The organism is Rhodococcus sp. KRD175, from assembly GCF_017168275.1.
Classification (GTDB): Bacteria; Actinomycetota; Actinomycetes; order Mycobacteriales; family Mycobacteriaceae; genus Rhodococcoides; species Rhodococcoides fascians.
The window spans coordinates 499,287-556,957 of record NZ_JABFAQ010000005.1 but is presented as its reverse complement, the minus strand read 5'-3'; the positions used below and the strand labels follow the sequence as shown (position 1 = coordinate 556,957).

Sequence of the window (57,671 nt, the reverse complement as noted above, 5' to 3'; positions counted from 1 at the left end):
ACGCAGCCGACGCCGCCAAGGAGAAGCTGGAAGCTGCCGGCGCGAAGATCTCCGTCAAGTAGGACCGCTTCGTTGCAGTCGTGCTTCGTGCTCTGAACGCACGAGCGCAAGAAGGGCCGTTCCCACCTCGGTGGGGACGGCCCTTCTTCTGTTCTCGGACACCGCACGGGGTGCACTGTTGTGATCGATCACGGACTCCTGCAAATCGCGTGACACCGGCCTTGTGCCCCTGTTTACTCGGTTTCGCCGAAGTCCAAAGCATTCCGAAGGGTTTCGGCGGTCATTGTTTGTGGCGTGTCACAGCTTTGTGACGCAGGGACTTGTCACAGTTCTGGCGAGTCGCCGACCGTGTCGCGTGAGATGAGCCACACTGATGCAAGCTCTACAGCCTGACTCGGGGAAGTTCTTACTGGGCGGTAAGCTCCCGTGTCGGTGCGGACACGTGCATGGGATACAGTGACACAACCCACATCCGGGTCGATGTGTACGAATTGTGGAGGTCAGCGTGGGAGTCGAGGTTTCGGTCGAGGGATTGACCAAGTCTTTCGGGGTACAGAAGATCTGGCAGGACGTGACGTTGACCCTGCCGAAGGGTGAGGTCAGTGCGCTCCTCGGTCCTTCCGGTACCGGCAAGTCGGTCTTCCTGAAGTCCTTGATCGGCCTCCTGCGTCCCGAACAGGGCAAGATATTCATCGACGGAACCGACATCCTGCAGTGCTCCTCCCGTGAGCTCTACGAGATCAGGAAGCTCTTCGGGGTGCTGTTCCAGGACGGCGCACTGTTCGGCTCGATGAACCTCTACGACAATGTCGCGTTCCCGCTCCGCGAGCACACGAAGAAGTCCGAGTCCGACATCCGCAAGATCGTCATGGAGAAGTTGGAACTGACGGGTCTGCTCGGTGCCGAGGACAAGCTGCCCGGCGAGATCTCCGGCGGTATGCGTAAGCGCGCCGGTCTCGCCCGCGCTCTGGTTCTCGATCCCGAGATCATCCTGGTCGACGAGCCGGACTCCGGCCTCGATCCCGTTCGCACTACGTACATCTCGCAGACCCTGATCGACATCAACGCCGAGATCGACGCCACGATCCTGATCGTGTCGCACAACATCAACCTCGCTCGGACGGTGCCCGACAACATCGGCATGCTCTTCCGTCGCCAGCTGGTCATGTTCGGCCCCCGCGAGGTGCTCCTGACGAGCGACGAGCCGGTAGTCAAGCAGTTCCTCAACGGAACGATGATCGGTCCGATCGGCATGTCGGAGGAGAAGGACGAGGCGCAGATGGCGCAGGAGCAGGCCATGGTCGACGCCGGCCACCACGCCGGCGGCGTCGACGACGTCGAAGGCATCGTGCCGCAGATGAAGGCCACTCCCGGAACTCCGGTGCGCGAAGCCGTCGGGCGTAGGCAGGAGCGCGTCCGCCAGATCATGCACACCCTGCCGCACAATGCCCAGGTTGCGATCCAGGAAAGCCTCGACACCACCGACCCGGGTCAGCGTTACCCCGCGTATGCAGACCAGCAGCAGGGTTACGACCAGCAGGGATACGACCACCAGGGTTACGACCACCAGGGTTACGACCACCAGGGTTACGACCAGCAGGGTTACGACCAGCAGAGTTACAGCGGGCAAGGTCATGATCAGCAGGGCTACCAAGCTCCAACACAAGGTCGGGGTCAATAGCAGACATGGGGGGATCGAAGAAGTCCACGTTCGCTCCGGCGAGCGCCGCTCTGACACAAGCCGGCAATATCGTCGAACTGTTCGTCGAGGTGGTTCGCAACACCTTCCGTAGGCCGTTCCAGTTCCGCGAGTTCATCGAGCAGGCCTGGTTCATCGCCAGCGTCACGATTCTGCCGACGGCGCTCGTCGCCATTCCGTTCGGCGCGGTCGTGGCGCTGCAGACCGGATCGCTCATCAAGCAGCTCGGTGCCGAGTCGTTCACGGGTGCGGCCAGCGTGCTCGCGGTCATCCAGCAGGGCAGTCCGATCGTGACCGCACTGCTGGTGGCCGGCGCTGCCGGTTCTGCTGTGACTGCAGACCTCGGCTCGCGCACCATCCGCGAGGAGATCGACGCCATGCGAGTGCTGGGTATCGACCCGGTACATCGTCTCGTCGTTCCCCGAGTGCTCGCGATGATCCTCGTCGCACTTTTGCTCAACGGCCTGGTCTCGGTCGTCGGCATCGCCGGCGGTTACTTCTTCAACGTGATCCTTCAGGGCGGCACCCCCGGTGCATATCTGGCGTCGTTCTCGTTTTTGGCCCAGCTGCCGGATCTGTATGTCGCCGAGGCGAAAGCAGCAATCTTCGGACTCATCGCGGGCATCATCGCCTCCTACAAGGGCCTCAATCCCAACCCCGGACCCAAGGGCGTCGGCGAGGCAGTGAACCAGACGGTTGTCATCACGTTCCTGCTGCTCTTCTTCGCCAACCTCATCCTGACCCTGGTCTATCTCCAGGTCGTCCCAGCGAAGGGAGCGTAACCGCGATGACGATCGCAAGAGGTCGCGGTGACCGCACGCTGATGCGCGTCAAGCGCGTCGGCAACGCCCCGCTCAACGTGCTCGACCGCGCAGGCGAGCAAATGTCGTTCTACCTGCGGGCCATCGGGTGGATTCCCAAGACCGCAGTGCATTACAAGAAGGAGGTGCTCCGCCTGCTGGCGGAGGTCACCTTCGGCAGCGGTGCGCTCGCCGTCATCGGTGGGACCATCGGCGTGATCGTGATGATGTCCGGCTTCACCGGCATCGTCGTCGGTCTACAGGGCTATGCAGCCCTCGAACAGCTCGGTAGCTCCGTGCTCACCGGATTCCTGTCCGCGTACGTCAACACCCGTGAGATCGCGCCGATTGTCGCAGGACTGGCACTCTCGGCCACCGTCGGCTGTGGTTTCACCGCCCAGCTCGGTGCCATGCGAATCTCCGAGGAGATCGACGCGCTCGAGGTGATGGCCGTACCCAGCGTGCCGTTCCTCGTGACCACCCGCATGATCGCAGGCTTCGTGGCCGTCATCCCGCTGTACATCGTCGGGCTGTTGGCGTCGTACGTCGCATCCCGAGGGATCAGCACCATTTTCAACGGGCAGTCCACGGGGTCCTACGACCACTACTTCAACCTCTTCCTACCTCCGGAAGACGTGTTGTATTCGTTCTTGAAGGTGCTGATATTCGCCTTCGTCCTGATCATGATCCACTGCTATTACGGCTACCACGCCTCTGGCGGACCTGCCGGTGTCGGCGTCGCAGTGGGCCGTGCCGTTCGTACCGCGATCGTCACGATCGCCGTACTGGACTTCTTCTTGAGCCTCGCCATCTGGGGCACGACCACCACAGTGAGGGTTGCGGGATGATCGACTCGCCGTCGCGACTGAAGCGAGTACTCCTCGGTTTGGCGTTCTTCCTGGTGCTCATCCTGTTCCTGGGGTGGAGCATCACGTCCTACAACAAGACGTTCAAAGATGTGGTGAAAGTCAGCCTCGAAACCGACTCGGTCGGCAACGCGCTGCCGATGAACGCGGATGTCAAGGTGCGCGGAATGATCGTCGGCGAGGTGCGCTCGGCGTCCACCGTCGACGGCGTCGTGACCTCGCAGCTCGCCATCGATCCGGACAAGGCACCGCTGATTCCGTCGAACGTGACGGCACGGTTGCTTCCCAAGACACTGTTCGGTGAGCGCTACGTCTCGTTGATCGTGCCCGAGAACGATGCGGCGTCGCCGATCTCCGAGGGCACGGTCCTCAAACAGGACACCAGCGGAAACGCCATCGAGGTCGGGCAGTTGCTCGACGGCTTGCTTCCACTGCTGCAGGCGATTCCGCCACAGGATCTGGCGAACACCCTCGGGTCGTTGGCGCAGGGCCTCAGCGGGCGCGGTGAGCAACTGGGCCAGACCATCGACAACCTGACGAACATCGTGTCGGGTCTGAACACGGAGTTGCCGAACATCCAGCAGACGTTGGTCGGGCTGGCCGACTTCTCGCAGACCTACGCAGACGCGGCACCGGACTTGGTCTCGGCGCTGGACAACTTGCGGACGACGGGCAACACCGTGGTCGAGCGGCAGTCCAGCCTCGACACGCTGTACGGCTCCCTGACCTCGGCGTCGTACACCACTGCGGACTTTCTACAGACCAACTCCGAGAACCTGATCGGATTGGCCGCGAACTCTCGGGAAGCGCTCGAGCTGCTGGCCGAGTTCTCCCCGACGTTCGGCTGCACGTTCACTTATTTCGCCGAAGGTGCCAGGCGCGGAAAAGTCGTACTCGGTGAGGGCGACGAGTACCCCGGCATCAACGTCTCCGCACCGTTCGTCAACCCGAAGGGTCGTTACTTGCCGAACCAGGACGAGCCGCGCTTGTTCGACGATCGCGGAGCCACCTGTTTCGAGCCCGCGGCGCCGGGGGAGTTCTTCCCGCAGTATCCGGGAGGCTCGATCAACGACGGTTCCTACCAGGTGCCGACCCGGAACCCGGGCCCGCAGGTGATCGAAGGACAGGGACCACCGAAGTCTGCCCAGAGTTCCATCGTTCCCGCCGTCTCCGCATCCGCGCAGCCGGCGAGCTACGAGGGCTCCGACTTCGAGCGCGACACTCTGGCCGTGATCTACGGACAGGCGAGTGGTGTTGCACCGGACAGTATTCCGTCGTGGGCGGCCGCTATCGGCGCACCGGCACTGAGAGGAGTGGAGGTGACCGTGCCATGAGAGGCCTTCTCGCGCCGATCATCAAGTTGGTCGTGTTCGCCGTGATTACGATCATTGCTACGGCCACCCTTGCCTTCACCATCGCCAATTCCAGCGGCGGCGGCGGCACCAAGTTCTCGGCTGTGTTCACGGACGTCACGTCTCTCAACGAGGGCGACGAGATTCGTATCGCGGGCGTTCGTGTCGGCCAGGTCGACAAGATCGAGATCGCCAACGAGCGCGAAGCCAAGGTGGACTTCACTCTGAGCAGTCGTGATTGGCTCCCGGCCAGTTCGACGGCGACCATCCGATTCCGGAACCTGGTGGGCCAGCGCTACATCGCCATCGAGCAGGGTTCGGGAGATCAGGGTCGGAAGATCACCGACGGTGCCACCATTCCGTTGGAGCGGACCAAGCCTGCGGTGAACCTGACCACGCTCTTCGACGGCTTCCGCCCGCTGTTCACCACGCTCAGCTCCGATGACGTCAACAAGCTGTCGTACCAGATCATTCAGGTGTTCCAGGGGGAGTCGGGCACCATCAACGAACTGGTCACCAATACGGCGACCCTGACCAACACCGTCGCCGACAAGGATCAGGTCATCGGGCAGGTCATCACCAATCTGAACAACGTGTTGGAGACGGTGAACCAGAACGACGGGCAGCTCGACAGCCTGATCGTCAACACGCAGCAGCTCGTCTCGGGCCTGTCGGCCGACCGTGGTGTCGTCGGCTCCGCCGTGACGTCGCTCGCCGGCCTGACCAACGCGACCGCCGACCTGCTCGAGCCGACCAGGCCGTCGATCCAGGGTTCGGTGACTGCGTTGAACACGTTGGCCGAGACAGTCAACCGACGAAGCGACGACGTGGACACGGTCCTCGGAATTCTGCCCGTCAAACTCGAGAAGCTCATTCGCACGGCCCAGCAGGGATCCTGGTTCACCTTCTATCTGTGCGGTATCGACATCGTCGCCGGACCGGGTAGTTCGCCGAATCTGAATCTGCCGACCGGGCTGCCGACCGTCAACCAGCCGCTGTACACGAACTCCGCAGCGCGTTGCAAAGCTGGGGGGATCAAGCAATGAAATCTCGTCGTAGTCCGGCCACCATCGGTGCGCTAGGTATCGCAATCATCCTGCTCGCCACGATGTCGGTCTTCTTTCTCGACCGGCTCCCGATCATCGGTGCGGGTTCGGTGTACACCGCCGAGTTCAGCGAGGCAGCAGGGCTCAAGCCGCCCAACGAGGTCCGTATCGCGGGCGTGAAGGTCGGCAAGGTCACCGATGTGCGTCTCGACGGCGACCGGGTGCTCGTGGACTTCACGGTCAAGGACGCCTGGGTCGGCAACGAGTCGCGAGCGGCCATCGCCATCAAGACTGTGCTGGGGCAGAAATATCTGGCGCTCGACCCGAGCGGTCCGGAGACGTTGAGCCCCAAGGACCCGATTCCGCTCGAGCGCACCACGTCCCCGTACGACGTGATCGACGCGTTCTCCGCTGCGGCCTCGACCATCAGCGACATCGACACCGATCAGCTGGCGACGAGCATGCGGACCCTGTCCGAGGCGTTCTCCGAGACGCCTGCGAACATCCGTGCCTCGCTCGACGGTGTGACTCGGTTATCGCAGACCGTGGCCAGCCGTGACGAGGAACTGAAGAAGCTGTTCGAGGCCACCGGCGAGACCTCGAAGGTGCTGGCCGACCGCAACGAGCAGTTCAACCAACTGATCACCGACGCGGGCCCGCTTCTCGAAGAGCTCAACAATCGGCAGCAGGCCATCTCGCAGCTGCTCACCGGCACTCAGCGAGTGTCGCAAGAGCTGACCGGCCTGGTTCGCGACAACGAGGCCACCATCAACCCGATGTTGCAGCAGCTCAACGGCACCATCGAGATCCTGCAGCGCAACAACGACAACCTCGACCGTGCGCTGAAGCTGTACGAACCGTTCATTCGGCTGTACACGAATCTGACCGGCAACGGCCGGTGGATAGACATCACGCTGGCAAACCTCACACCGCCCGGAGTTCCGTTGATACCTGGTTACCGCCAGCCCTCGCTCGATACGTTGGCGGGGAACTGATGACAGACACGCAGACAGCACCGAGAAGCAAGAACAAGCTCGCGCTGATCGCCGTCGTCGTGACCGTGGCGCTCGTCCTCGCGGTCGCCGGCTGGTGGCTGTTCACCAGGGCCGGAACGACCAAGATCACCGCCTACTTCGACAAGTCGATCGGCATCTATTCCGGCTCGGAGGTGCGCGTGCTTGGCGTCAAGGTCGGTACGGTCGACTCCGTGACGCCGCAAGGCGAAGACGTGGAGGTCGTCCTCCGCGTCGACCGTGGGGTCGACATTCCTGTGGACGCAAAGGCCGTGCAGGTCACCCCGTCGCTCGTCGCCGACCGCTACGTCCAGGTTTCACCCGCCTACACCGGCGGCGACACCATGGCCGACGGCGCGACGATCGGTCGCGATCGCACCGCAACACCCGTCGAGGTCGACGAGCTGTACAAGTCCATCGACGACCTGTCCACCGCCCTCGGTCCGGACGGCGCGAACAAGGACGGCGCTCTCACAGATCTGGTCAACACCGGTGCAGCCAACCTCGACGGCAACGGTGAAGCGTTGGGCAACAGCATCACCCAGCTCTCGGCCGCCGGTCGAACGTTGAGTGACTCGCGCACCGACGTGTTCGACACGATCAAGAACCTGCAGACGTTCGTCAGCGCCTTGGCCGTCAACGATCAGCAGGTACGCAACTTCAACACCCAGTTGGCCGACCTGACCGGTTTCCTGTCGGGGCAGCGAGAGGACCTCGGAGCTGCACTCCAACAGCTGTCGGTCTCGCTCGGCGACGTGGCGACGTTCGTCGCGGACAACCGGACCCAACTGACCGATGCCGCGAACGGTCTCACGGTTCCGACGCAGACACTCGCCGACAACCGCGAGCAGCTGGTGCAAACGCTCACGTTGCTGCCGCTGGCCATCAGCAACCTGGTAAACGCCTACGACGCCGAGTCGGGAACGCTCGCCACGCGCGCCAATCTCCAGAACGAGACCCAGGATCCGCTCGGCACCCTGTGTCAGCTCATCGATCTCGGAAAGCTGGTTCCCGGTGATCCGCGCTTCGAAGCACTCGGTGCGCAGATTCAGCCGATCATCGATCAGTGCTCCAACATCACCACGATGATCCAGGCCCCGATCAAAGACCAGAACCGGATCGTGCTGCCGTTCGGCGTTCTCACCAACGACATCGAGCAGAACGTGTCCGTGCCGGGCACCGTGCCTGGCGTCGTCTCGCCCAGGCTCGGAAACAGCTCGATGCCCGGACTGGAGCAGTCGTACATCGGAGGTGGGGGACAGTGAGAGCCTCTGTGAATCGGAATCGAGCTCGAGTGAAGCGTTCTTTGGTGGTCGGAGCCGGTGCGTGCGTGGTGGCGCTGTCGGCCGGAGCATGCTCGTCGGCCGGCATCTACGCGATACCGCTGCCCGGCGGTGCCGACGTCGGTGAGAACCCGTTGAACCTGACGGTGCAGTTCGACGACGTACTGGACCTCGTCCCGCAGTCGACCGTGAAGGTCGACGGCGTCTCGGTCGGCCGCGTCGACTCGATAACGGTCCCGAACGACGGCTGGACCGCCGACGTCAACGTCATCTTGAATTCCGACGTCGACCTTCCGGCCAACGCGATCGCATCGGTGCAACAGACCAACCTGTTGGGCGAGAAGTTCGTGCAGCTCTCGGCACCTCCTGGCGACGAGGAAGCAGCGCGTCTGCAGGACGGGGCCACGATCCCGCTCGATCGCACCCGCCATGCCACCGATATCGAACAGGTACTCGGTGCGCTCTCGCTGCTGCTCAACGGCGGCGGTGTCGGGCAGCTCTCGCCGATCGTCAAGGAACTGAGCACGGCGTTCGACGGTCGCGAAGGCAGAACCAAAGAGCTTCTGCAGCAAGCGAACACCCTCATCGACGGCCTCAACCAGCAGCGTGACGACATCACCCGCGCCATCGACGGGCTGGACACTCTCAGCGGCCGCGTCAACACGCAGACCGACAAGATCGACGCAGTGCTGAAGGATTTGCCGATCGCCACCGAGGTTCTCGAGCAGCAGCGCCCGCAGCTGACCGAGATGCTCGGAGCGCTCGACCGTCTCGGAGCCGTCGGCACCGACGTGATCGACCGTTCCAAGGACGATCTCATCGCGGACCTGCGGGCACTACGCCCCACGCTCCAGGCCCTGGCCGATTCGGCGGACGACGTGGTGAGCTCGCTCGCGGTGATCCCCACCCTGCCGTTCGCGGACGGCACCGAGAAAATCATCGAGGGCAACTCGGCGAACCTGTTCCTTTCGCTCGACCTGTCGATCGGAACTGCGTTGCGCAACTTCGGCGTCGGGGAGGGCGATCCGGTCTACATCCAGCCCAAGTACGGCAACACGCTGCCCGTCGTCGACCCGTCGAATCCGTACTACAACGGCAACGGACCGCGCCCGGGTTGGCCGACGATCTCGCTGCTGCCGTTGCCGCCGATCATCCCGTCACCGGTTCCCGGTCCGGGTGCACCTGCGAACGAGCAGGCAGCGGCGGCCGCCGCGCCCGCACCGGCCGATCCGTTCGCACCGTTGAACGATCTGCTCGAGCGATTCGGAGTTGGACAGTGAGATCGAGACTGGTTCGCATTCAATTGGTCCTCTTCGTCGTGGTCGCCGTACTGGGGTCGGTCTATGTCGGTGCCAAGTACGTGCGACTTGACAACATGCTCGGCTTCGGGCAGTACCAGGTCGATCTGAACCTCGCCGATTCCGGTGGCATCTTCTCCAACGCCGAGGTCACCTACCGAGGTGTCCCGGTGGGAACCGTCGGAGATCTGGAACTGACGGAAGACGGGATCCGAGTCGCGCTCATGCTCGACGACGGCGGCCCGGACATCCCTGCCGACACCAAGGCCGTCGTGGCCAACAGGTCGGCCATCGGTGAGCAGTACGTCGACCTGCAACCCGAGACCGACCAGGGCCCGTTCCTGGTCGACGGTTCGCAGATCGCGGAGGCCGACACCACCACACCCGTGCCGGTGGAACAGGTTCTCGCCAACACGAACACGCTGGTTCGGTCGGTACCGCTGGATACGTTGACGCGAGTCGTCAACGAGCTCGGTGTGGCGTTCGACGGAAAGGGCACGGATCTTGCGTCTCTCGTCGATTCGCTCGGGAACATCTCGGAGGCAGGCAACGAGGCGCTGCCGCAGACGCTCGCGCTGGTGCGCGACGCGGTGCCGGTGCTGAACACGCAGTCCGAGCAGTCGGATCTGATTCGGCAGTTCAGCACCAGCTTGGATGAGGTGACGGCTCAGTTGAAGTCCAGCGATCCGGACATCCGTCGCCTGATCGACACCGGCACAGCGGCGGGCGATCAGCTCGGTGGTCTCATCACCGATGCCGGTCCGGCTCTGACGACCGATATCAACAACCTGGCACTTGTTGCTGCGCAGGCCGAACCCCGGTACTTCGCGCTTCGTCCGTTCCTGACGTTCCTGCCTGCCCTCGGTGCCGGCATCTCCACCATCGTCCCGGACGACGGCACGATCCATCAGGGCCTGTTGCTCGAGACCAACAACCCGCCCCCGTGCACGGTGGGCTACGAGGGCAGCCAGGCGATCCTCGACGAGGAGAAGCGCAAGAACCCGAACTTCGATCCGACTCGGGAGAATTACCCGCTGAACCTCGACGCGAACTGCGCCACACCTCAGGGCAGCGTGACGGGCGTTCGTAGTGCGAACCGCATCGTGTTCGCCGATCCGGATGTGCCGCAGCCGTGGGACCTCAAGCCCAAGGTCGATCCCGAGAAGTTGAACCTCAACCCGATCGCCACCCAGTTGGCACCGCTGATCGGCGTCACGCCGAAGTAGTGAAATCGGAGAAACTGCTGCTCAGCACTATCGTCGGGCCGAGAGCGGTTCGGCCAGATATTACCGAGTAGTAGGGTGGAAAGTGTGAACTCGAGCACCGAAGCCCCGGAGTCCCCAGCGACTCCGGGGCAGAACAAGACAGCGAAGATTCTGCTTGCGGTCGTGACCGTGATCGCCGTGGTTGCGCTCGCAGCGGCAGTGTTCTTCGGTTACGGCTGGGGCAAGGCGTTGTTCAGCCAGAAGCCCATGGCGGACACCCGCGACGCGGCTCTCACCGGCGCTCAGCAAGCGGCCGTCAACCTCAACACGGTCGACGCGGCCACCATCGATCAGTCGTTCGACAACATGAAGTCGTCCATCACCGGCGACCTGATGCTCAACGACCTCGAGCAGACGCGGTCGGGCATTACCGACCAGGTTCGTCAGTCCGGTGCCAAGAGTGAGGCAGAGGTTCTGCACGCAGCGATCACCGAGCTCAGTACCGACGAGAACACCGCCGAGGCGCTCGTTGTCATCGCGACGACGACCACCTGGCCCGATCGCGTCGAGCGGAGCAAGCTGACGATGCGATTGGCCATGGAAGAGATCGACGGGGTGTGGAAGACCAACAAGGTCGACCCGATCGGTTCACGGATCTCGCTGGACAACCCGAACACCAACCCCGTCATCCCGACGGAGCCTGGTGCTACCGACCCGAATGCGGCAGACCCCAATGCTGCAGATCCGAATGCGGCAGACCCCAATGCTGCAGATCCGAATGCGGCAGACCCGAATGCGGGCACCCCCAGCGCGGAAGCAACGCCGGCTCCACAGCCGGATTCCGGCGGTAACTGACGTTGCCCGGCAGTGTCGTTTCCGTCTGTAGTGCAGTGAGTTTCGAAGGAGTTCTGTAGTGCCTCCCCAGCGTCGCAAGATCGTTCCACCCACGACCACCAGCAAAGTCCGTCGCAAGGTCGCCGGAGCCGGGAAGTCGGCAGCGCCCGACGCGGATTCGAGCGCCGTGAAGGGTTCGGATGCAACCGACAGCGCTGCGCCCACCACTCCTGCGCCCACCACACCCGCGCCCACCACACCGGCATCGAGCACGCCTGTCGCCGACGAGTCCTCCGCTGCGAAACCCTCGCTCGAGAAGTCCGGTACCGGCAAGGCAGGCAGCGGTAAGACCGCTGTCGACGAGGCCGCAACCGACAAGCCCGCCGTCGACGACACCGCAACCGACACGCCGGCCGCAGGCGAGACCGCAACCGGCAAGGCCGACTCGGAGCCTGCTCTCATCGAGTCCGGAGCGTCCGACGCGAATTCTGCGGATACCACGCAAAGCAGGTCGATGTCGGGAATCGGCTACAAGCACGTGTTTGTCGTCGCGGCCGTTGCCGTGGTGCTCGGTGCCTTCGCTGCTGTGGCGTCGTTCAAGCCATTCGCAACGATTGACAATGCAGCCTGGGTGGATTCTGCAGCCACTCAGGAAGTCACCTCTGCCGCGACCGATGCGCTTCAGACTCTCTACACGTACAAGGCCGAGACGATCGATGCCGATTTCGATGCCGCCCGTGCGGTCCTCAATCAGTCGATGCTCGACGAGTTCAACTCCACCGCCGACACCACCAAATCTGCTGTGGTGCAGACGATGACAGGAACCGAGGCCATGGTGACCGACATCGGCGTCTCGCGGTTGGAGGACGGCAGTGCCGAGCTGATCGCCAATGTGAACATCAGCGCCACACAGAACGGCGTTGCTTCGGGTAGTGCCGAGGGCCCGTTGACGGTCAACATGGAAAAGGTCGACGGCACCTGGAAGCTGTCGGCAATCGACGACCAGTAGTACCGGGATTCGCTGGCCCCGCTTTTCGGATCGGCCCCGTTCGACGCAGTAACGCTGCGCGGATGGGGCTTTTTCGTGCGTTCGTCGCTCATCTGTCGCCGGTGCACGACGGGATTAATATCGCGATTGCGTCCTGGCTTGTGACGAGCCCTGGTTGTTCGGGACAACCATTTCGACGCTCGACAGCCAGGGATGGATCCGATGAATACGGAGCATGCTGGTCATGACTGACACAACTATCGAATTGTCCGTGCTGGAATCGAGGTCCGGTCGGTCGGGCTTCGCCGAGAACGTCAATCCCGAACTGTACCGATTGTTGTCGGCCCTGAATTTGGATCGCGAGTACGTGCGCGGCGACGGAACAGTCCTGTTCGACGCCTCCGGCCGGCGCTATCTGGACTTCGCGGGGGCGTACGGCGCACTGCCGTTCGGGCACGGACCTACGCCGATCTGGCAGGCGATCAATGATGTTCGGTGCAGTGGGGAGCCAATTTTCGTGCAGCCCTCGGTATTGACGGCGGCAGGGGAACTGGCGGATCGGTTGGGGCGCATCGCACCTCACGGGTTGACGCGAACGACGTTCGTCAACAGCGGTACCGAGGCTACGGAGGTGGCGCTCAAGATCGCGCGGTCGCATACCGGACGGTTGGGCGTGTTGACCACCGGGAACAGTTTCCATGGCAAGACGCTCGGAGCACTGTCTGCGACCGGAAGCGTCAAGTATCAGGCCGGGTTCGGCGCACCGGTCGAGGGTTTCGATCACATCGAGTTCGGTGATTCGGGCGCGCTCGACGCGGCCCTGTCGGCAGCGCCGGGCCATTACGCGGTGTTCCTGGTGGAGCCGATTCAGGGTGAAGGCGGAGTGGTGTGTCCGCCCGACGGTTATCTGCGGCGAGTGCGGGAGATCTGTGATCGGCACGGAGTGCTGATGGCGCTCGACGAGGTGCAGACGGGACTCGGCCGGACCGGCCGGATGTTCGCGTCGGAACACGAGGGGGTGGTGCCCGACATTCTGACCGTCGCGAAAGCGCTCGGTGGCGGGATCGTGCCGGTGGGTGCGGTGTTGTGTGCACCGAAGTTGGTAGACGAGAGCTTTGCGCTGCGCCACACGTCGACGTTTGCGGGCAACGCGTTGGCGGCTCGGGTGGGCATCGCGGTGATCGACGAGTTGACCCGGGACGACGGCGCAGTGGTGACGAACGCTGCCGTGCTCGGCCGGCAATTGTCGAAGGATCTGAATGCGTTGGCCGAGAAGTATCCGTCCGTGGTCACCGGTGTTCGTGGTCGCGGGCTCCTGCTCGGCATCGAGCTCACCGCCGACGTGAACTTCGTGGGACGTCAGTCGCTACTGGGTTCGATTGCGCAGCAACACAACCTGACGGCGGTCATCTGTTCGTACCTGCTCGACGTCGAGGGAATCCGGGTGGCTCCGACTCTGTTCGGTAACAGGGTGATTCGGATCGAACCGCCGTTGACTGTGTCGGCGGTGCAGTGCTCGCGGCTGATTGCAGCACTCGACCGTGCGCTGGGTTACGCGGCGATGGGGGACATGGACGGATTGTTCGGGCACCTTCTGGGCCGTCCGACCGTCGGTACCCCACCGTCGCTCGCTGCGCTCCGCCCGGGCCGCATCCCCGATATCGCCGTTCGTCGCACCGATCGGCGGTTCGCGTTCATCGCGCACCCCTTGAATCTGGAGTTCTTCGCCGCCTTCGACCCGGCGCTCGACGTCTTCCATCATGGCGAGCGACAGGATCTGCTCGAGAGGTTCGCTGCGTCGACATCCGAGCTCGACCCTGCGTCGTTCGTCATCGGCAGTGGCCGGGTCGTCGGGGGAGGGGACGCCAAGGCACACGGCGACCTGATCGGGTTGCCCTACACCTCGGAACAATTGCTGCACTTGCCGACCGAGCAGGCGCTGCGCGTGGTGGGCGGCGCCGTCGAACTCGCGATCTCGCGCGGTGCGACGGTCGTCGGGTTGGGCGGCTATTCGTCGGTCATCACCGGTAATGGATTGGGCCTCGGCGCGAGGTCGCGTCCGATCACCACCGGCAACACGTTCACCGCCGCAGCGAGTCTGCGGGCTGTTCGACGCGTGTGCCGGGAACGCGGAATCGACGTAGCGCAGGCCCGAGTGACGATTCTCGGTGCTGCCGGGGCCATCGGTCGGACCATCGGCAAGCAGTTGGCCGGCGAGGTCGGCAGTATCGCCCTGGTCGGTCGGCGGGGTGAGAGCACGGTCGTCGCGCCGAAGTTGTGGGCGGCCGCGCAGGAGATGGTGGCGAGTGCGACGGGCGGGTCCGGCACGGGGAATCTTGCCGTTGCTGCACACGAGATGAACGGCGACATGGATGATCTGATCAAGTCGCGGCACCTCGAGTTCTTCACCGATCCCGTTGCTGCGGTGCAGGATTCGTTGATCGTTATCGCAGCCACATCGGCGCCGCATGCGTTGATCGATCCGACGGACCTGATGGAGGGTGCCATCGTCTGCGATGTTGCGCAGCCGCCGAACATCGGCCGAGACGTGCGCGGTGAGCGGCCGGACGTGACGGTGTTCGACGGCGGCATCGTCAGGGTGCCGTCGGGTTCGGATTTCGGGTTGACCTACGGGTTGGCTCCGGGTCTGACGTATGCCTGCATGGCGGAGACGATGTTGATCGCCCTGTCGGGTGAGTTCGACCTCCGCAGCATCGGCACCACTCTCGACGGTGACAGCGTCGAACGATTGGGTGAGCTGGCCGACGTCCATGGGTTCGCGCTCGCCGAGGCCACTCGGTGGCGCGAAGGTAGTCAGTAGTCGGCGGGGGCCGGGGTTCCCGGGAGTTCGGGAACCCCGGCCCCGTCCCGCCCAGTCCCAGTCGGTCGTGTCGGGGTGGGATGCAACCACCAGTTCGCGTTTCCCATCAGCGCGACGAGGGCGGGCACGAGCATCATCCGCACGATGGTGGCGTCGATGACGAGACCGACGATGATGCCGATACCCACCAGTCGCATCATCGACAGTTCGGACAACGAGAAGAACGCGGTGACGGTGATGAGCAGCAGCGCTGCGGCCGTCACGATGCGTCCGGTGTGAGCGGCCCCGAGGCGGACTGCCTCTCTGGTGCCGGCTCCGTTGTCGTGGGCCTCCACGATGCGTGAAAGCAGAAAGATCTCGTAGTCGGTGGACAGGCCGAACACCACCGCCATGACGAGGATGCTCATCGTGGACTGTAGAGGGCCGGCAGTGACGCCGATCGGCCCGGCACCGTAGCCGTCGTGAAAGATCCAGGTGAGCACACCGAAAGTGGCCGCCAGGCTGACCATCGCCATGGCAATTGCCTTGAGGCTGAGCACGATCGAACGAAAGGCCAGTGTCGTCATCGTGAATGTGGCCAGCACCATGATGGCCAGCATCCAGGGAATGGTGGAGTAGATCGCGTCGATGCCGTCCTCGCTCTGCGCGGTGCTGCCGCCTACGCCGAGCGTCGTCCCGGCAGGAGCGGGGATCGATCGAATCGCATCCAGTGTCGCGAGTGCAGCGGGGGTGCGATCGGCCGAGTTCATGATGGCATCGACCACGGTCAGATTGTCGGTGCTGCCACTGGGAAACGCGGCCGTGACTCCGTCCACGCGGCCGACTGCAGCGGTGACTTCGGAGACCGCGGCAGGGCTCGGCGGTTGGTCGGTGACCGATTCGACGACGACGGTGACGCTGCTGTTGGCGAGGGTGAATTCGGTGATCAGCTTCTGCGTGGCGATCCGGGCGGGTGAGTCCGCCGGCAGACCCGTGTGGTCGAGGTCGCCCAGAGCTACTCCGGAGATGGGTGCGCAGAGGACGGCCAGCACGCCGATGATGGCAACGGCCACGAGGACGGGCCTGCGCATCACGCGGTCTGCGACTGTGCCCCAGAACCTCTGCGCCCGTGCCTCGCCGCGGTCGATCGCACCAGTGCGCCAGCTCAGCGAATCGATGCGGGGGCCGAGGAGGGCGAGTGCGGCGGGCAACGCGGTCAGCGAGATCACGGCGGCGACGGCCACCGCTGCCATGCCGCCGATGCCCAGTGAGCGAATCATTGCCTGCGGGAAGATGAGCATGCCGATGAATGCACAGATCAGCAGCAGTGCCGAGAACGCCACGGTTCGGCCGGCGGTGGACATCGTGCAGCGTACCGCATCCACCGTTCCGTGCCCGTTGCGCAGCTCCTCGCGAAACCGCGTGATCACGAACAGGCTGTAGTCGACGGCCATTCCGAGTCCGACGAGGGATGCAATGTTGGTCGCGAACACCGACACCTCGGAGACGCTGTTCACCGCTCGCAGCACGGCCAGGGAGGCCAGCACGCTCAGTCCGCCGATCACCAGCGGAGTTCCTGCGGCGACGAGTCCGCCGAACACGATCAGGAGCAGGACCAGCAGAATCGGGAAGGTGATGATCTCGGCTCGCACCAGATCTGCCCGCGCTTGCTCGTTGTACGCGTCGAAGACGGCCGAGAATCCACCGAGCTGCACGTCCGCGCCATCGATCGTCAACTTCTCACGCAGGTCCTGGTAGGACTTGACGCGCCGATCCTCGTCGCCGGTCAGAGTCAGCACCGCGAGGGCAGAGTTGCCGTCCGACGATCGAAGTCCGGGAGCAAAGGCGTCGGGCACCGTCCAGTAGGTGACGGGGTCGCGGGCCAGTACACCCGCGTCGATTCCGGCCAGGCTTGCCGCCACCGCGTCCCTGATCCCGTCGACCGTCCGCCCGTCCGTCGGGGTGTAGATCACCGCGATGTCCGGAACGTCGCGACCGAACCGGGATTCGACGAGTGCGTCGATTTTCGCCGACTCGCTCCCGGGATCGCTGTAGCCACCGATGCTGAGTTCGTCGACGACGCCCAGGCCCCAGGTTCCGGCGAGCAGGACGGTTGCCACCACGGCAGCGAGGACCCAGCGCGCACGGGCGATGACGAACTCGACGACGGGCGAACCCCTGCTCACGCGGGGCTGCCGAGGGCTCGACACCTGCATGCAGCGCCGATTTTTACCACCGTGACCATGTTGTCCCCCCGCGAGACGTGATGTGAGTGCTCCGTGAATCTGTCTGTGGCACAGAGGAAGATCTGTCACACAGCACGTCCGATGACAGAACGACGCCGCCCCCGGTTGCGACAGAAGAAATACAATCAGAAGCAGCGGCCGATTGCCATAGCGGCAGCGGATTCCCGCGGACCTCTTGACGAAGGAAGGCGCAGGGGTCACTCTTGTCGTGAAGGAGCACCCCCGTGGTGACCGACCGTTGCCGGTCGTCAGCCACAGTCTTCTGTCACCGTTGCTGTTCGTTCGGGCCTCGGCGAGGAAGGCCGACACGCTGCTGCCGACTCGGCGCGCGAACGGACCTCGGGTGCTACTTTTGATGCCCCCGTTGCGCTGTGCGCACATTTGGGGTACCTTTGGACGTTGCGCTGGCTGCCTCCTGTCCACCTCTCGATCGCTGTTACCCGAAAGCACGTTTTCGGGCCGCTGTGATGGGGATTCGGTCTGGTTGCGACCAGCCGAAATTCGCCCCACATATAGCAAACAGATACAGCGGCGGTCGCCATGTCGTGTCAGCTGACAGGTCCTGTCAGTCGACGGAACGGCGCGACCCGCGTGAGGTGCTGGAAGGACGCATCTTGGCAGTCTCTAGCCAGACCAAGGCAGTTGTCGGAACACCGGGAGCCCCGAGGAGGGTTTCGTTCGCGAACATTCGCGAGCCGTTGGAGGTACCCGGTCTCCTCGATGTACAGACGGATTCGTTCGAATGGCTGGTAGGTGCGCAGAGTTGGCGCGACCGTGCCGCCGCCCGCGGAGACAGTGGTGTCTCCGGCGGACTCGAGGACATCCTGACCGAGCTCTCTCCGATCGAGGACTTCTCGGGCTCGATGTCGCTTTCCTTCTCCGACCCACGATTCGACGAGGTCAAGGCCTCGACCGATGAGTGCAAGGACAAGGACATGACGTACGCAGCTCCGCTGTTCGTCACCGCCGAGTTCATCAACAACAACACCGGCGAGATCAAGAGCCAGACGGTCTTCATGGGTGATTTCCCGATGATGACCGACAAGGGCACCTTCATCATCAACGGCACCGAGCGCGTCGTCGTCTCGCAGCTGGTGCGTTCTCCGGGCGTCTACTTCGATCACTCGATCGACAAGACCACCGAGAAGGACCTGCACAGCGTCAAGGTCATCCCCGGCCGCGGTGCTTGGCTCGAGTTCGACGTCGACAAGCGCGACACCGTCGGTGTCCGTATCGACCGCAAGCGTCGCCAACCCGTCACGGTGCTGCTGAAGGCTCTCGGCTGGTCCACCGAGCAGATCACGGAGCGCTTCGGCTTCTCCGAGATCCTCATGGCCACGCTGGAGAAGGACAACACCGCCGGTACCGACGAGGCTCTCCTCGACATCTACCGCAAGCTGCGTCCGGGCGAGCCGCCGACCAAGGAGTCGGCGCAGACCCTGCTGGAGAACCTGTTCTTCAAGGACAAGCGCTACGACCTCGCTCGCGTGGGTCGCTACAAGATCAACAAGAAGCTCGGCCTCAACTCGGGCCAGCCCATCGTGGCGTCGACCCTCACCGAGGAAGACATCGTTGCGACCATCGAGTACCTGGTGCGTCTGCACGCAGGTGAGACCTCGATGACCGCACCCGAGGGCGTCGAGGTTCCCGTCGAGGTCGACGACATCGACCACTTCGGCAACCGTCGTCTGCGTACCGTCGGTGAGCTCATCCAGAACCAGATCCGCGTGGGCCTGTCCCGCATGGAGCGCGTCGTGCGCGAACGTATGACGACTCAGGACGTCGAGGCGATCACGCCGCAGACCCTGATCAACATTCGTCCCGTCGTCGCTGCGATCAAGGAGTTCTTCGGAACCTCCCAGCTCTCGCAGTTCATGGACCAGAACAACCCGCTGTCGGGTCTGACGCACAAGCGTCGCCTGTCGGCACTGGGACCCGGCGGTCTCTCTCGTGAGCGCGCCGGCCTCGAGGTCCGCGACGTGCACCCCTCGCACTACGGCCGCATGTGCCCCATCGAGACCCCGGAAGGCCCGAACATCGGCCTGATCGGATCGCTGTCGGTGTACGCACGCGTCAACCCGTTCGGCTTCATCGAGACCCCGTACCGCAAGGTCGTCGACGGCAAGGTGACCGACGATGTCGATTACCTAACCGCCGACGAGGAAGATCGCCACACGCTCGCGCAGGCGAACTCTCCGGTCGACGATTCGGGTCACTTCATCGAGGACAAGATTCTCGTCCGTCGTAAGGGTGGAGAGGTCGAGTTCGTCTCGTCCGACGACATCGACTACATGGACGTCTCGCCTCGCCAGATGGTGTCCGTCGCCACCGCGATGATTCCGTTCCTCGAGCACGACGATGCAAACCGTGCCCTGATGGGTGCGAACATGCAGCGTCAGGCTGTCCCGCTGGTTCGCAGCGAGGCTCCGATCGTCGGTACCGGTATGGAGTTGCGTGCCGCTGTCGACGCCGGTGACGTCGTCATCACCGAGAAGACCGGTGTCGTCGAAGAGGTCTCCGCCGACTACGTCACGGTCATGGCCGACGACGGATCACGCAAGACCTACCGGATGCGTAAGTTCGCGCGTTCCAACCAGGGCACGTGCGCCAACCAGCGTCCGATCGTGGACGAGGGACAGCGCGTCGAGTCCGGCCAGGTCCTCGCCGACGGCCCCTGCACCGAGAACGGTGAGATGGCACTCGGCAAGAACCTGCTGCTGGCGATCATGCCGTGGGAGGGCCACAACTACGAGGACGCGATCATCCTGTCGCAGCGCCTCGTGGAAGAGGACGTTCTCACCTCGATTCACATCGAGGAGCACGAGATCGACGCTCGCGACACCAAGCTCGGTGCCGAAGAGATCACTCGCGACATCCCGAACGTCTCCGACGAGGTCCTCGCAGACCTCGACGAGCGCGGCATCATCCGTATCGGTGCCGAGGTTCGTGACGGCGACGTGCTGGTCGGAAAGGTCACGCCGAAGGGCGAGACCGAGCTGACCCCCGAGGAGCGCCTGCTGCGCGCCATCTTCGGTGAGAAGGCTCGCGAAGTTCGCGACACCTCGCTCAAGGTTCCGCACGGCGAGAACGGAAAGGTCATCGGCATCCGCGTCTTCTCGCGCGACGACGACGACGATCTGCCTCCCGGCGTCAACGAGCTGGTCCGCGTCTACGTGGCTCAGAAGCGCAAGATCCAGGACGGCGACAAGCTCGCCGGCCGTCACGGCAACAAGGGCGTCATCGGCAAGATCCTCCCGCAGGAGGACATGCCGTTCCTGCCCGACGGCACCCCGATCGACATCATCCTCAACACCCACGGTGTTCCGCGTCGTATGAACATCGGTCAGGTCCTCGAAACCCACCTGGGTTGGATCGGCAAGACCGGTTGGAACGTGCAGATCGCCGCGGACGGCAGCAAGCCCGATTGGGCCGAGCGTCTGCCCGAGGAGATGCTGGCGGCTCCGGCCGACAGCAACATCGCCACCCCGGTGTTCGACGGTGCCAAGGAGAATCAGCTCGCCGGCCTGCTGGAGAGCACAATTCCCAACCGCGACGGCGAGCAGATGGTCGGATCCGACGGAAAGGCCACGTTGTTCGACGGCCGCTCCGGCGAGCCGTTCCCGTACCCGGTGTCGGTGGGCTACATGTACATCATCAAGCTGCACCACTTGGTCGACGACAAGATCCACGCTCGTTCGACCGGGCCGTACTCGATGATCACGCAGCAGCCCCTCGGTGGTAAGGCCCAGTTCGGTGGACAGCGCTTCGGTGAGATGGAGTGCTGGGCCATGCAGGCCTACGGTGCCGCGTACACGCTGCAGGAGCTTCTCACCATCAAGTCGGACGACGTTGTCGGCCGCGTGAAGGTGTACGAGGCGATCGTCAAGGGCGAGAACATTCCCGAGCCCGGTATCCCCGAGTCCTTCAAGGTGCTCCTCAAAGAGCTCCAGTCGCTGTGCCTCAACGTGGAGGTGCTGTCCTCGGACGGCGCTGCCATCACGATGGCCGACGGTGACGACGAAGACCTCGAGCGTGCCGCAGCCAACCTGGGAATCAACCTCTCCCGCAACGAAGCTGCCACGGTCGACGACCTCGCTCAGTAGTTCCGTGGTCTCCGGGCCTGCGTCACTGCAGGCCCGGAGGCGTTTCTCTCATTTGCTCTTCCAGCACAACACCCATAACGGGGAAAGGAAGTTACGTGCTCGACGTCAACTTCTTCGATGAACTTCGCATTGGCCTTGCCACTGCGGACGACATCCGTCAGTGGTCCTACGGCGAGGTCAAGAAGCCGGAGACCATCAACTACCGCACGCTCAAGCCCGAGAAGGACGGCCTCTTCTGCGAGAAGATCTTCGGCCCCACTCGGGACTGGGAGTGCTACTGCGGCAAGTACAAGCGCGTCCGCTTCAAGGGCATCATCTGTGAGCGCTGTGGCGTCGAGGTCACTCGCGCCAAGGTTCGTCGTGAGCGCATGGGCCACATCGAACTGGCCGCTCCGGTCACGCACATCTGGTACTTCAAGGGTGTGCCGTCGCGTCTGGGCTACCTGCTCGACCTGGCTCCGAAGGATCTCGAGAAGATCATCTACTTCGCTGCCTACGTCATCACCACGGTCGACGACGAGCTCCGTCACAACGAGCTCTCGACGCTCGAGGCCGAGATGGAGGTCGAGAAGAAGGCCGTCGCAGATCAGCGCGACGCCGATCTCGAGGCTCGTGCGCAGAAGCTCGAAGCCGACATCGCAGAGCTCGAAGCCGAGGGTGCCAAGTCCGACGTGCGTCGCAAGGTCAAGGACGGCGGCGAGCGCGAGATGCGTCAGCTCCGTGACCGCGCGCAGCGTGAGCTCGATCGTCTCGAAGAGATCTGGACCACGTTCACCAAGCTCGCTCCCAAGCAGCTCATCGTCGACGAGCTCATCTACCGCGAGCTCATCGACCGGTACGGCGAGTACTTCACCGGTGCCATGGGTGCCGAGTCCATCCAGAAGCTCATGCAGACCTTCGACATCGACGCCGAGGCGGAATCTCTTCGCGAGACCATCCGTAGTGGCAAGGGTCAGAAGAAACTGCGCGCGCTCAAGCGTCTGAAGGTCGTCGCTGCGTTCCAGGCCGGCCGTAACTCGCCGATGGGCATGGTTCTCGACGCTGTCCCGGTCATCCCACCGGAGCTTCGTCCGATGGTGCAGCTCGACGGTGGCCGTTTCGCGACGTCCGACCTCAACGACCTGTACCGCCGCGTCATCAACCGCAACAACCGCCTCAAGCGTCTGATCGATCTCGGTGCTCCCGAGATCATCGTCAACAACGAGAAGCGGATGCTGCAGGAGTCGGTCGACGCCCTGTTCGACAACGGCCGTCGTGGACGTCCGGTCACCGGACCGGGTAACCGCCCGCTGAAGTCGCTCTCCGACTTGCTCAAGGGCAAGCAGGGACGATTCCGTCAGAACCTCCTCGGCAAGCGCGTCGACTACTCGGGCCGTTCGGTCATCGTCGTCGGCCCGCAGCTCAAGCTGCACCAGTGCGGTCTGCCCAAGCTGATGGCTCTCGAGCTGTTCAAGCCGTTCGTGATGAAGCGTCTGGTGGATCTGAACCACGCGCAGAACATCAAGTCGGCCAAGCGCATGGTCGAGCGTCAGCGTCCGCAGGTGTGGGACGTTCTCGAAGAGGTCATCGCCGAGCACCCCGTGCTGCTGAACCGTGCACCCACCCTGCACCGGTTGGGCATCCAGGCGTTCGAGCCGCAGCTCGTCGAGGGCAAGGCCATCCAGCTGCACCCGCTCGTGTGTGAGGCGTTCAACGCCGACTTCGACGGTGACCAGATGGCTGTCCACCTCCCGCTGTCCGCCGAGGCTCAGGCCGAGGCACGCGTGCTGATGCTGTCGTCGAACAACATCCTCTCGCCGGCATCCGGCCGTCCTCTCGCCATGCCGCGTCTGGACATGGTGACGGGTCTGTACCACCTGACACGTCTCGATGCCGGTGCTGTCGGCGAGCGCGTCGACGCGTCGACCGATCAGGCCGAGTTCGGGGCGTACTCCTCCCCGGCCGAGGCTCAGATGGCCGTCGATCGTGGATCGCTGACCGTGCAGTCGCAGATTCGGGTTCGTCTCACCACGCAGCGCCCGCCGCGTGACATCGAGAACGAGCTGTTCCCCGAGGGCTGGAACCGCGGCGATGCATGGACCGCGGAGACGACTCTGGGACGCGTGCTCTTCAACGAGCTGCTTCCGGCGGACTACCCGTTCGTCAACGAGCAGATGCCGAAGAAGCGTCAGTCGACCATCATCAACGATCTCGCCGAGCGTTACCCGATGATCGTCGTCGCACAGACCGTCGACAAGCTCAAGGACGCAGGCTTCTACTGGGCCACGCGTTCGGGTGTGACCATCTCGATCTCCGACGTCCTCGTGCCGCCGGAGAAGCCGCAGATCATGGAGACCTTCGAGGCTCAGGCCGATCAGATCGAGAAGAAGTACCAGCGTGGCGCACTCGACAAGGTCGAGCGCAACTCCGCACTGGTCAAGATCTGGCAGGACGCGACCGAGCAGGTCGGTAAGGCCATGGAGGCCCACTTCCCCGACGACAACCCGATCCCGATGATCGTGAAGTCCGGCGCAGCCGGAAACATGACTCAGGTTCGCTCGCTCGCCGGCATGAAGGGCTTGGTGACGAACCCGAAGGGTGAGTTCATCCCGCGTCCGATCAAGTCTTCCTTCAAGGAAGGCCTGACGGTCCTCGAGTACTTCATCAACACGCACGGTGCTCGTAAGGGTCTGGCCGACACGGCGCTTCGTACCGCCGACTCGGGCTACCTGACGCGTCGTCTGGTCGACGTCTCGCAGGACGTCATCGTTCGGGAAACCGACTGTGGCACCGAGCGCGGCATCGTCACGACGATCGCCGAGAAGACCGCCGACGGCAAGATGATCCGCGACGCTCACGTCGAGACCAGCACGTACGCCCGCACGTTGGCGAACGATGCTGTAGACGAGAACGGGACGGTCATCGTCGCTCGTGGACACGATCTCGGTGACCCGGCCATCGACGCGCTGCTCGCTGCGGGCATCACGTCGGTCAAGGTTCGCTCGGTGCTCACCTGCACCACCGGCACCGGCGTCTGCGCCACCTGCTATGGCCGTTCGATGGCCACCGGCAAGCTGGTCGACATCGGTGAGGCCGTCGGTATCGTTGCCGCACAGTCCATCGGTGAGCCCGGAACCCAGCTGACCATGCGTACCTTCCACCAGGGTGGTGTCGCCGGAGATGACATCACCGGTGGTCTGCCTCGCGTGCAGGAGCTGTTCGAGGCACGTGTTCCGAAGGGCAAGGCTCCGATCGCGGACGTGTCGGGACGCATCCAGCTCGAGGACGGCGATCGTTTCTACAAGATCACCATCGTCCCGGACGACGGCGGCGAAGAGGTTGTCTACGACAAGCTCTCCAAGCGTCAGCGTCTGCGCGTCTTCAAGCACGACGACGGCACCGAGCGCCTCTTGGCGGACGGTGACCACGTCGAGGTCGGCCAGCAGCTCATGGAAGGTGCTGCCGATCCGCACGAGGTTCTGCGTGTGATGGGTCCTCGCCAGGTTCAGATCCACTTGGTCAACGAGGTCCAGGAGGTGTACCGGTCGCAGGGTGTGTCGATTCACGACAAGCACATCGAGACGATCGTGCGCCAGATGCTCCGTCGCGTGACGATCATCGACAGCGGCTCCACCGAATTCCTGCCCGGTTCACTCACCGAGCGCAGCGAATTCGAGTCGAGCAACCGTCGCGTCGTCTCCGAGGGCGGCGAGCCCGCAGCCGGACGTCCGGTCCTGATGGGTATCACCAAGGCGTCGCTGGCCACCGACTCGTGGCTGTCGGCAGCGTCCTTCCAGGAGACCACTCGTGTGCTCACCGATGCGGCGATCAACTGCCGTAGCGACAAGCTCATAGGTCTCAAGGAGAACGTCATCATCGGTAAGCTCATCCCGGCTGGTACCGGCATCAACCGGTACCGGAACATCACGGTGCAGCCGACCGAAGAGGCGCGTGCCGCGGCATACGCGGTGCCGTCGTACGACGATCAGTACTACAGCCCGGACGGCTTCGGCCAGGGAACCGGCGCTGCAGTGCCGCTCGACGACTACGGTTTCTCCAACGAATACCGCTAGAGCGACTTCGTCGCACGTGCATAGAAATTCGTAGCCCGCTACGCACGAATTTCCGCTCACGACGACAGAGCCCGCAGACAAAGCCCCGCATCGACTTCGGTCGGTGCGGGGCTTTGTTGTATCCGGTAGTGAGGTTGTATCCGGGCAGCGGTGAGTTTTCCGCGGCACTCGGGTCGGTACCGGTATGACCGAGCAAACACCCAGCACCATCGTGAACATCGGCGTGGCCATGTTCACCGTCGCCGATCAGGACGCAGCCCTCGATTTCTACTCCCGCGTTCTCGGGTTCGAGATTCGCGGTGATCTGCGCTTCGGTCCCGAGAGTGAATACCGGTGGTTGGAAGTGGCCCCGCCGGGTTCGACGGCGCGGCTCGCCCTCAACCCGCCGATGGGAGGTACGCCCGGTGGCGGGTCCATCGGTGTCGAGACAGCTGACGTCGCGGCCGAGCACAAGCGGCTCAGCGCTCTCGGCGGCGTCGATCTCGACGACTTCATGGAAGAGGTGGACGGCGTGCCGCCGATGTTCGCCTTGCGAGATCCCGACGGCAATTCGATCTGGGTCGTCCAGACCTGATCCGGGCAGCCGACGACCTACGCGCGCTGCGATCGCGCCGCCGCTGCAACACTGACGAATGCCGGCGCCGCAAAGGTGAACAGCAGCAACTGCGCCGATCGCAGCGTCGACGGTTCCCCGAGGTTCACCAGGACACCCGCCAGAGCTGCTCCGAAGGCGTTGGCGATCAGCTGAACAGTGTTGATGGCGGCTGAGGCTCGTGCGCCTTCGCCGGGTTCGGCAACGGAGGTCATGGCACCGACGGCCAAGTGTGGCCACGCGATTCCGATTCCGACGCCCGCGACGAGCAGACCCACTACCCACGTGGTGATGGAACCGGGACCTGCTTGGTCGGCGAGACACGTTGCCACGATGCACAATCCGGCGGCGACGAGGATCGGGCCTGCGATGACGATGCGTCGCACGACGCGTGGAGCGGTGGCCGATGCGCTCGGTATCTCGCCGAGGGTCCACCCGAGCGCCAGTGCGGCTCCGAGGAATCCGGCGGCCAGCGGTGCCAATCCGGCGAGACGTTGGCCGAACAGTGGGATGAAGGTCTCCACCGTGGACGCGACGGCGAGGACGACGATGGTCAGGTATATCCATTTCAGCGCGGACGCGCCGAAGGTCGACGGGGGGAGTACGCCGTGCGCTGCGCGACGGTCGGCGGCCACGAAGGCGATCAGCAGCAGTACTCCTCCCAGGACCATTGCCGCGGTGATCGCGAGGTTGGAGACCACGCCGGCGATGCTCACCAGCAAGGCAGCCGTGGTGAGCAGGGTCAGCGACAGTGTCGGTACCGGGCTGGGTTCGGTGGCCTCAGCGGTGTGGGCGGGCAGTGCTCGCGGGACGAGGGCAGCCATGGCCAGAGCTGCGAGAACGAGCACACCGAAGGCCATTCGCCAGGCTCCGAATTGCGCGAAGATGCCGCCGACGGCCGGTCCGGCGAACGTTCCCACACCCCACATGGCCGAGACCAGAGCCGCACCTCGCGTCCAGAGATGTTGCGGCAGTGCGGCATTGATGACGGCGTAGCCGAGTCCGGCCAGTAGGCCACCTCCTGCGCCCTGAATTGTGCGCCCCACCAGTAAGAGTTCCATCGTGGGGCTGACGGCACACACGACGGTGCCGAGAGCGAAGACCGTCAGGCCGATCAGGTAGGCACCGCGAGGTCCGCGGGCGGCCAGAACTTTGCTGACCAGCATCGACGAGATGACGGACGCAACTAGGAAAACCGTTGCAGTCCAGGCGTAGTAGCGCTGGCCGCCGATCTCGTCGATGGCCGTGGGGAGCAGGCTGGTCGTCAGGTAGACGTTCGTGGCGTACAGCGCGACGCCGCCGGCGAGAACGGTAGCGGTGCCGAGGTAGCGAGCGCCGAGCAGCTGTCGCCAGGTTCCGGTCGTGGATTGGGTGGGGGAGTGCATGGTGTTTAAGGCTAGGATCTCAAGTGCGCTTGAGATCAACTCGTCGTGTCGGCTGGGAGGCAGCATGATCCGTATCAGTGACGAACTGTTGTCTATCGGGGAGGTCGCGGCCAGAACCGGTGCCGCAGTGTCCGCGGTCCGGTATTACGGGACTCTCGGGCTCGTTCCCGCCGAGCGGACGGCGGGCAACGTCCGAAAGTTTCCCCGTCACGCGATTCGGCGGATCTCGCTGATTCAGGTGGCGGTGCGGTTCGGAATACCGCTTGCCGAGGTGGCCGAGGTCTTTGCGTCCCTACCGTCGGGGCGCACCCCGAACAAGCGTGACTGGGCCAAGATTTCGGTTGCATGGAACCAGCGGTTGGAGGATCGGAAGCAGTCGATTGCGCGGATGCAGGAGCAACTCACCGGCTGCATCGGCTGCGGATGTCTCTCCCTCAACAAATGCAGTCTGCTCAATCCAGGCGACGAGCTGGGCAAGGCGGGCCCCGGGGCGCGGCTCATCTGACGCGTGCGTCGGCGGTGTCGGGTCTTGTGGGTGGCCGGCTATGGCTGGTCGATGAACGTGTACAGCTCGGTGATCAGGTCGTCTTTCACGACGACGAAGTCCTGGCCCGAGACTACGGCAGGGGCGTCGGGCGGCGACAGTGCCCAGGAAATTCGGGCGACGTTGCCCAGGGCGGTGGGCTCGGCAGTGACGGCGAATGTCAGACCCTCGGAGGGCCCGACCAGCGCTCGAACAGCCTCGATGACCGGCTCTCTCCCGGTGGCGGTGTTCTCGGCGTCGTAGAACACCGCGTCCGGGTGATACATGGACTCGATGAGTTCGCGTCGTTTCGCGTCGTCGTTCGTGTTGAATACTTCGACGACGTTGCGGCGTGCCAGCTCTGCGGGAGTGCTGCGATCCATGGTGTGCCCCTAGGGTTGGTGGTCGGGGTTCGGTGCGCCGGTGCCCCCGGACCCAGCATCGCAGAAAGTACGTGACATGTCACCCAGTAACCCCGAAAGCACTCCGTGGTTGACGCCCACCGAGGAATCGGCGTGGCGCGCCTACATGGGTTTGTCGCTGCAGATGACGTTCGAGATGAACCGGCAGCTGACCGAGGAGCACGGTCTGTCCCTCGCCGACTATTCGGTGCTGGTCGCACTGGCGGACAGTCCCGACGGTCGTCGCCGGGTGACCGAACTGGCCGCCGAAATCGGCTGGGAGCGCAGCAGGGCCTCCCATCACCTCGCGCGGATGTCCGCGCGAGGGCTCACCGATCGCGCTGTCTCGACTACCGACGGACGGGCCACGGATGCAGTCCTCACCGGTGCAGGGAGGGCTGCTCTGGACGCATCGGCGGCGGGGCACGTCGACGTCGTGCGTCGCCTGTTCTTCGACGCACTCGCACCCGAGGACGTCGCCACCCTCGAACCGCTTCTCACTCGTCTGCGAGACCACGTGCGAGCCAACGGGACACTGCCGCGGCCGCAGTGAGACACCTCCACCTCGGATGACGACCGGGCGTTCATCCGTGGTGACACACGGCCTCGAGGTCGATGCCGTTGAGGTCCCGCACGAAGGATCCGTAGTAGGTCGCGTGGTATTCCGGCTGTAGTCCTGGAGGCCGGAGTTCGGTCGCGCCCGCCGACAGTGCTGCCGCGTGGAATGCGTCGACTGTGGTGCGGTCCGGTGCGCTGAACGCGAGATGGGTGTGGGGGCCGATCGCCGACCCCGGCGCGTTGACGATCCAGAAGAAGGGCTTCACCTGCGCCCAGCCGAATGCGACCATGGCGAGTTGGTTCGCTTCGGGTGTGTGCGGCACGCGCATGATCTCGGTGATGCCGAGCGGTGCCAGAGCGGCACCGTAGAACTCGGCACTGGCGGCGAGGTCGGCGACGCCGATATTGAGGTGGTCGATCTGGGATCCTGTGCGGTCGATGTTCGTCATGCCCTGACGATTCCCGAGATCGCGGACGGTTACGGTCCTGAATCGAATGGATCTACCGTGTTCATTTCTGCGTCGAATCGATGACGGATGTAGTTTGCCCGGGCACGAGAGTCTCGGGCAATGGTGAACCGAGGTAGCGACGTCAGGATCGGTCGCGACATTTCTCTGCGGGCCGGGGCCACACGTCGACAGTTTCTGACGTGGAGTGCGTTGGTGGGGGCGCTGGGCTTCACGCCCGAGCTTGCGAGGACATCCGCGACTGCAGGTGCGCAGTCGGTGATCACCCCCGACTATCCCTTCCGTCTCGGTGTTGCCTCCGGCGATCCGTTGCCCGATTCGGTGGTGCTGTGGACCAGACTCGCCACCGATCCGTTCGCCCCGCTGGGCGGCATGACGCCCGGCGTGGTGCCGGTCCAGTGGCAGATCGCTGCCGATGAAAAGTTCGGTCGTATCGCAGCGCAGGGTATCGAGCTGGCAACCGAATTCGACGGTTGGTCCGTTCACGTCGATGTGCGCGGGCTCGAGCCGGCGCGCGAATACTTCTACCGTTTCCTGGTCGGCCCACATGCGAGTCCCGTCGGTCGCACCAAAACTGCACCCGCACTTGGGCAGCCGCTGAGCACCCTCGATTTCGCCTGGGCTTCGTGCCAGAAATGGGAGGACGGCTACTTCGGTGCGTACCAGGACCTGGCGGCCTCGAATCTCGATGTGGTGTTCTTTCTGGGCGACTACATCTACGAGTACGCGATCAAGAACGAGGGTGCGCGGGCGGGCGAGCCGCGCACCGAGTCGGCGGCCCGAGAAACCATGGTGCTGGCCGATTATCGCGATAGGTACGCCCTGTACAAGGCAGACGAGAATCTGGCTGCGGCACATGCGTCGGCACCGTTCGTCTCGACGTTCGACGACCACGAGGTGGACAACAACTGGGCCTCGCAGATCAGCCAGGACAACGACGATCCACGAGAGTTCCTGCTACGCAGGGCCGATGCGTTCAAGGCGTGGTGGGAGAACACTCCGGTGCGCGCGAACCTGAAGCCCGTCGGCCCGGACATGAAGGTCTATCGCCGGTTCTCGTTCGGTGATCTGGTGGATTTCTCGGTGCTCGACACCCGGCAGTACCGCAGCGATCAGGCTCATGGAGACGGTGAGCACGCGCAGGACGCCGAGACGGCGGATCCGGCGCGCACCATTACCGGTGCGGCACAGGAACAATGGATCCTCGACGGATTCGCGGCGCCGTCGAGGTGGAACTTCCTGGCGCATCAGACCGTCATGTCCGATCTCGCGCAGGGGCAGGGCAACGACCGCAAGGTCGGCATGGATCCGTGGAGCGGCTACGAAGCGTCCCGGCATCGAATTCTCGACGGAGCCAGGGATCGTGGCACGAAGAACGTGGCGTCGATCGTCGGCGACATCCACCGGACGATCGTCTCGGAGTTGCGACGCGACTACCAGGATCAGGTCTCGCCGTTACAGGGAGTCGAGATCGCCACCACGTCCATCGCGTCGGGCAAGGACGGTGCCGACATCGACAAGACCGGTGCTGCGATCGCCGACGGTTCACCCCACGTCAAGTACGGAAATGCCCGTCGCGGCTACCTGCGCAGCACCCTGACACCCACCGAATGGCGTTCGGAGGTAAGGGTTCTCGATGCCGTGTCGACGCCGGGTAAGCCGGTTCGCACGGCCATGACGGTCACCGTTCCCGAGGGGCGGCCGGAGATTCAGCTGGGGTAGCGCCTGGTGCCGCAGGCTCATCCCGTGCCGAATGTTCGGATCATGGACCACACCTCGGGCCCCTCACTCGGTGTGGCGTGGCTCGAAACACGGAACCCGGCCCGCTCGTACAGGCGAACGTTGCGCAGATCCGATGTGTCCAAGGCCAACCCGGAGGCACCACGTTGCTGAGCTTCCTCGACGGCCTTCTCGAGCAGTAGTCCGCCGATCCCGTGCCCTTGCCGATGCGGTCGCACGCCGAGCGTTTCCAGTGTCCATGACCCCGGTGCCGCGTCGCTGGAGGACAGTCGGTCGATCCGATCTCCGTGTAGCTCGATGATCCGCGCGATGGATTCGTCATCGGGCGGAGGGGCATCTGCGGGCAGTAGTGCAGCGACCCCGGCGTAGTCGGCGGTGAGCAATACGATTCCGTGTCGATGCGCATGTTGTAGGTACAGCTGCTGGAGTTCCTGCAGCGTGGCCAAGTAGTCCTCGGCCGGGATCACCCATCGCGTCCATGGGTAGTCGGCAAATGCGTCGCGCAGTGTGTCGGCCGCTGTTGTCAGATCGTGGTTTTCGGCGAGTCGGGTGGCGGGATGGTGCATGGGTAAACCTCTGGAAAGACGGCTCAGCGCCCGTCGGCGATGATCTGTGCGACGTTGCGTTCGGCGAGTGCGGTGATGGTCAGTGATGGGTTGGCGGCACCGGTGCTGCCCGGGATCAGGGCACCGTCGACGACGTAGAGCCCGGGGTGGCCCTTGACGCGACCGTAATCGTCGGTGGCGTCGCCGAGTACTGCGCCGCCCAGGGGGTGCGCGGTGAAGGTGTCGTCGACATCGCGGGTGAACGGTTCGGCGGCGACGATGGTGCCGCCGGCCTGCGCCATTCGATTCTGCACGGCGCGTAGGGCTTCGACGGTGTCGCGGCTGCCACCCTTGGGCCAGTTGAGGGTCAATCTGTTTGCGGCGGAATCGAATCCGAAGTTTCCGCGCAACGGGTCGATGGTCATACCGAGTGAGCCGAGGAAGCCCATGTTCACGGGAACGCCTGGGGTGTACCAGTTCTCGACGGTCAGGGGCAGTCCGGAGTCGTCGACGATGCGGGATGCGCAGGGTGCAGCCTGAGGGCCGGCAGACATCGGTCCGAGGGATCTCGTCATCGAGGCGTCGCCGTTGGTGCCCCAGCCGGTGCCGACGAATTCGTTGAGGTTCGACAATGCGCCGGTGGTGCGTGCACGCATCAACAGTTCGGTGGTACCGATGGATCCGGCCCCGAGGACGAGGGTGTTGCACGTGAGTGTCCGGGTCTCGACGATGTTGCCGAACGGGTCGAGGCGTTCGATGTCGACGCGATAGCGGCCGCCGGATTCGCTGCCGATCGCTGCGACGCGGTGGCTGTGGCACACCGTTGCGTTACCGGTGGCTTCGGCTTGGGGGATGTAGTTCTGGGTCAGGTCGTGCTTGGCACCGTTGGAGTTACCGAAAGTGCTTTCCCCGACGGTCGCGGACGGCCGGGAGCGGCCGGCGATCTCGTCGCGCACGACGTTCCAGTTCCAGTTGCCGTCGACTGCTTCGGGGCGGAAGCCTGCACGGCGGGCGTGATCGTCCCAGGTTCGTGAGTGAGCGAAGTTGGGGCTGTTGTAGACGTCCTCGGGCATCGCCGACGGCCGGAGCATGGAACGGGCCTTGGGATACCAGGTGGCTGCCATCTCGTCGTAGTTCAGGCGTCCGCCGAACGAGAGGTCGAAGAATTTCTTGTTCGGTGCGATGGTGACGCCGGTGTAGACCACGGAGCCGCCGCCGACGGCTGCGCCGCGCCAGACCGAGAGGTTCTCGTAGCGGGTGGTGTCGAGGACGCCGCCGAAGAGGTCGACCGGTCCGACAGGGAGACCGGTGATGTTGGTGAACGAGGTCTGCTGCCACAGTCCGCGGCCGTCGGCCGTCATGTCCGCCGTGAAGATTTCGCGCCAGGGGTCGCGCGGCCAGCGCAGTCCGCGCTCGAGAACGGTCACCGCGGTGCCGGCCTGGGCCATGCGTAGGGCGGCGGCGCTGGCTCCGAAGCCGGAACCGATGACGATGACGGGCGAGTGGTCCGGTGGCCGGGGAGGGTCGGCGAACAGTTCGGGTACCAACGACCGGATTCGGTCTGCTCCGATCGGCAGAGCGCCGGCGACGGAGGATCCGGGCAGTCCGGTCGAACTCAGGACCGGGGCTGCAGCGGCGCCGAGCATTCCGGCAGCGGCCAACCGCAACAGTTGCCTTCTATTCACGGCAGTACTTCCCCCTCGGACACCTCGCGGACAGCGCTCCCGATTCTGTCGTGTTTGCGACAAGAAAGCCAACGGTCCGGTCGTATTTCGGGACGGCTCCCAGCTCGGCCTCAGGTTTGCCTGCCAGACTCCGCTCATGGTGTCGGCATCGGTGGCTGTATTACTGCTCGTCGTAGCGGTCACGGGGGTCGTCGCGCACCTGTTCGACGGACGTAGGCAGCCGATGGCGGTCGCTGCGGCTTTGGCACATGTCCTCATGCTCGCGGCTGTGCCCGGAACTGTGTTGGCAGGTGTGGCCTTCGGTGGGTGGGGGCTGGCGGCAGGATCGGCGGTCTCTGCCGCGGCGGTCGCGACCCAGTTCCGGCTCCGCTACCGCCGCGTCGCCCGGAGGCCGAGCGAGTCGGACCTGACGGTGTTGCACGCCAACATCTGGCTGGGCCAGGCTGATCCGGATGCGTTGATCGCGCTCGTCGAACACCATCGGCCGGACGTGCTCACTCTCGTCGAGCTGACGCCCGAGGCAGATGCGAGTCTTCGACCCAGGCTGTCCGAGCTGTTACCGCACGCCCACGTCAGCGCTGGACCCGGAGGGAACGGAACCGGCATCTACAGCCGATTCCCACTCGCCGACGAGCAGCGGCACGACGGCTTCGTGACGGAACTGCTGTCGGCTCGGGTACAGATGCCGGGTCGGCCGCTGGTGTTCGCGGTGCATCCTGTTCCGCCGTGGCCGCGGGAGCCGTCCGAATGGGTCCGTGAGCTCGGGCTGCTTCGGCAGCTGCTGGCCAAGATCCCCGCCGACGACGGACCCGTCGTGGTGGCCGGGGACTTCAACGCCACGCAGGACCACCGGCGCTACCGCGACCTGCAGGACGGCCGATTCGTCGACGCCGCGGTGGCCACGGGAGCCGGCATGCTCAGGACGTATCCGGCGCACACCTGGCACCCGCCGGTCATTGCCATCGACCATGTTCTGGTGGCAGACATGGGAGTTCGGTCGGTCGAGGCCGTGACCGTCCCCGGCTCCGACCACCGCGGCATCCTGGCGCGATTGGCTTTCTTACCGAACCAGGGCTTTCCGAGCTAGGGCTGGGCCGGCAACTGCTGCAGCGACCACTTGTTGCCGTCGGGGTCCGCGAAGTACACGAATGTTCCCCAGCCCTCGTCCTTCGGCTCCTCGACGGTCAGGCCCAAAGCGGTGAGGTGGTCGTAGGCCTCCTGGGCACTGTCGACGACCATCAGAATGCCTGCGCCGGCACCGGGTTCGGCGTCGGTGATGCCCTCGCCGATGGCGATGGAGCACGCCGATCCCGGGGGAGTGAGTTGGACGTACCGAATGCCTTCCCATGGGCGTGCGTCGTGGTCGGCATCGAACCCGATCGAGGTGTAGAACTCCTTGGCGCGGTCGACGTCGGTGACAGGGACGGTGATGAGTTCGATCTTCATGGTGAGAGTCATGAAGCAATGATGAGCCCCATTGCGGACATATTCGGTCCGCGATGAACTGGTCGTTCCGAGAAATATGCCCGACGCATCGCCGGTTGCAGCTGATGTGTTCTTCTCACTGCTCGACCGATCCCGCACGAGGGCAGGCGTCGACGACGCCGCAGCGCTCCGTCACACCGTCGAACGCGGCGTGCACGCCGAAAAGCTCGGGCTGCACCGGTTCTGGGTGGCCGAGCATCATGCGGTACCCGGCATCGCTTCGGGCGCGCCTGCGGTTCTCGCAGCGGCGGTGGCGTCGCAGACCTCGCGCATTCGCGTCGGATCCGGCGGGGTGATGCTGCCGAACCATCAACCGCTGATCGTGGCCGAGCAGTTTCTGATGCTGGAGTCGCTGTTTCCGGGTCGGGTAGACCTGGGCGTCGGGCGGTCGCTCGGGTTCACCGAGCCGGTGCGCGCCGCGCTGCGTCGAGACCGCGACGCTCCCGATACTTTCGAGGCCGACATCGCCGAACTGCGGTCGTATCTCGACGGGTCCGGTCCTGTGACCGCGCGGCCGGCAGCCGCGCCGCCGCCGATGTTCGTGCTCGCGACCGGTGCCGGTCTCGAGGTCGCCGCCCGCGCCGGGCTGCCGGTGGTCGTCGGTGGTCCTGTATTGCGCGGGGACGACCCATTGGCGCTGTATCGCAAGCACTTTCGGCCGAGTTCGCAACTGTCGGAGCCGTACGTGATCGTCTCGCTCGATGTGACGATCGCCGCGTACACAGCAGACGCGCGCCGTCTCGCACTCCCGGAGGCATGGGCGATGGCGCGATCGCGGCGCGAGGGCGAATTTCCGTCGCTCGAACCCGCATCGTCGATCGACGAATCGCGGTGGACGCCGCGAACCCGAGATCGGATCGAATCCTCTTTGGATGCAACCATCCTCGGCACGGCCGAGCAGGTCCGGCCCCGGCTCGACGAGCTGATCCAGCGCACCGGAGCGGACGAGGTCATGGCCTCCACGTCGACGTTCGACCGGGCCGAACTGTTCGCCGCGGACGCCGCTTTCGCTCAGCTCTCCGCCGCTGTTTCTTGAACCGGAGCTGTGGGCTGGGCCGGTGCCGTATCGGCCAGCGCGGCAACCAGATCGCGTTGAATGTCGGTGGCCGGCACGGTCGCGTCGACCACTGCCGAGACGGGTAGTCGCAGCCGACGGTCGGCCTCGGTGCGAAAGACGAGGCCGGTTTTGGGTGTGCTCTCGGCCGTGCTGGCGTAGAGGATCGACCAGCATTGCGGGTGGTTGAGCAGTTCGGCGCTCGCGGTGTGATCGGACGCCACCGGCGGGCCGAAGGTCAGTGGAAGCCCACTGCGTTTCATCTCGCGTTCGATGACGCGGTGCAACAGGATCTGCTCGCTTCGTTTGGGTAGCAGCAGTGGGTATTCGGCGAGTTGGCTCAGGCTCGGGTTGGGTTCCCCGGCCAGGGGATGGCCCTCTGCGAGGACGACGACGAGGTCCTCGGTCCACAGTTCGGTGACGTGCAGACCGGAGCGTTCGACGCTGCCGCGGATCAGTGCCACCTGGCAGTCACCCGACGTCACCGCTTCGATCTGTTCTGCGAATTGTTTGAGGACGAAGTCGATCTCGGCGTCGGGATGGCGTTCGCGTACCGCGACGATTGCCGAGATGGCGTTCGCGGCGAACGTCATGTTTCCGGTGAGGCGGAGTTGGTTTCGACGCCTGGTCGTCAGCGCCAACGCTGCCTGTTCGAGCTCCACCATGTGGCGGGCGATGGACACCAATTGTGCTCCGACGACGGTCAATCGGACTGTGCGTGAGGTGCGCTCGAACAGCGGCTCACCGATCTCGCGTTCGAGCTTGGAGATCTGCAGACTGATCGCCGATTGCGAGACGTAGCACCGCTCGGCGGCACGGGAGAAGTTGAGTTCTTCCCCGACCGCGAGGAAGTACTTCAGTTGCCGCAGCTCCACGGCGACCTCCATTCATGAGTTCTGCTCATGGATGCTATTTCAACTTTCGCGTTGATAGCGCAGGAACGGCGGAGTTTCATGGAGGTAGTTCTGCGATCTACAAGAAATGTGTGCTCGGAAAGGGAAGTGCTGTGAAAACGTACGACGTCGTCATCGTGGGTTCGGGATTCGGAGCGTTGGCCGCGGCCAAGGCTCTGGGCAAGGCCGGTGTGACGTTCTCTCTGATCTCCAGCACCACCGAGCACCTGTTCCAGCCGCTCCTCTACCAGGCAGCAACCGGGATGATCTCGACGGGCGAGATCGCCCCGCCGATCCGGCGCATTCTCGCGCAGTACGACTCCGCCGACGTGCGTCTGGGCCGAGTGGTCGACGTCGATCCCGAAAGCCATCAGGTCACCTACGTCGGTGGCGGCGAACGCCACACCATCGGTTTCGGTCGCCTGATCGTCGCCACCGGAGCCACTCAGGCCTACTTCGGCCGCGACGAGTTCAAGGACCGCACCTTCGCGCTCAAGACAGTCGACGACGCAATCGCCCTGCGTGAGCAGATTCTGAGCTGCTACGAAAAGGCGCACCAGACCACCGATCTCGACGTACGCAAGGAACTGCTCAGCTTCGTGGTCGTCGGTGCAGGCGCGACCGGCGTCGAACTGGCCGGCCAGATCAGGGATCTCGCGCACCGGTACTTCGCCGGCTCGTTCCCCGATATCGGACCCGACGACGTCACGGTCACCCTCGTCGACGGTGTGAAAGAAGTACTCCCCGCTTTCGGCGGCAAGCTCAGTGCCTATGCCCGCACCAAGCTGGAGAAGTCGGGCGTCGACGTCGTCACCGGCGCCATGGTGACCGATATCGCCGACGACGTCGTGACTGTGCAGGACGTCGACTCGAAGACCTCGCGCACCTACCCGGCCAAGACCGTGATCTGGTCGGCCGGCGTTCAGGCCAGTGAGCTGGCGGCGACGATCGCCGATCGCACCGGGTGCGAGACCGATCGGGCCGGTCGGTTGCTCGTGCACGACGACCTCACCGTCGGTACCGCGAAGGACATCTACGCGATCGGCGACGTGACCTCGCTGCACAAGCTGCCGGGACAGTCGCCGGTCGCGATGCAGCAGGGCCGCCACGTAGCCAAGACGATCATCGGGAAGGTCGACGCAGGAACGCCGTTCAAGTATGTCGACAAGGGCAGCATGTCGATCGTGGGCCGATTCAGTGCGGTGGCTCGACTGTTCGGCAAGGTCGACATGTCCGGACCGATCGCTTGGTTGATGTGGCTCGCGGTGCACCTGATGTACCTGGTGGGCTTCCGCAATCGTTACGTTGCAGTGGTGTCGTGGATGACGTCGTACATCGGCGACAAGCGACCGCACTTCCAGTACACCGACAAATCCGGGTCGATGCTCGAACTAGCCGACGAGACATCGGACGACGAGACAGCGGACAACGAGGAACGTTCGGCGGCCTAGGATTCGGATAGGGCTAGCTGCTCACCAGACCGTTGCGGTAGGCCCAGATCACCACGTGCACTCGGGTGCTGACCTCGAGTTTGCGGCAGATGTTGCCGATGTGGGTCTTGACCGTACTCTGCTCGAGTCGCAGTGATCGGGCGATCTCGCTGTTGCCCAGCCCTGTCGCGAGCAATTGCACCACCTCCATCTCCCGGAGACTCAGGTCGTGTTGTGGGGCAGTGCTTCTCGCCGATCGCTGTGGTGCCCCGCGTCGCGCGAACTCCGCCATCAACCGCGGGGTGACGCGCGGCGACAGGGCCGCTCCGCCGGCGGCGACGGTCGTCACGGCGTCGATGAGCTCGTCCGGATCTGCGTCTTTGAGCAGAAATCCGGATGCACCGCTGTCGAGTGCGGCGAACACGTACTCGTCGAGATCGAAGGTGGTGACGACGATGACGCGAACATCGTCGAATCGCGCCAGGATTTCCCGTGTCGCGGTGAGTCCGTCGCCGTTCGGCATCCGAATGTCCATCAGTACGACGTCGGGCTGCAGCGCCGAGACCTGTTGAACGGCATGACGTCCCGACGAGGCGTGTCCGACGACCTCGATGGTGGAGTTGCCGGCCAGGAACAGCTCGAATCCCTGCCGAACCACGGGTTGATCATCGACGATCAGTACTCTGATCATGCCGTTACCCCGTCGGGACGCGAGATCTTGCCGTCGACCGGTAGTTGCGCGCGCACCACCCAGCCTCTGCCGTCGGCGAGCTCGTTCGGCCCGGCCTCCAGCGTCCCGCCGAACAGGGCTGTTCGCTCTCGCATCCCGGGAATGCCGAATCCCTGACCCGAGGAATCGTCATGACCGGAGGTGGGGGAGGCAATCGTGTTGGAAACGGTCACCTCGACATTCGAGGCTCCAGTGCTGACCTGGACCCGCGCGGTGCAACCGGGCGCGTGGCGTCGAGCATTGGACAGTGACTCCTGCACGATGCGAAAGCACGTCAACTGCACCGCGCTGTCCATGCGGGCTGCGTCGCCGGTGACCTCGAAGTCGATGGAGGCGAACGACATTCGAGACTGTTCGACGAGGTCGGTGATATCGGAGATCATGGGCTGTGGTGCGCCGCCGTCATTGTCGGTCGGGCGCAGGATGCCGACAATTTGGCGGAGACTGTCGAGGGTGCGTTGACCGTGTCCGATTGCGCCGGTGAGCAGTTCGCGTGCCTGCTCGGGGTCGCTCGTGATGAGAGTCTTCGAAGCCTTGGCCTGGATGAGCATACCGGTGAGGTGATGGGCTGCGACGTCGTGCAATTCGCGCGCCATGGTGCGCCGCTCGTTGTCCAGAGCTGACTCCAGGCGTTCCCGGTGCGCCGATTCGGCCCGCCCCAGTGCCGCCTCGCTCTCCAGTTCCTGGGCCCGGCCACGTGCGATGTATTTACCCAGCGCGATGAGCACCGTGTAGTTGATGGCCAGGTTGGCGATCTGTTCGGCCACCACTCCGACGGCACCGCCAGGTCCGGCTGCGGCGTCGGGAAAGGACAGGCGTGTATCGACGCTGACCAGGATCTCCAGTATCAATCCTGCGCCGAGGGGAACGAAGAGTCGAGGGCCGCTCACGCGAATTGCCAACGCGGCGATGGCGAACCAGTACAGGGGAGTGAAACCCAAAGTGCGCTCGGGTAATACGAGGATGAGTGCCACGCTGATCGCGACCACAGCCGAGTACGAGAAGACAGGGTAGGTCCGGCGGACGCAGGTCGCCGCTGTCATCGCCAGTACTGCGACGACACTTACCGTGATCAGGGCCGGGCTCTCGACGAGTTCGTCTCTGGTGTCGCCGACCATGCCCGTCGAGAGTTGGAATGTGGCGTAGACGACGGTGGCCAGCAGCATCTCGACGGGCAGAACCACCGGATTACGCGGCCGCCAGGAAGGGCGGAACGTGTTCGGTATCCGGGACCTGCCCATCATCAGCGTCGACTCCGTTCTCCTGCAGTATCTTTCGAGCGCCCAGGGCTCTTGGTTCCCAGCACCCACAGCGGTCCGGTGACGAACCAGAAGAACGTGATGACGCCGAGCGGTTGCACCACTGTTTTCAACGCTGCTGCCTGCTCCGAGTCTGCCACGGTGGCCGCCAGCACGTAGGTGATAGCCAGTGCTATTGCGGCAGCGCACAGCCATTTCACGAATCCTCGGATCTCGTTGCGGTAGGCCTGCGGTCCGGTCTTGGCTGGCGTGGACGGTGCCGGTCCTCCCGCAAACCGGTGGGCGAAGCGCACGTCCAGCCAGGCCACAGTGGAGTGTGCGAACACCAGGGTCCAACCGAGGTAGATACCGGCGAGACGGTGAGCGAACTCGACCTCCCCACCGCGATGCAAGTCGACGGCGACGGCAGCGACGAGGACGAGATCGAGGACCGGAAGCAGAGCCAGCACGACGGTGCTGGCTCGCCGCATCCTAGCCAGGTAGCGCAAGCACAGGCCGCCGAGGACCAGTACCCAGAAACCGACTTCGCAGACGGCGATGGTGAGCAGAATTGGATTGTCCATGGGCCGATCTCACGCGAGTCGACTCTGATGCGGTATCCCGCCGAGGCGTCGTAGCTGGTGATTCCTACCGACGTACGACGCGGCAGTCCACCGAAAGTCGTAGTAGGCCGCGCTACTGTGGAAATTACGCATACGGGACACGAAAAGGGAGTCGACGATGGCAGGCAAGAAGATCGACAGAGTCCATGCACAGTCCGCGCTGGAAACGGTTCGCGAGAATCCCGGTATTGCATTGATTGCCGCCGCACCTGCATTGGTGGTGCTCGCGGTGGTGTGGTGGCTTCTCGGGTTTCCCGCCGCGCTGATTCTTCTGATCGCCGCAGGCGGTGCCGGTTACCTGTATCTCCGGAACCGTTAGTCGGGTCTACGCGCCGTCGGAATCGGCGCGGGGGATGCAGAATTCGGTGATCGTGGCGGTACTTGCTGCCAGCTCGGCCCAGCTGCATTCGGTGGTCAGCACAGCGATCGCCGAGGTGGGAAAGCGGTGTCGCACTTCGCGGGCCACGTCGGTGTCGTCGTCGACGGCCAGTTCGAGTGCCGTCCACGGAATTCCGGGCTCGTGCCCGACGACCAACAGTGTCGAGACGGTCACGTCGTCGAAGTAGGTGTCCGCCAGTTTGATCTCGTCGATGATTTCGTCGGCCGAACCACCGTAGATGTCTCGCTCGAAGCGGGTGGGTGCGTCGCCGAGGCCGGTGGCGGCCAAGGTCTCGCGAGTCCGCAGAGCCGTCGAGCACAACACGGCGTCGACGGAGCCGACGTGCTCGGTGATCCAGGCTCCCGCCAGTCCTGCTTCCCGTTGGCCGCGTGGAGCCAGTGGCCGCTCGTGGTCGGGCACGCCGTCGGGGTAGCCGGATTTTCCGTGCCGCATCAGCACGAGGGTCCTAGTGGTCGCCATGCCGTCCACCGTAAACGGTCAGGGCAACCTCGTCGGGAACGACGTTCACCGGCTCGGGGAAAACGAACTTCCGCATTGCCCACCACCGGAAGGCGGTGGCGAGCAGGGTGCCGACGATGGATCCGCTGACGAAGTCCGCGATGTTCTCGGTGATGAAAGACACGTTGGGAGCGCGCAGATCCAGCACGTAACTCGAGACCCAGAGCGGCAATTGGTTGATGGCCAGACCGGTCCCGGCGACGGCGAAGAACAGCGCTGCTTCGTGATGGCGACCTCGTCCGCCGCGGGCAGTGAACGACCATTCCCGGTTGAGAACGTACGACACGATCGTCGCGATCAGCACAGCCAGAACGTTGGCTGTCACCGGCTTGTCCTGCAGGATCGTCCACTTCAAGCCGAAGAACAGCACGACGGTGACGACGAAGGTAATTGCTCCGACGATCAGGAACTTCAGCGCCTCGGCGTGCCTGACGAGGGGCGCGAGCCAACGCTCGGGAACGTGGTCGGTGAGGCGGTCGGACACATGCATCCCATCGACGTTACCTCGAGTAACGGGTTGGGTAGTCCCATCAACGATAGGCTCGCGGCACTATGGGCCGCCCGAAAACCAGTGCTCGCTTGTCCGTTCTGATCGTCTTCTTCGTCAACGGCGCGGTGTTCGCCAACTGGGCACCCCGCATTCCCGAGATCCAGAACTCGTTGTCCATCGATGTTGCCACGCTGGGTCTCGCCCTCGCCGGGGTCGGTGTCGGCGGGCTTGCCGCAGCACCCGTTGCCGCCGTGCTGGTTCACCGATTCGGCAGTCGGTGGGCTGTTCTCGCGTCGGGACTGTTGTTGTGCGGTGCGTTCGTGCTCCCCGCTGTGGCGGTGTCGTGGTGGACGCTGCTGGCAGCTCTGGTCCTGCTCGGCGGGGCCGACGCGGTGATGGACATTTCCATGAACGCCCAGGGAGTTCTCGTCGAGGAGCGGGCCGGTCGGTCTCTGCTCAGTGGCTTTCATGCCGCGTGGAGCGTCGGGGCGGTGGTGGGCGGAGTGACGGGTTCTGCGGCCGCGGGTGCTCGCCTTCCGGTCGTGGTGCACTTCGCCTTCGTGGCAGTGGTGCTGGTTCTTGCGCTCGCGGCGGTCGGCCGGGGTCTGCTGGGTCCGGACACACGGCCGGACGAGTCCGCCGACGGCCCAACTCCTCAGCCGGCCGTCGGCCGGCCGATTGCGGCGCTGGCCATGCTCGGCGCGGTGGTTCTGCTGGCCGGCCTGATGGAGGATTTCCCGCAGTCCTGGAGCGCGGTGTACATGACGGCCGAGCAGGGTGCCGGTCCTGGCGCTGCCGGTCTGGCGTTCGTCGCGTTCTCGGTGGCCATGTTGGTGGGACGCCTGGTGGGTGACCGGATCGTCGATCGGTTCGGACCGTCGTCGGTACTGACGGGTGGCGCAGCGCTGGTTGCGGTCGCATTTGCGGGCATCGCGGGGCTGTCGGTGCTCGCCGTCGACGTGCCTGTACTGGTCATCGCTGCATTCGCGGTCGCCGGCCTGGGTTCGAGTCCGCTGTTTCCCATCGTGTTCAGCCTGGCCGGACGGCTTCCCGGCGTCTCGTCGGCTGCGGCGATCTCGACCGTGTCGCTTATCTCGCGTGCCGGATTTCTGCTGGCACCGTTGGTGGTCGGGCGGGTCGTCGAGGCATCGGGCTTCGGGTCGGTATTGGCCGCGATCGCTGCCGCGGGCGCCGTCGTCGCGGTGATCGGGTGGCTCTACGGCCGCAAATTTCCCGTGGACTCGGCTCAGGACTGCGGCTCCAGATAAGTGCGCAACAACCGACGTACCTCGTCGGCAGTGAGTTGCTCGGGATACGTCACCGTGAGTGCGCGGTACTGAATTCTGGCCTCGTGCGTGATAGACAAGTCCGGAGTTTACGGTCTCGGTGGTGTGAGAGGCCCGTTGGCAATAGCGAGACGCAGGGCAGTATGCGGCGATGAGTGAATGGTGGTGACTTGATGGCGACCGATGCCGACTCGGGTCTCCGTGACGAATCACGCAGGCGGGCGCTGTCTGTCACCGGTACGGCTGCTCTGGCGCTCGCTCTGGTGGTCGGGTGGGTCGTCGTGTATTCCATCGGCTTGGTGGGTGCGCTGTGGCGTTTTCGTGAGCCGCATGCGCCGGCACCGATCCTCACGATGCACGATCAGTGGACCGATCTCGCGGTCGGCGCACTGCAGGTCGTTGTGGGGGCGATCGCGATCGGCGCGGTGCATCTCGCGCGGCGACGGACTTTGCCGGCGGTGCTGCCTCTGCGGCATGGCTCCGCGCGCGAGGCTGCGTTGACTTGGTGTGCTGCGATCGGCGCGGCGTCGGCGATAGTGCTCGTATTGTCGCGACTGAATATCGTCCGGTTCGGGTTCTCTATCCCTGCGTCTGTCGAATCGGATTGGCTTGCAGTCGTTTCCGCGCTCGCTGTCGGTCTGAGGGAGGAGCCGATTCTGGTGGCTCTGCCGGTTCTGCTGTTGGTGGGCAGGATGCCGATCTGGGCGATCATGGGGTTGTCGGCAACGTTGCGGGGCTTCCTGTACCTGTATTTCGGCGGCGGCGGATTCCTGTGGGCAGCCATATGGGGCGCGGCGGCGGTGTGGGTGTATTACCGCTATCGGCGATTGTGGGTGCTGATCCTCATTCATGGCTTTGTGATGAACATCCAGGTCTTCGACCGGGTGATTCCGTCCGACAATTCGGCGACGGTGCTGCAGTGGATCAACATTTTGATCCTGTTCGCGGCCCTGCTGTGGTGGATCACGCCCCGCGCCCTCGATGCGTTTCTGCCGAACACGGTGGCTGTACGTTCCAACGATCGGGCTGTCGACACGACGCCTGTGGTGACCGACGTCGTGCTGAATCCCGAGAACGTGAACCCCGACCGATCCAGAAACGAACCACCCGTCAAACCCTGACCATGCGCGCCTCGTGGCATTCCCACGTCGGGTCGAAGCGGGCTTCGCCGTCCAGCTCGAACCCGTTCTTGCGATAGAAGGCGATCGCGCGCTCGTTGGCCGCGGCCACCCACAGATACGCAGCGGGAGTGTCCTCACCTAGTGCGTCGTTCATCAACGCCAGTGCAATTCCGGTGCCGTGGTGTTCGGGCAGAACGTTCAACGACCACAATTCCCTGTGTGCAGGCGGATTTTCGTCGCGCGGGGGTCCTCCGGTCGCGAAGCCGACAATGCGTGAGTCGCCAACGTCGACTGCACATCGGGTGCGAACTCCACGCGCCGACGACTCGTCGCGATGGGCGATGATTTGCTGCCACCGTTCGATGCGGTGCGCGGGCCTCATCGCATCCAACTTCGCACCGTTGATCATTCCCGCATACGTTGCCTTCCAGATCGCAACGTGTGCTGTACCGATCTGCTGCTCGTCGCCGGGCCGGATGTCACGAATCGAGTAGCTGCGCATGGTGTCGTTATACCGGCCTGAACTCGGTGACCGAATCGAATTTTCTTGTCGGACCCCTCTCGTACTATCGAATACATGTTCGATACCGGGGGGGTGGGGAGCGGTGGAGACGCCGTCGGTCGATGACTGTATTGCGGGGTTTCTCGATGTCATCGCGCTCAGCCGTGTTCAGGAAAACCTCGCGCGGGCAGCGACTTTGCTCGCATACTGCGACGTACTCGAGATGCGTCTCGAGGCCGCCGAAGCCGCTGACGGAGATCCCGGCGAGACCGTCCGCGGCGCGTTGTGCGACTTGGCCGTGACGATGACCGGTACGCGTCGTGATGCGGGGGTGATGCACGACGTTGCGGAGCGTTTACATCGAATGCCGTTGACGGCCTTGCGTTTCGTGACCGGCAGCTTCGACTGGTCGACGGTGGTCACCATCACCTCGGTGTTGCATCGCGCCAGTGACGAGACCATCTCGACAATCGAATACGAGGTCTGCGCCGCAGGGGGCCGAATGCGTCCGCAGGCCTTGCGGAATCGAATCTGGCGGTTGTGGATGAGGGCCGATCCGGACGGCGCTGCGCAGGCTCGCGAGACCGCGAAGTCGGAGGAAGTCGGAGTGCGGATCGACCGCACCGGTCCCGGCGGTATTTCGTCGCTCATCGCAAAAATCACGCATCTCGAGGCGGCCGAAGCGGATGCGCTCATCGTCGAGATTGTGGGGACTGTCTGCAAGGACGATCCGCGGTCGACGGGGATGCTGCGGGCGGCGGGACTGATGGCGTTGCTACACGGCGAACATTCGCTGGCCTGTCAGTGCGATCTGGGTGACGACTGCCCGGTTGCGGGTGGCACCGATGATCTCCCTGCTCGGCGCGGGCATCTCCTTCAGATCGTGGTGGCGGTGGAGACGCTGCTGGGACTGTCCTCGGATCCCGCGTCCTTGGCGGACGGGACGCCCATCGATCCGGAGGTGGCGCGCATCGTCGCCACCGACGCGAAATGGCAGGCCATGCTGACCGAGTTGGTCGACATGCTCAAACCCGAGGGAAACAGTTCCGACGACGACGACGACGGCGAGGGCGAGGGCGACGACGGCCCTGAGGGCGGTGAGTGCGGCGACGACGACGAGGGCGACGACGGCCCTGAGGGCGGTAACCCGAAAGGTGGAGGACCGTCTGGCAGAGGGCCGGATGGCGGTGACCCGAACGACGTGAATCCTGATGGCAATTGCGGCCCTGACGGCGATGGCGGTCCCGACGGCGATGCCGGTCCTGACGACGATGCGGGTCCAGGCACCGGCGACCAGGACGACCGTCGCAGAGAAGAACCGGACAGCGGTGGATACTCGCACCGCGGTAAGTACAGCGGTCGAGACCCGGGCAGCGGTCAGGACCCAGGCTTGCGGTTGTCGACCGGTTTGTTGCTACGTCGAGTGGTGGGCATCGGGCGCGTGCGCGCTGCCGGCGAGCTTCCGTCGATACGCGGGGCAGGTGACTGCGCGAATTCACCCGCAGCCCCTGTGCTGGGGGAGGAGTCTGTCCGCGATGGGCTGGTCGCGCGGTGGCTCGCATGGATTGCCGAGAAGCCCGAGCAAGCTCGGGGCATTTTTCCCGACGGCCATGGCGGGGAGCGCAGTCCATCTCAGGCTGCGGTGACCTATCGACCCAGTGCCCGCGTCGCTGCTGCCGTTCGGGCGGCGTATCGCACGTGCACGTTCCCCCGTTGCGACGTGCCGTCGGCGCGGTGCCAGATCGATCATCTGGTGCCGTTCGACCAAGACGATCCGCGGCGGGGAGGTTGGACCATCGTGACCAATCTTCAACCGGTGTGCGTGTTCCATCATCAGGCGAAGACCTCGAAAACGTGGTCGGCGGCGATGATGGCCGGAGGGGTAATCCTGTGGTCGAACTCGCTCGGGTTGCGCTCGATCACGTTGCCGGACTTCTCGATCGGATCGCACGCGGGTCGCAGCCGACGTCGGAAGCGGTCTTCAGGGAAGGAGACGTCCCTGTCCGAACCCACCCGATGGGAACTCGACTACAGCGGATCCGCACCCCCGACGCTCGCGGACTTCCGTGCTGCCTCGACGGACTCGGCAAGGAAGAGGCTCGCAGAGAAGAGGCGGGCCTATCTCGAACATTGCCGCGTTGTACACGCACGCATACGACAGGACTGGAGTCGATACGATCCCGCGCCCTTCTGACGCCGGCACGGCCGGTGCCCGATAGGTGGTCAGGGCCACGCACCTGCTACCTTGAACGCCGTTCAAGTATCTGGGGCAGGTGATCGCCCCTTCCTCGAGGAGCCACCGTGTCAGGTATCGACAGCAGTACTCGCCCGCCGAGCCGTAAGGTCGGTCGAATGAACGTCTCCGCCCGCGACATGGCGCAGATCGCGGTGTTCGCGGCGCTCATCGCCGCGCTCGGACTACCGGGATCGATCACGGTGGGCTTCTCCGGAGTCCCGATCACCCTGCAGACCCTCGGCATCATCCTGGCCGGCGCAGTTCTGGGACCACGCAAGGGCACGGCCGCAGTACTCGTGTTCCTCGCCCTGACAATGATCGGCCTGCCGCTGTTGGCGGGCGGACGCACCGGCCTCGCGGCGATGGCCGGCCCCACCGTCGGATACCTGATCGGCTGGATTCCCGCAGCGCTGATCATCGGTTGGCTCACCGCCCGCATCCTGCCGAAGTACTCGATCGTGCTCGGATTGCTGATCAACGCCGTCGGCGGAATCCTCGTCATCTACATCTTCGGCACCATCGGATTGCTGCTCCGCACCGACGTCGGGCTCTGGGCCGCGATCACCACCAACGGACCGTTCCTGCCCGGCGACATCGCGAAGGTCGTCGTCGCCACGGTCGTCGCCAAGAGCGTGCACCGCGCTTACCCGGGACTGATCAAGAGGTGACTTTTTCGCTGGGAGGTCGAGACCAGGACACCGCCATCGTCTGGCGCGGTCGCAGTCTCACCTACGCCGAACTCGACGCCGCCGTCGAGCAGTGGCCTCACCTCCCGGCACACGCCCAATCTCACGACGCCCAATCTCACGACGCCCAATCACACGACGCGTCAGCACTGGATCTGCCGGACGCGTTGGTCTGTGTTGTCGCGGCGGCTCGGCAGGGGTGCGCGGTGCGAGTCGAGGACCCGGCCGCCAGGCCCGAACGCAGCGGCGACCCCGATCCCGACGCCTTCCTGCTTGTTGCGACCTCCGGTTCCACCGGCAGGCCCAAGCCGCTCGCGCGAACCGCGGCGTCGTGGGTCGACAGCTTCGCCGAGTTCACCGACATCACCGGCATCCGTCCCACCGATTCGGTAGCGATCACCGGACCCCTGCACGCCACGATGCATCTGTTCGCGGCCTTGCATGCGCTGTGGCTCGGTGCCTGTGTCACCGACGATCAGGCGCAGGCCACGGTGGTACATGCGGTCCCCGCTGTGTTGCGGGACGTCGCTCCGCGGATGCCGCACCTTCGGATTGCGGTCGTTGCTGGAACGATGCTGGACTCCGTTGCAGCTCAGTCTGTTCCGGACAGCGTGAGACTGGTCGAATATTATGGGGCCGCCGAGTTGTCCTTGATCGCAGCGAGGGTGGTGGGTGAGCAGCCGTCATTGGTACTGCTTCGCGACGTCGAGGTGCGCACCGACGACGGATACCTGTTCGTGCGGTCCCCCTACGCCGCCTCGAGTGCACGTGATTGGTTCGCCGTCGGCGACCTGGCCGACGTGCGTGGCCGGGAACTCGTCGTCCACGGGCGCGGAGATGCGGCGATCAACGTCGGCGGCACCACCGTGATCGCCGAGGACGTCGAGCGAATTCTGGTCTCGATCGACGGCGTCCTCGCCGCCGCGGCGATCGGCACTCCGCACTCCGTTCTCGGCGAAACAGTCTCTGCCGTCATCGAACTCGACGGTTCACGCGATCTGGACGTGGTGCGCGCCGATGCCCGAGCAATCATGACCAAAGAGGCACTACCGAGGCGGTGGACGGTGGTACAGCAGTTGCCCCGCACCGCCAGCGGAAAAATTGCACGCGGGGCACTCGCATCAAGAGGGGCACTGGCATGACGCCCACACCCGTTGTTGTCGCGGGTAAACGGACCGCGATCGGCATTGCAGGGCACGGGTTCGCCGATGTCCCGGCACCTCACTTGGCGGTACCGGTTCTGAAAGCTGTTGCTGCAGAGATCGCTCCGCTCGGTGTTCCGATCGACGACGTGATTCTCGGCAACTGCCTCGGCCCGGGCGGTGACGTCGCCCGAGTGGCGGCGTTGGGTGCCGGGCTCGGGTTCGCCGTCCCCGGGGTCACCGTCGATCGGCAGTGTGGATCCGGGTTGGATGCGTTGGCCCAGGCCGCGTCGCGCATCCGGAGCGGCGACGAGACGATGATTCTGGCCGGGGGAGTCGAATCTGCAAGTACCAGCCCGTGGCGGTTCTGGCCGCCCGTCGGCGACGCGGAGCCGGTCCGCTACACCCGAGCGCCGTTCGCGCCCGACGGTTTCGACGACCCGGACATGGGTGTTGCGGCGGATAATCTCGCGCGTCGTCGTGGGATCGGTCGCGAACGCCAGGATGCCTATGCCGCACGGTCTTTCGCCCGAGCGGCAGCGTACGACTTCTCCGCGGAAATCGTGGCTGTGAACAACATGGCTACCGACGAGCGCATTCGGCCCAACATGACGACGCAGCGCCTGGGCAGGCTGCGCCCCACGTTCAGCACAGACGGGACCGTGACCGCCGGTAATTCGTGTGGAATCTCCGACGGCGCAGCCGTTCTGGCGGTCACCAGCCTCGAGCGAGCCGCAGGCATGCCGGCGCTGCGCATTCTCGGCAGCGCTGTTGCCGGGTCCGATCCTGCCCTTCCCGGGCTCGGACCGGTACCCGCGATCGACAAACTGCTCGCCCGCACCGGGGTGGCGCTGAGCGACATCGAAACAGTCGAGATCACCGAGGCCTTCGCGTCGGTCGTGCTTGCCGTCGCGGACGAGCTCGGCATCGACGAGGACCGCATCTGCCCGGACGGTGGTGCCATCGCAATGGGGCATCCGTGGGGAGCGTCGGGCGCAATATTGTTGGTGCGGTTGCTCTCTCGTATGCTGCAGCCCGGAGGCCCTGCGCTGGGGCTGGCTGCCTGCGCTATCGGCGGCGGGCAGGGAATAGCAATGCTGGTGGAGAGAGTGTCATGAGTACGGTCGCCTTCGAGAACATCTCTCACGCATTCGGCGAGCGGCAGGTGTTGCGCGGCATCGATCTCGAATTCGACGAACGCCGTATCGGCATCATCGGGTCCAATGGATCGGGAAAATCCACGCTGGCCCGCATGATCAACGGGTTGATCAAGCCCGATACCGGCCGGGTCACGGTCGACGGAATCGACGCGGCCAAGAAGGGCGCGCAGGTCCGCAAGAAGGTCGGCTTCGTCTTCACCGATCCCGACTCTCAGATCGTCATGCCCACCGTCGCTGAGGATCTCGCGTTCTCGCTACGGAGGTCCGGGCTCAGCAAGACCGAGGTGGCCGAGCGTGTCGACGAGATGCTCGTCCGGTTTCGACTCGATCGGCACCGCGACCACCCTGCTCACCTGCTGTCCGGTGGACAGAAGCAGTTGCTGGCCATCGGGGCCGTCCTCATCCGGCGGCCGGAGGTGATCGTCGCGGACGAGCCGACGACCTTGCTCGATCTGCGTAACGGCCGCGTCGTCGCAGACGCCTTGAATTCGATGGACCAGCAGGTCATCGTCGTGACTCATCAGCTGGCGTTGCTGGACGGCTTCGAGCGCGTCATCGTCATCGACGACGGCCGCATCGCGTTCGACGGCACCCCGGCTGCCGCGGTCCCGGCCTACCGCGAGTTGATCGAATGATCGGTCTCTACCGCCCCGGTGATTCGTTGCTGCATCGGATGAGTCCGGGATCGAAACTGCTGGCGCTGATCGTTGCCATCCTGGCGACGGTGATTTTCGCACGCACACCCCTCGAGGTCGGTGTGGTTGCCGTGGTGGTCGCAGTACTGTTCGCGGTCGCCCGCATCCCTGTGAAAGTCGCTCTGGCGCAACTACGTCCGGTGCTGTGGATGCTGCTGATCATAGGGGTGTTCCAGGTGATCATCACCACCTGGCAACGCGCAGTGGTGGTCTGCGGAGTGCTGATCGTCTCCGTCGCGTTGGCCGCATTGGTCACGCTGACCACCCGGGTCACCGACATGCTCGATACCGTCACCCGAGCCCTCGGTCCCGTCCGCCGCTTCGGCGTCGACCCGGATCGAATCGGTTTGCTTCTCGCCCTTGCCATTCGCTGCATACCGTTGTTGGCGTCGATCGTGCAGGAAGTGTCGCAGGCCCGAAAGGCCCGCGGCCTGCAGTGGTCGATGACGGCCCTGGCCACACCGGTGTTGGTGCGTGCGCTCCGTACTGCCGATGCGATGGGCGATGCCCTCGTTGCGCGCGGTGTGGACGACGACGGTGTGGATGACGACGGTGTGGAAGACGACGGTGCAGATGACGAGTGATCTTCTCACCGCGCGGATAGCGCAGCACTGCGATCGGGCGGACATCGCGATCGTCGACGCGACCGGTCGGATCACGTACCGGGATCTGTGGCGTCGGGTGGAACGTGCGGCCGCTTCGATGGCCGGGATGCATCGAATCGCGGTGTTGCCGACGTCGGACATCGACTCGCTGATCGTCGTCGCGGCCGCGATGCATGCCGGCGTGAGTGTCGTTCTGCTGCATCGGCATCTGCTACCCGGCGAATTCGTCGACGCGATGTCGGTCACTGCACCGTCGCTCATCGTGGCGCATCCGCGTCAGCACGCACGATTGCACAGGTGGGGTGCCGACGCGGTGCTGGCACCCGAGCAGCTCGCCGGCGACCGTGTTGCGCGCGTCGATCCGCCGGCACGCAGCGCCGAACTGCTCGTAGGCATCACCTCCGGAACCACCGGCCCACCGAAATTGTTCGTTCGTGATCAGGCGTCCTGGGCGGCCACGCTCGACCGTTCCGATTCTCTGTTCGATCTCAGTCCGGGCGACAGAGTGTCTGCATCGGGAACTCTCGATCACACGCACTTTCTCTACGGTGCGTTGCACGGGCTTACTCGCGGCGCGACGGTGGACCTGCGCACGGCGGCGGCCGCTCTCGAAGATGCTCCGACACACCTGTATTCGGTACCGACGATCGCCTGGGACATCGCGCGGTCGAACGTGCAGTACCCCAGCGTCCGCGAGGTGCTGTCGTCTGCGGCGAGATGGCCGCAGTCGGGTCGGTCGGCACTTGCCACGGTGCTACCGAACGCGACCATGACGCACTTCTACGGCGCGTCGGAACTGAGCTTCGTCTCCTACGACCGTCGAACGTCCGAGGGCGCGGAGATCGAGGGGGCGGAGATCGAGGGGGCGCTGTTCGACGGCGTCGAGGTGGAGACCAGGGGAGAACTGCTGCACGTGCGCAGCGACATGCTGTTCGACGGCTATCTGAGTCGGGTGGGTGAGCACACCACCCTGACGGACGGACCGGTCGACGGGTGGATGACGGTCGGTGATCGCGGCAGCGTCGACCAGGGCCGGCTGACTTTGCTCGGCCGCGGCAGCGAGACGATCGTTCGAGCCGGCCTCACGGTCGAGTTGCCCCCGATCGAGGCGGCGCTGTTGTCGGTCCCCGGTGTTCTCGATGCCGGAGTTCTGGGCCTGCCCGATGACCGAGCAGGGGAGATACCGGTCGCCGGAGTGGTTGTAGCACAGGATGTTTCACCGACGGTGGCGCAGATACGGCGGCACCTGCGTTCGTTGCTACCCGACCCGAGTCTGCCCGTCGTCATCGCGATCGTCGACGGTTTGCCGCGTACCCCGCGCGGCAAGCTCGATCGTCAGGCCTTGGGTGCAACCTTGGCGACGGTCCGGACCGTCGGTTCGCCCGAGGCTCCGGTGACGACGAACCAGACGGTCAGCGCTCCGCCCTCGTAGCGGTGACGCAGCGTCACGCGTTCGTTCGCCAGTACCGGCGTGAGGTATTCGATGACGGCGCGGTGGGGCGCTGCGGCCAGGTGCGGCAAGTCCACCAGCAGTTCTTCGACCGCGTGCCAGTACGCCGCGTTGTTGAGGTGATTGAAGGGGTCGATATCGGTTGCGCGCAAGGGGAATTCGATATCGTCCTGGGATTGCGACGGTACCGGTTCGGTCAGCCACGCCTTCCAGCGCAAGCGGTGCTGATCGGTGGTCTTGGCCAGCATCTCCAGTGCCCCGTCGCTGATGCGCGTCGGCATGCCGGTGTCCTTGCTGATGTTGATCCAGAAGCCCTCGGTCTCGATGCGACCGCCCTTGGGGGTCGTCACCGCCACCCGCATGTTGGACCAGCGCGTCGACATCGAGGAACACCAGCGCCGCAGGTGCACGCGGTCGGGAAAGTGGATGGGCTCGAAGACGTCGATGACGGTGCGTCGCACGATCCACATCGGGTCGGTCTTACCCAGAGGGGTGGCGTCGAGATTGTCGGTGCCGATGTCCTGGAGGTAGCGCGCGACACCGTCGAACCGGAGTCGGTTGTTGGGGTCGATGTCGCCGGTACGTACTGGCCAGCTCGTCTCGAAGCCTTCACCGGGCGGCGGCTCGGGTGCCAGTTCGTCGTCGAAGCCGGCCGGTTCCACGCGTGCATTGGTCACGTCCGCACTGTACGCGGGTGGACCCACGTGATACCCGTCAGAGGATGTGGCGAGCTCGCATCCCGTCGAACACCGGTGCCACCCGCACCACGTCACCGGTGGTGGGCGCATGCACCATCTGCCCGTTGCCCATGTAGATCGCCACGTGTCCCGGGCCCGCCGCGCCCCAGTTGCCGAACAGTAGATCGCCCGGCTGGGCGAGGGCCATCGGCACCTCGGTGCCCACGTTCCACTGCGTCTCCGACGTACGCGGCAGGGTGACCTTTCCGCCCGAGGCCTTGAACAGTGCGTAGGACGTCAGGCCCGAGCAGTCGAATCCGCCGCCGGACGGCCCGTTGATGTTTCCGCCGCCCCACACGTACGGCAGGCCCAGGTAATCCATCGCCAATTGCACTGCCCGCCCGCCCATTCCGGTGAGATCGAGCCCGGCGAACGGAGTGAGGATGGCCGCGAACTGGGCCTCGGTGGCCCGGATGCGCGCTACGTAGGGCTTGGTCTGAGTCTCGTAATCGACTGACCCCGAAGGCATTCCGCCCGAGCGCAACACTGCACCCGCTCCGGCGTTGTATCCGGCGAGGGTCAGGTCCGTCGTGTCGCCCGAGACCTTGCCGTCGCGCTTCCAGCCGTCGACCTGTCCATAGATGTCGCACAGCATCGTTCCCGACGCCATGACCGAGTCGCCGATGCTGTTGACGTCGACCACGCCGTTGCCGTCGTAGTCCTTGCCGTAGGTTGCCCACGTTCCCGGCATGAACTGGCCGGGTCCCTGTGCGCCGGTGCTCGATACCGGAGCTGTCGGACCGTATCGAAATCCGTTCTCGGCGGCGTAGAGTGCGGCAATCGTTGTGGCCTTGACGCCGCCGCAGATGTTGCCTGCCTTCTGCAACCACGGAACGAACGCGGTGATCGCTCCCACCGCGCCCAAACCGATCGGACCGACATTGATGCCGGTGAACGTGACGGGTAGACCGGGAAAGAGTGCTCGCCGAATGGCTTCGGCCGACGCCATGAACGCCGTCTGGGTCGCGATGTCGGCGGCGGTGTACGTGCGGCCGGCGAATTGCAGAGCGCCGGTGGCGAGCCCGGCGACGGCGCTGGATGCCGCATTCGACGAAAAAACACTGAAGGGTAGCGGGGCGCTCGGCGTGATCGCCGCCGGTGTGAGACCCGCAGCCATTCCCACTGCGGGCGAGGCTGCTGTGGGCGTCACTGCTGTGGGCGCTTCCGGCGTCTCGATCTCGGCAACCGTGGGCATTTCCGGAAGCATCGGTTCGACGGCGGTGTGCAGTCCCTCGGCGGCGTCGTTCAGGGTCCGGTCTGCGACGTCGGCGGCGGGTTCGGGCATGGTGCCCATCAGGTCTGCCCATTGATCGGACATCGTTTTGCCCTGGTCCTCGGCAGCGGCAGCGACCGCGGCTGCCTGATCCTTCACCGCCTGATTCTGCAGTGGAGCTGGGGCGTCCGTTCCGGCGACTGCGCCTGCGGCAGACACGATGACGGCAACGATGACTGCGAAGGGATCGCCTGCCATGCTTCGACTCCTGTTACTCGATCGTTCTTCCCCGAGCCAGGAGCTGTGATCAGACTCACCCGGGTGCTGCAACCATCATGCACGGTGCAGCCGATCGACTCATGAGTTTTGCGAAACTGTCAGAGCAACGAAACTCAGAGCAACGAGCCCCAGTAGTCCGAGAACCGGATTCCGATGAGCGCGACGACGATTGCGTACCACACGGCGAGCAGCGTCCACCGCCATTCGAGGAAAAGACGGCCGACTGTGCCCGGGCGTTCGTCCGGATTACTGGAGCCGGTGCTGATCAGTCGGCTCAGAGCCAGTACGAACAGTGGCATCGTCACGGCCCACACCACCATGCAGTAAGGGCACAGGGCACCGATCTCGTAGAGACTCTCGAAGATCAGCCAGTGCACGAACACTTCGCCGAGCAGCAGACCGGCACTGAGTCCGAGCCAGAACCAGTGCGGGAGTTCGACGCGGCCGAGCCACAGGATACCGGCGACGAGGGCGACGGAGAACGCCACGATTCCGAGGATCGGATTGGGAAATCCGAACAGCGCGGCTTGCTTCGTGACCATCACCGACCCGCACGAGAGCACCGGATTCAGGCTGCACGACGGAACGTAGGACGCGTCTTCGAGGAGCTTGAATCGTTCGATCGTCAGGGTCAGTGCGGCGAGGAGCCCCAGTGCGCTGAAGAGTGTGAAGACTGCAGCGCCGGCGCGAGTTCTCATGGTCGGTTACCGGTTGCTGCTCAGTTTCCGGCTGCCGCGGCGGCAGCGAGGATGTTCTCGGGTGTCGGGGTGGCGACGTCGGTGCCGTTGACGCGGATGCTCGGCGTTCCGTTGATGCCCTCGCCGATGACGGTCTGCGTCTGGGTGGTGACCCAGTCCGTGTAACTGCCGTCGGTGATGCACGACGCGGTGGCGGGGGAGTCGGCACCGGCTGCGGCGGCGATCTCGACGAGCTTGTCGTCGGGCAGACCGTTGCCGTTCTCGGCGGGCTGCTCGGCGAACATCGAGTTGTGCCAGTTCATCCAACTGTCCCGATCGTTCTCGGCGACACAGATCGACGCACTCGCAGCACGGGTGGAGTACATCGTGCCGTTCGAGAAGCGATCGAGAATGGAGATGGGACGGTAATCGACGGCGACGTTGCCTGCGTCGGCCAGCTGCTGCAGAGTCGATCCGCTGACCGACTCGAATGCCTTGCAGGCCGGGCACTGGAAGTCCTCGACGACGCTGACGACAGTGGTGGCATCGGGGTTGCCGAAACGAATGGCACCGTTCGCGGTGAGCGACGTGGGCGTCAGCTGCGGGCCCGATGTGGAACTCGCGTCGGGAGATGCCTCACCCGACGTCGAATCCTTGTTGACGATGAACAGAGCAATGGCTGCAACGAGTGCGATGAGAACGACCGCGACGACGATCTGGATCAGCGTTCGACGATTCTTGTCGCCGTTCTGCATTGCCCGGATGTCCTTGGACGCTCTGCCGTCTCTCGATGCCTTGTTGCTGGTGTTCACGGCGACCAGTTTATGCAGGACAACCTGAGTGTCAGATGAGAGCAGTGTCGAACAAGTGCAGTATCAAATAAGAGCAGTATCAGATAAGAGCTGCGAGTCGTTCGATCGCGAATCGGTATCCGTCGATGCCGAGTCCGGCGATGACTCCGCTGGCGATCGGAGAGACGTAGGAGTGGTGCCGGAACTCCTCGCGGGCGTGCACGTTGGAAATGTGCACCTCGATGATCGGGACCTCGGGGATGACGAGTGCGTCACGCAGCGCCACCGACGTGTGGGTCAGTCCGCCGGGGTTGATGACGATGCCCGACGCCACCCCGCGTGCCTCGTGGATCCAGTCGATCAACTGTCCCTCGTGGTTGGACTGCTCTGCTTTCACGTCGAGTCCGTGTGTGGCGGCGGTCTTCTCGCACAGGGCGACGACGTCGACGAGGGTGGCGCTGCCGTACACCTCGGGCTGACGGGTGCCGAGCATGTTCAGGTTCGGACCGTTGAGCACCAGCACTTGCTTGGCCATGACGTCACTCGCTTTCCTGCTCTACGAACTACCGGGTCCGATCATTCCACAGCGTGGTTGACACAATTGCCCCGTGAGCATTGGGAAGACGGTGAGTACGGGGAGAACCGTATGGGTGGTGTGGGGCATCGGTGTCTTCGCGTATGTCATCGGGGTGCTGCATCGGACGGCCTTCGGGGTCGCCGGGCTGAGCGCTGCGGACCGGTTCTCGATTTCCCCGTCTCTGTTGTCCTC

The 57,671-nt window shown here is 64.5% G+C and carries 52 protein-coding genes (2 of these 52 cut by a window edge); 33 read left to right on the top strand and 19 right to left on the bottom strand.

The genetic code is table 11. The annotated features are described in order from the left end of the window. From rplL to J1M81_RS10665, 13 genes are all read left to right on the top strand, one after another. Positions 1-62, top strand: the end of a protein-coding gene (rplL, locus tag J1M81_RS10725) for a 50S ribosomal protein L7/L12 (protein ID WP_008713856.1). It extends 325 nt beyond the left edge of the window; only the last 62 of its 387 coding nucleotides appear in the window; its start codon lies off the left edge, out of view; its stop codon occupies positions 60-62. 443 nt (positions 63-505) lie between these two features. Beyond that, complete coding sequence (locus tag J1M81_RS10720; protein ID WP_094718929.1) at positions 506-1,681, top strand: ABC transporter ATP-binding protein; 1,176 nt, start codon at positions 506-508, stop codon at positions 1,679-1,681. A gap of 5 nt (positions 1,682-1,686) precedes the next feature. Further along, positions 1,687-2,481: an ABC transporter permease gene (locus J1M81_RS10715; RefSeq protein ID WP_027498224.1), complete on the top strand. Its 795-nt coding sequence runs from the start codon at positions 1,687-1,689 to the stop codon at positions 2,479-2,481. Positions 2,482-2,486: 5 nt separating this feature from the next. Then, positions 2,487-3,347 (top strand): ABC transporter permease, encoded by an 861-nt coding sequence (locus tag J1M81_RS10710; RefSeq protein WP_027498223.1) that lies wholly within the window; start codon positions 2,487-2,489, stop codon positions 3,345-3,347. Beyond that, positions 3,344-4,699 carry an MCE family protein gene (locus tag J1M81_RS10705; protein WP_008713865.1) on the top strand — a complete coding sequence of 452 codons (1,356 nt, stop codon included), beginning with the start codon at positions 3,344-3,346 and terminating at the stop codon, positions 4,697-4,699. The genes J1M81_RS10710 and J1M81_RS10705 overlap by 4 nt, the downstream gene beginning before the upstream one ends. Then, positions 4,696-5,763 carry an MCE family protein gene (locus tag J1M81_RS10700; RefSeq protein ID WP_027498222.1) on the top strand — a complete coding sequence of 356 codons (1,068 nt, stop codon included), beginning with the start codon at positions 4,696-4,698 and terminating at the stop codon, positions 5,761-5,763. Before J1M81_RS10705 ends, J1M81_RS10700 begins: the two co-directional genes overlap by 4 nt. Then, positions 5,760-6,758 (top strand): MCE family protein, encoded by a 999-nt coding sequence (locus tag J1M81_RS10695; protein WP_008713869.1) that lies wholly within the window; start codon positions 5,760-5,762, stop codon positions 6,756-6,758. Before J1M81_RS10700 ends, J1M81_RS10695 begins: the two co-directional genes overlap by 4 nt. Next, positions 6,758-8,041 carry an MCE family protein gene (locus J1M81_RS10690; RefSeq protein WP_027498221.1) on the top strand — a complete coding sequence of 428 codons (1,284 nt, stop codon included), beginning with the start codon at positions 6,758-6,760 and terminating at the stop codon, positions 8,039-8,041. The genes J1M81_RS10695 and J1M81_RS10690 overlap by 1 nt, the downstream gene beginning before the upstream one ends. Positions 8,042-8,070: 29 nt before the next feature. Next, the gene (locus tag J1M81_RS10685) at positions 8,071-9,339 is read left to right on the top strand and encodes an MCE family protein (RefSeq protein WP_027498220.1); all 1,269 of its coding nucleotides are present in this window, start codon (positions 8,071-8,073) and stop codon (positions 9,337-9,339) included. Next, on the top strand, positions 9,336-10,583 hold the full coding sequence (locus J1M81_RS10680) for an MCE family protein (protein WP_027498219.1): 1,248 nt from the start codon (positions 9,336-9,338) through the stop codon (positions 10,581-10,583). The genes J1M81_RS10685 and J1M81_RS10680 overlap by 4 nt, the downstream gene beginning before the upstream one ends. A gap of 84 nt (positions 10,584-10,667) precedes the next feature. Next, complete coding sequence (locus tag J1M81_RS10675) at positions 10,668-11,417, top strand: hypothetical protein (protein WP_027498218.1); 750 nt, start codon at positions 10,668-10,670, stop codon at positions 11,415-11,417. A 58-nt stretch (positions 11,418-11,475) separates the two neighbouring features. Further along, positions 11,476-12,405 carry a hypothetical protein gene (locus J1M81_RS10670; RefSeq protein ID WP_027498217.1) on the top strand — a complete coding sequence of 310 codons (930 nt, stop codon included), beginning with the start codon at positions 11,476-11,478 and terminating at the stop codon, positions 12,403-12,405. 223 nt (positions 12,406-12,628) lie between these two features. Further along, a complete protein-coding gene (locus J1M81_RS10665; RefSeq protein WP_027498216.1) occupies positions 12,629-15,205 on the top strand; it encodes an aminotransferase class III-fold pyridoxal phosphate-dependent enzyme in 2,577 nt (858 codons plus the stop codon). Here J1M81_RS10665 and J1M81_RS10660 read toward each other — a convergent pair. Then, positions 15,199-17,400 (bottom strand): MMPL family transporter, encoded by a 2,202-nt coding sequence (locus J1M81_RS10660; protein WP_048316152.1) that lies wholly within the window; start codon positions 17,398-17,400, stop codon positions 15,199-15,201. The genes J1M81_RS10665 and J1M81_RS10660 overlap by 7 nt on opposite strands. A 626-nt stretch (positions 17,401-18,026) precedes the next feature. Between J1M81_RS10660 and rpoB the strand changes: the two genes are divergently transcribed. The 3 genes from rpoB to J1M81_RS10645 all read left to right on the top strand — a co-directional run bounded on the left by rpoB (position 18,027) and on the right by J1M81_RS10645 (position 26,159). Continuing rightward, positions 18,027-21,533, top strand: a complete 3,507-nt coding sequence (rpoB, locus tag J1M81_RS10655) for a DNA-directed RNA polymerase subunit beta (protein WP_027498214.1) — start codon at positions 18,027-18,029, stop codon at positions 21,531-21,533. A gap of 95 nt (positions 21,534-21,628) precedes the next feature. Further along, on the top strand, positions 21,629-25,585 hold the full coding sequence (locus J1M81_RS10650; RefSeq protein WP_027498213.1) for a DNA-directed RNA polymerase subunit beta': 3,957 nt from the start codon (positions 21,629-21,631) through the stop codon (positions 25,583-25,585). A 184-nt stretch (positions 25,586-25,769) separates the two neighbouring features. Beyond that, positions 25,770-26,159 (top strand): VOC family protein, encoded by a 390-nt coding sequence (locus J1M81_RS10645; protein WP_045840689.1) that lies wholly within the window; start codon positions 25,770-25,772, stop codon positions 26,157-26,159. Between the two features lie 17 nt (positions 26,160-26,176). On the opposite strand, the gene J1M81_RS10640 is transcribed toward J1M81_RS10645, so the two are convergent. Continuing rightward, positions 26,177-27,562: an MFS transporter gene (locus J1M81_RS10640; RefSeq protein ID WP_032375381.1), complete on the bottom strand. Its 1,386-nt coding sequence runs from the start codon at positions 27,560-27,562 to the stop codon at positions 26,177-26,179. Between the two features lie 67 nt (positions 27,563-27,629). On the opposite strand from J1M81_RS10640, the gene soxR reads away from it, so the two are divergent. After that, positions 27,630-28,067, top strand: a complete 438-nt coding sequence (soxR, locus tag J1M81_RS10635) for a redox-sensitive transcriptional activator SoxR (RefSeq protein ID WP_206498063.1) — start codon at positions 27,630-27,632, stop codon at positions 28,065-28,067. 38 nt (positions 28,068-28,105) lie between these two features. Here soxR and J1M81_RS10630 read toward each other — a convergent pair whose 3' ends face one another. Continuing rightward, on the bottom strand, positions 28,106-28,468 hold the full coding sequence (locus tag J1M81_RS10630) for a nuclear transport factor 2 family protein (RefSeq protein WP_206498027.1): 363 nt from the start codon (positions 28,466-28,468) through the stop codon (positions 28,106-28,108). A gap of 76 nt (positions 28,469-28,544) precedes the next feature. Between J1M81_RS10630 and J1M81_RS10625 the strand changes: the two genes are divergently transcribed. Continuing rightward, complete coding sequence (locus J1M81_RS10625; RefSeq protein ID WP_241257840.1) at positions 28,545-29,039, top strand: MarR family winged helix-turn-helix transcriptional regulator; 495 nt, start codon at positions 28,545-28,547, stop codon at positions 29,037-29,039. A 31-nt stretch (positions 29,040-29,070) separates the two neighbouring features. Here J1M81_RS10625 and J1M81_RS10620 read toward each other — a convergent pair whose 3' ends face one another. Beyond that, the gene (locus J1M81_RS10620; RefSeq protein ID WP_032375384.1) at positions 29,071-29,493 is read right to left on the bottom strand and encodes a VOC family protein; all 423 of its coding nucleotides are present in this window, start codon (positions 29,491-29,493) and stop codon (positions 29,071-29,073) included. Positions 29,494-29,613: 120 nt separating this feature from the next. Here J1M81_RS10620 and J1M81_RS10615 point away from each other — a divergent pair, with 120 nt between their 5' ends. After that, the gene (locus J1M81_RS10615) at positions 29,614-31,233 is read left to right on the top strand and encodes an alkaline phosphatase (RefSeq protein ID WP_048316147.1); all 1,620 of its coding nucleotides are present in this window, start codon (positions 29,614-29,616) and stop codon (positions 31,231-31,233) included. A gap of 17 nt (positions 31,234-31,250) precedes the next feature. Here the strand turns inward: J1M81_RS10615 and J1M81_RS10610 are convergent, their stop codons facing one another. Both J1M81_RS10610 and J1M81_RS10605 read right to left on the bottom strand, forming a co-directional pair. Then, the gene (locus J1M81_RS10610; RefSeq protein ID WP_063216094.1) at positions 31,251-31,817 is read right to left on the bottom strand and encodes an N-acetyltransferase; all 567 of its coding nucleotides are present in this window, start codon (positions 31,815-31,817) and stop codon (positions 31,251-31,253) included. Positions 31,818-31,840: 23 nt separating this feature from the next. Then, positions 31,841-33,481, bottom strand: coding sequence for a GMC oxidoreductase (locus tag J1M81_RS10605; protein WP_063216092.1), 1,641 nt, complete (start codon positions 33,479-33,481; stop codon positions 31,841-31,843). Between the two features lie 136 nt (positions 33,482-33,617). On the opposite strand from J1M81_RS10605, the gene J1M81_RS10600 reads away from it, so the two are divergent. Then, a complete protein-coding gene (locus J1M81_RS10600; protein WP_063216090.1) occupies positions 33,618-34,568 on the top strand; it encodes an endonuclease/exonuclease/phosphatase family protein in 951 nt (316 codons plus the stop codon). Here the strand turns inward: J1M81_RS10600 and J1M81_RS10595 are convergent. After that, the gene (locus tag J1M81_RS10595) at positions 34,565-34,939 is read right to left on the bottom strand and encodes a VOC family protein (RefSeq protein ID WP_063216088.1); all 375 of its coding nucleotides are present in this window, start codon (positions 34,937-34,939) and stop codon (positions 34,565-34,567) included. The two genes, J1M81_RS10600 and J1M81_RS10595, sit on opposite strands and share 4 nt — an antisense overlap. A gap of 64 nt (positions 34,940-35,003) precedes the next feature. Between J1M81_RS10595 and J1M81_RS10590 the strand changes: the two genes are divergently transcribed. Beyond that, a complete protein-coding gene (locus J1M81_RS10590) occupies positions 35,004-36,002 on the top strand; it encodes an MsnO8 family LLM class oxidoreductase (RefSeq protein ID WP_063216087.1) in 999 nt (332 codons plus the stop codon). Here the strand turns inward: J1M81_RS10590 and J1M81_RS10585 are convergent. Then, positions 35,978-36,895 (bottom strand): LysR substrate-binding domain-containing protein, encoded by a 918-nt coding sequence (locus J1M81_RS10585; protein WP_206498026.1) that lies wholly within the window; start codon positions 36,893-36,895, stop codon positions 35,978-35,980. The genes J1M81_RS10590 and J1M81_RS10585 overlap by 25 nt on opposite strands. A gap of 131 nt (positions 36,896-37,026) precedes the next feature. On the opposite strand from J1M81_RS10585, the gene J1M81_RS10580 reads away from it, so the two are divergent. Further along, a complete protein-coding gene (locus J1M81_RS10580) occupies positions 37,027-38,364 on the top strand; it encodes an NAD(P)/FAD-dependent oxidoreductase (RefSeq protein ID WP_063216831.1) in 1,338 nt (445 codons plus the stop codon). Positions 38,365-38,377: 13 nt separating this feature from the next. Here the strand turns inward: J1M81_RS10580 and J1M81_RS10575 are convergent, their stop codons facing one another. The 3 genes from J1M81_RS10575 to J1M81_RS10565 are packed head-to-tail and all read right to left on the bottom strand — an operon-like array spanning position 38,378 to position 40,895. Next, positions 38,378-39,034, bottom strand: a complete 657-nt coding sequence (locus J1M81_RS10575; RefSeq protein WP_032365291.1) for a response regulator transcription factor — start codon at positions 39,032-39,034, stop codon at positions 38,378-38,380. Then, positions 39,031-40,317 (bottom strand): sensor histidine kinase, encoded by a 1,287-nt coding sequence (locus J1M81_RS10570; protein WP_082832168.1) that lies wholly within the window; start codon positions 40,315-40,317, stop codon positions 39,031-39,033. The genes J1M81_RS10575 and J1M81_RS10570 overlap by 4 nt, the downstream gene beginning before the upstream one ends. After that, on the bottom strand, positions 40,317-40,895 hold the full coding sequence (locus J1M81_RS10565; protein ID WP_063216083.1) for a hypothetical protein: 579 nt from the start codon (positions 40,893-40,895) through the stop codon (positions 40,317-40,319). Before J1M81_RS10565 ends, J1M81_RS10570 begins: the two co-directional genes overlap by 1 nt. A gap of 157 nt (positions 40,896-41,052) precedes the next feature. Between J1M81_RS10565 and J1M81_RS10560 the strand changes: the two genes are divergently transcribed. Beyond that, positions 41,053-41,253 carry a membrane protein gene (locus J1M81_RS10560; RefSeq protein ID WP_027498199.1) on the top strand — a complete coding sequence of 67 codons (201 nt, stop codon included), beginning with the start codon at positions 41,053-41,055 and terminating at the stop codon, positions 41,251-41,253. 6 nt (positions 41,254-41,259) lie between these two features. Here J1M81_RS10560 and J1M81_RS10555 read toward each other — a convergent pair whose 3' ends face one another. Further along, the gene (locus J1M81_RS10555; protein ID WP_032390682.1) at positions 41,260-41,793 is read right to left on the bottom strand and encodes a histidine phosphatase family protein; all 534 of its coding nucleotides are present in this window, start codon (positions 41,791-41,793) and stop codon (positions 41,260-41,262) included. Next, the gene (locus J1M81_RS10550) at positions 41,780-42,322 is read right to left on the bottom strand and encodes a GtrA family protein (RefSeq protein ID WP_063216081.1); all 543 of its coding nucleotides are present in this window, start codon (positions 42,320-42,322) and stop codon (positions 41,780-41,782) included. The genes J1M81_RS10555 and J1M81_RS10550 overlap by 14 nt, the downstream gene beginning before the upstream one ends. A gap of 62 nt (positions 42,323-42,384) precedes the next feature. Here J1M81_RS10550 and J1M81_RS10545 point away from each other — a divergent pair, with 62 nt between their 5' ends. Both J1M81_RS10545 and J1M81_RS10540 read left to right on the top strand, forming a co-directional pair. Beyond that, positions 42,385-43,590, top strand: coding sequence for an MFS transporter (locus J1M81_RS10545; RefSeq protein WP_063216079.1), 1,206 nt, complete (start codon positions 42,385-42,387; stop codon positions 43,588-43,590). A gap of 191 nt (positions 43,591-43,781) precedes the next feature. After that, positions 43,782-44,729 carry a CPBP family intramembrane glutamic endopeptidase gene (locus tag J1M81_RS10540; RefSeq protein WP_052061305.1) on the top strand — a complete coding sequence of 316 codons (948 nt, stop codon included), beginning with the start codon at positions 43,782-43,784 and terminating at the stop codon, positions 44,727-44,729. Here J1M81_RS10540 and J1M81_RS10535 read toward each other — a convergent pair. Next, the gene (locus tag J1M81_RS10535) at positions 44,719-45,231 is read right to left on the bottom strand and encodes a GNAT family N-acetyltransferase (protein ID WP_032399421.1); all 513 of its coding nucleotides are present in this window, start codon (positions 45,229-45,231) and stop codon (positions 44,719-44,721) included. The two genes, J1M81_RS10540 and J1M81_RS10535, sit on opposite strands and share 11 nt — an antisense overlap. Positions 45,232-45,334: 103 nt before the next feature. On the opposite strand from J1M81_RS10535, the gene J1M81_RS10530 reads away from it, so the two are divergent. The 7 genes from J1M81_RS10530 (at position 45,335) to J1M81_RS10500 (ending at position 53,187) form a co-directional block, all read left to right on the top strand. Continuing rightward, positions 45,335-47,425 carry an HNH endonuclease signature motif containing protein gene (locus tag J1M81_RS10530; protein ID WP_206498025.1) on the top strand — a complete coding sequence of 697 codons (2,091 nt, stop codon included), beginning with the start codon at positions 45,335-45,337 and terminating at the stop codon, positions 47,423-47,425. Between the two features lie 158 nt (positions 47,426-47,583). Continuing rightward, positions 47,584-48,135, top strand: coding sequence for a biotin transporter BioY (locus tag J1M81_RS10525; RefSeq protein WP_239535631.1), 552 nt, complete (start codon positions 47,584-47,586; stop codon positions 48,133-48,135). Further along, positions 48,132-49,295, top strand: coding sequence for an AMP-binding protein (locus J1M81_RS10520; RefSeq protein WP_052061303.1), 1,164 nt, complete (start codon positions 48,132-48,134; stop codon positions 49,293-49,295). Before J1M81_RS10525 ends, J1M81_RS10520 begins: the two co-directional genes overlap by 4 nt. Next, on the top strand, positions 49,292-50,413 hold the full coding sequence (locus J1M81_RS10515) for a thiolase family protein (RefSeq protein ID WP_206498024.1): 1,122 nt from the start codon (positions 49,292-49,294) through the stop codon (positions 50,411-50,413). Before J1M81_RS10520 ends, J1M81_RS10515 begins: the two co-directional genes overlap by 4 nt. Next, positions 50,410-51,090 (top strand): energy-coupling factor ABC transporter ATP-binding protein, encoded by a 681-nt coding sequence (locus tag J1M81_RS10510; protein WP_032381305.1) that lies wholly within the window; start codon positions 50,410-50,412, stop codon positions 51,088-51,090. Before J1M81_RS10515 ends, J1M81_RS10510 begins: the two co-directional genes overlap by 4 nt. Beyond that, positions 51,087-51,734, top strand: coding sequence for an energy-coupling factor transporter transmembrane protein EcfT (locus J1M81_RS10505; RefSeq protein WP_206498023.1), 648 nt, complete (start codon positions 51,087-51,089; stop codon positions 51,732-51,734). The genes J1M81_RS10510 and J1M81_RS10505 overlap by 4 nt, the downstream gene beginning before the upstream one ends. Then, on the top strand, positions 51,625-53,187 hold the full coding sequence (locus tag J1M81_RS10500) for an AMP-binding protein (protein ID WP_283348147.1): 1,563 nt from the start codon (positions 51,625-51,627) through the stop codon (positions 53,185-53,187). Before J1M81_RS10505 ends, J1M81_RS10500 begins: the two co-directional genes overlap by 110 nt. Here the strand turns inward: J1M81_RS10500 and J1M81_RS10495 are convergent. The 5 genes from J1M81_RS10495 to aroQ form a co-directional block, all read right to left on the bottom strand. Next, positions 53,091-53,882 carry an acyl-[acyl-carrier-protein] thioesterase gene (locus tag J1M81_RS10495; protein ID WP_283348148.1) on the bottom strand — a complete coding sequence of 264 codons (792 nt, stop codon included), beginning with the start codon at positions 53,880-53,882 and terminating at the stop codon, positions 53,091-53,093. The genes J1M81_RS10500 and J1M81_RS10495 overlap by 97 nt on opposite strands. Before the next feature lie 37 nt (positions 53,883-53,919). Further along, entirely contained in the window at positions 53,920-55,413 is a 1,494-nt protein-coding gene (locus tag J1M81_RS10490; protein WP_032399417.1) for an NlpC/P60 family protein, read from the bottom strand. 134 nt (positions 55,414-55,547) lie between these two features. Further along, positions 55,548-56,132: a vitamin K epoxide reductase family protein gene (locus J1M81_RS10485; RefSeq protein WP_032399416.1), complete on the bottom strand. Its 585-nt coding sequence runs from the start codon at positions 56,130-56,132 to the stop codon at positions 55,548-55,550. A 20-nt stretch (positions 56,133-56,152) separates the two neighbouring features. Next, positions 56,153-56,923 (bottom strand): thioredoxin domain-containing protein, encoded by a 771-nt coding sequence (locus J1M81_RS10480; protein ID WP_206498022.1) that lies wholly within the window; start codon positions 56,921-56,923, stop codon positions 56,153-56,155. Between the two features lie 79 nt (positions 56,924-57,002). Continuing rightward, complete coding sequence (gene aroQ, locus J1M81_RS10475; RefSeq protein WP_032381310.1) at positions 57,003-57,437, bottom strand: type II 3-dehydroquinate dehydratase; 435 nt, start codon at positions 57,435-57,437, stop codon at positions 57,003-57,005. A gap of 79 nt (positions 57,438-57,516) precedes the next feature. Between aroQ and J1M81_RS10470 the strand changes: the two genes are divergently transcribed. Beyond that, positions 57,517-57,671 carry the 5' end (the start) of a nitrate/nitrite transporter gene (locus tag J1M81_RS10470; RefSeq protein ID WP_371828235.1) on the top strand. 1,147 nt of this gene lie beyond the right edge of the window, so 155 of the gene's 1,302 nt are visible here — the first part of the coding sequence; it begins with the start codon at positions 57,517-57,519; its stop codon lies off the right edge, out of view.

Coding starts and splice junctions, on each gene's coding strand:
- J1M81_RS10715 (WP_027498224.1), top strand. CDS start 1,687: ATGGGGGGATCGAAGAAGTCCACGTTCGCTCCGGCGAGCGCCGCTCTG.
- J1M81_RS10710 (WP_027498223.1), top strand. CDS start 2,487: ATGACGATCGCAAGAGGTCGCGGTGACCGCACGCTGATGCGCGTCAAG.
- J1M81_RS10705 (WP_008713865.1), top strand. CDS start 3,344: ATGATCGACTCGCCGTCGCGACTGAAGCGAGTACTCCTCGGTTTGGCG.
- J1M81_RS10700 (WP_027498222.1), top strand. CDS start 4,696: ATGAGAGGCCTTCTCGCGCCGATCATCAAGTTGGTCGTGTTCGCCGTG.
- J1M81_RS10695 (WP_008713869.1), top strand. CDS start 5,760: ATGAAATCTCGTCGTAGTCCGGCCACCATCGGTGCGCTAGGTATCGCA.
- J1M81_RS10690 (WP_027498221.1), top strand. CDS start 6,758: ATGACAGACACGCAGACAGCACCGAGAAGCAAGAACAAGCTCGCGCTG.
- J1M81_RS10665 (WP_027498216.1), top strand. CDS start 12,629: ATGACTGACACAACTATCGAATTGTCCGTGCTGGAATCGAGGTCCGGT.
- J1M81_RS10660 (WP_048316152.1), bottom strand. CDS start 17,400: ATGCAGGTGTCGAGCCCTCGGCAGCCCCGCGTGAGCAGGGGTTCGCCC.
- J1M81_RS10645 (WP_045840689.1), top strand. CDS start 25,770: ATGACCGAGCAAACACCCAGCACCATCGTGAACATCGGCGTGGCCATG.
- J1M81_RS10640 (WP_032375381.1), bottom strand. CDS start 27,562: ATGCACTCCCCCACCCAATCCACGACCGGAACCTGGCGACAGCTGCTC.
- J1M81_RS10630 (WP_206498027.1), bottom strand. CDS start 28,468: ATGGATCGCAGCACTCCCGCAGAGCTGGCACGCCGCAACGTCGTCGAA.
- J1M81_RS10625 (WP_241257840.1), top strand. CDS start 28,545: ATGTCACCCAGTAACCCCGAAAGCACTCCGTGGTTGACGCCCACCGAG.
- J1M81_RS10620 (WP_032375384.1), bottom strand. CDS start 29,493: ATGACGAACATCGACCGCACAGGATCCCAGATCGACCACCTCAATATC.
- J1M81_RS10615 (WP_048316147.1), top strand. CDS start 29,614: ATGGTGAACCGAGGTAGCGACGTCAGGATCGGTCGCGACATTTCTCTG.
- J1M81_RS10610 (WP_063216094.1), bottom strand. CDS start 31,817: ATGCACCATCCCGCCACCCGACTCGCCGAAAACCACGATCTGACAACA.
- J1M81_RS10600 (WP_063216090.1), top strand. CDS start 33,618: ATGGTGTCGGCATCGGTGGCTGTATTACTGCTCGTCGTAGCGGTCACG.
- J1M81_RS10595 (WP_063216088.1), bottom strand. CDS start 34,939: ATGACTCTCACCATGAAGATCGAACTCATCACCGTCCCTGTCACCGAC.
- J1M81_RS10590 (WP_063216087.1), top strand. CDS start 35,004: ATGCCCGACGCATCGCCGGTTGCAGCTGATGTGTTCTTCTCACTGCTC.
- J1M81_RS10575 (WP_032365291.1), bottom strand. CDS start 39,034: ATGATCAGAGTACTGATCGTCGATGATCAACCCGTGGTTCGGCAGGGA.
- J1M81_RS10570 (WP_082832168.1), bottom strand. CDS start 40,317: ATGATGGGCAGGTCCCGGATACCGAACACGTTCCGCCCTTCCTGGCGG.
- J1M81_RS10565 (WP_063216083.1), bottom strand. CDS start 40,895: ATGGACAATCCAATTCTGCTCACCATCGCCGTCTGCGAAGTCGGTTTC.
- J1M81_RS10560 (WP_027498199.1), top strand. CDS start 41,053: ATGGCAGGCAAGAAGATCGACAGAGTCCATGCACAGTCCGCGCTGGAA.
- J1M81_RS10555 (WP_032390682.1), bottom strand. CDS start 41,793: ATGGCGACCACTAGGACCCTCGTGCTGATGCGGCACGGAAAATCCGGC.
- J1M81_RS10550 (WP_063216081.1), bottom strand. CDS start 42,322: ATGCATGTGTCCGACCGCCTCACCGACCACGTTCCCGAGCGTTGGCTC.
- J1M81_RS10545 (WP_063216079.1), top strand. CDS start 42,385: ATGGGCCGCCCGAAAACCAGTGCTCGCTTGTCCGTTCTGATCGTCTTC.
- J1M81_RS10540 (WP_052061305.1), top strand. CDS start 43,782: ATGGCGACCGATGCCGACTCGGGTCTCCGTGACGAATCACGCAGGCGG.
- J1M81_RS10535 (WP_032399421.1), bottom strand. CDS start 45,231: ATGCGCAGCTACTCGATTCGTGACATCCGGCCCGGCGACGAGCAGCAG.
- J1M81_RS10525 (WP_239535631.1), top strand. CDS start 47,584: ATGAACGTCTCCGCCCGCGACATGGCGCAGATCGCGGTGTTCGCGGCG.
- J1M81_RS10515 (WP_206498024.1), top strand. CDS start 49,292: ATGACGCCCACACCCGTTGTTGTCGCGGGTAAACGGACCGCGATCGGC.
- J1M81_RS10510 (WP_032381305.1), top strand. CDS start 50,410: ATGAGTACGGTCGCCTTCGAGAACATCTCTCACGCATTCGGCGAGCGG.
- J1M81_RS10505 (WP_206498023.1), top strand. CDS start 51,087: ATGATCGGTCTCTACCGCCCCGGTGATTCGTTGCTGCATCGGATGAGT.
- J1M81_RS10490 (WP_032399417.1), bottom strand. CDS start 55,413: ATGGCAGGCGATCCCTTCGCAGTCATCGTTGCCGTCATCGTGTCTGCC.
- J1M81_RS10485 (WP_032399416.1), bottom strand. CDS start 56,132: ATGAGAACTCGCGCCGGCGCTGCAGTCTTCACACTCTTCAGCGCACTG.
- aroQ (WP_032381310.1), bottom strand. CDS start 57,437: ATGGCCAAGCAAGTGCTGGTGCTCAACGGTCCGAACCTGAACATGCTC.